Source organism: Bradyrhizobium sp. MI1.7 (assembly GCF_055811795.1).
The window spans coordinates 1-56,197 of sequence record NZ_JBVVPO010000051.1; the positions used below are offsets into that span (position 1 = coordinate 1).

At 65.1% G+C, this 56,197-nt stretch carries 54 protein-coding genes, 1 tRNA gene, 1 pseudogene and 1 riboswitch; of the genes and pseudogenes, 22 read left to right on the plus strand and 34 right to left on the minus strand.

From position 1 onward, the window contains the following. Positions 1 to 125, minus strand: a 125-nt coding sequence (locus AC0L3X_RS33620) for an NAD-binding protein (protein ID WP_212102385.1), incomplete at its 3' end; no start/stop codon positions are given. 192 nt (positions 126 to 317) lie between these two features. Between AC0L3X_RS33620 and AC0L3X_RS33625 the strand changes: the two genes are divergently transcribed. After that, a complete protein-coding gene (locus AC0L3X_RS33625; RefSeq protein WP_354131716.1) occupies positions 318 to 1,385 on the plus strand; it encodes an acyltransferase family protein in 1,068 nt (355 codons plus the stop codon). Positions 1,386 to 1,390: 5 nt separating this feature from the next. On the opposite strand, the gene AC0L3X_RS33630 is transcribed toward AC0L3X_RS33625, so the two are convergent. Continuing rightward, entirely contained in the window at positions 1,391 to 2,362 is a 972-nt protein-coding gene (locus AC0L3X_RS33630) for a quinone oxidoreductase family protein (RefSeq protein ID WP_473317142.1), read from the minus strand. Positions 2,363 to 2,459: 97 nt separating this feature from the next. On the opposite strand from AC0L3X_RS33630, the gene AC0L3X_RS33635 reads away from it, so the two are divergent. The 3 genes from AC0L3X_RS33635 to AC0L3X_RS33645 all read left to right on the plus strand — a co-directional run bounded on the left by AC0L3X_RS33635 (position 2,460) and on the right by AC0L3X_RS33645 (position 7,354). Then, the gene (locus AC0L3X_RS33635) at positions 2,460 to 3,305 is read left to right on the plus strand and encodes a LysR family transcriptional regulator (protein WP_063979841.1); all 846 of its coding nucleotides are present in this window, start codon (positions 2,460 to 2,462) and stop codon (positions 3,303 to 3,305) included. Positions 3,306 to 3,407: 102 nt separating this feature from the next. After that, positions 3,408 to 6,461 carry a DNA polymerase I gene (gene polA / locus AC0L3X_RS33640; RefSeq protein ID WP_231143694.1) on the plus strand — a complete coding sequence of 1,018 codons (3,054 nt, stop codon included), beginning with the start codon at positions 3,408 to 3,410 and terminating at the stop codon, positions 6,459 to 6,461. 257 nt (positions 6,462 to 6,718) lie between these two features. Continuing rightward, positions 6,719 to 7,354 carry a LysE family translocator gene (locus AC0L3X_RS33645; RefSeq protein WP_063979843.1) on the plus strand — a complete coding sequence of 212 codons (636 nt, stop codon included), beginning with the start codon at positions 6,719 to 6,721 and terminating at the stop codon, positions 7,352 to 7,354. A gap of 170 nt (positions 7,355 to 7,524) precedes the next feature. On the opposite strand, the gene AC0L3X_RS33650 is transcribed toward AC0L3X_RS33645, so the two are convergent. Then, a complete protein-coding gene (locus AC0L3X_RS33650) occupies positions 7,525 to 8,151 on the minus strand; it encodes a glutathione S-transferase family protein (protein WP_038959906.1) in 627 nt (208 codons plus the stop codon). A gap of 171 nt (positions 8,152 to 8,322) precedes the next feature. On the opposite strand from AC0L3X_RS33650, the gene pyrE reads away from it, so the two are divergent. Both pyrE and AC0L3X_RS33660 read left to right on the plus strand, forming a co-directional pair. Continuing rightward, positions 8,323 to 8,886, plus strand: coding sequence for an orotate phosphoribosyltransferase (pyrE, locus tag AC0L3X_RS33655; protein ID WP_014491354.1), 564 nt, complete (start codon positions 8,323 to 8,325; stop codon positions 8,884 to 8,886). A 232-nt stretch (positions 8,887 to 9,118) separates the two neighbouring features. Then, positions 9,119 to 9,901, plus strand: a complete 783-nt coding sequence (locus AC0L3X_RS33660) for a DUF2865 domain-containing protein (RefSeq protein ID WP_038959907.1) — start codon at positions 9,119 to 9,121, stop codon at positions 9,899 to 9,901. A gap of 112 nt (positions 9,902 to 10,013) precedes the next feature. On the opposite strand, the gene AC0L3X_RS33665 is transcribed toward AC0L3X_RS33660, so the two are convergent. The 5 genes from AC0L3X_RS33665 to AC0L3X_RS33685 form a co-directional block, all read right to left on the minus strand. Next, positions 10,014 to 10,445: a hypothetical protein gene (locus tag AC0L3X_RS33665; protein WP_014491352.1), complete on the minus strand. Its 432-nt coding sequence runs from the start codon at positions 10,443 to 10,445 to the stop codon at positions 10,014 to 10,016. 319 nt (positions 10,446 to 10,764) lie between these two features. Continuing rightward, on the minus strand, positions 10,765 to 11,463 hold the full coding sequence (gene pdeM / locus AC0L3X_RS33670; protein ID WP_063985921.1) for a ligase-associated DNA damage response endonuclease PdeM: 699 nt from the start codon (positions 11,461 to 11,463) through the stop codon (positions 10,765 to 10,767). Between the two features lie 116 nt (positions 11,464 to 11,579). Continuing rightward, on the minus strand, positions 11,580 to 14,156 hold the full coding sequence (locus tag AC0L3X_RS33675) for a ligase-associated DNA damage response DEXH box helicase (protein WP_063979844.1): 2,577 nt from the start codon (positions 14,154 to 14,156) through the stop codon (positions 11,580 to 11,582). A 230-nt stretch (positions 14,157 to 14,386) separates the two neighbouring features. Next, positions 14,387 to 15,616 carry an ABC transporter substrate-binding protein gene (locus tag AC0L3X_RS33680; protein WP_231143695.1) on the minus strand — a complete coding sequence of 410 codons (1,230 nt, stop codon included), beginning with the start codon at positions 15,614 to 15,616 and terminating at the stop codon, positions 14,387 to 14,389. 116 nt (positions 15,617 to 15,732) lie between these two features. Beyond that, complete coding sequence (locus tag AC0L3X_RS33685) at positions 15,733 to 16,659, minus strand: class I SAM-dependent DNA methyltransferase (RefSeq protein WP_063979846.1); 927 nt, start codon at positions 16,657 to 16,659, stop codon at positions 15,733 to 15,735. Between the two features lie 200 nt (positions 16,660 to 16,859). Between AC0L3X_RS33685 and AC0L3X_RS33690 the strand changes: the two genes are divergently transcribed. From AC0L3X_RS33690 to AC0L3X_RS33710, 5 genes are all read left to right on the plus strand, one after another. Continuing rightward, positions 16,860 to 17,897 carry a ligase-associated DNA damage response exonuclease gene (locus tag AC0L3X_RS33690; protein WP_063979847.1) on the plus strand — a complete coding sequence of 346 codons (1,038 nt, stop codon included), beginning with the start codon at positions 16,860 to 16,862 and terminating at the stop codon, positions 17,895 to 17,897. Beyond that, positions 17,894 to 19,798, plus strand: a complete 1,905-nt coding sequence (locus tag AC0L3X_RS33695; protein WP_063979848.1) for a cisplatin damage response ATP-dependent DNA ligase — start codon at positions 17,894 to 17,896, stop codon at positions 19,796 to 19,798. The genes AC0L3X_RS33690 and AC0L3X_RS33695 overlap by 4 nt, the downstream gene beginning before the upstream one ends. Before the next feature lie 73 nt (positions 19,799 to 19,871). Further along, a complete protein-coding gene (locus AC0L3X_RS33700; RefSeq protein ID WP_063979849.1) occupies positions 19,872 to 20,177 on the plus strand; it encodes a DUF6460 domain-containing protein in 306 nt (101 codons plus the stop codon). Positions 20,178 to 20,198: 21 nt separating this feature from the next. Then, complete coding sequence (locus tag AC0L3X_RS33705; protein WP_063979850.1) at positions 20,199 to 20,933, plus strand: MBL fold metallo-hydrolase; 735 nt, start codon at positions 20,199 to 20,201, stop codon at positions 20,931 to 20,933. A gap of 1 nt (position 20,934) precedes the next feature. Next, positions 20,935 to 22,260: an MATE family efflux transporter gene (locus AC0L3X_RS33710; protein WP_063979851.1), complete on the plus strand. Its 1,326-nt coding sequence runs from the start codon at positions 20,935 to 20,937 to the stop codon at positions 22,258 to 22,260. Positions 22,261 to 22,359: 99 nt separating this feature from the next. Here the strand turns inward: AC0L3X_RS33710 and AC0L3X_RS33715 are convergent, their stop codons facing one another. Both AC0L3X_RS33715 and AC0L3X_RS33720 read right to left on the minus strand, forming a co-directional pair. Continuing rightward, complete coding sequence (locus AC0L3X_RS33715; RefSeq protein WP_063979852.1) at positions 22,360 to 23,457, minus strand: quinone-dependent dihydroorotate dehydrogenase; 1,098 nt, start codon at positions 23,455 to 23,457, stop codon at positions 22,360 to 22,362. Beyond that, complete coding sequence (locus AC0L3X_RS33720; RefSeq protein ID WP_063979853.1) at positions 23,454 to 23,798, minus strand: DUF952 domain-containing protein; 345 nt, start codon at positions 23,796 to 23,798, stop codon at positions 23,454 to 23,456. Before AC0L3X_RS33720 ends, AC0L3X_RS33715 begins: the two co-directional genes overlap by 4 nt. Before the next feature lie 293 nt (positions 23,799 to 24,091). Here AC0L3X_RS33720 and AC0L3X_RS33725 point away from each other — a divergent pair, with 293 nt between their 5' ends. Both AC0L3X_RS33725 and AC0L3X_RS33730 read left to right on the plus strand, forming a co-directional pair. After that, positions 24,092 to 24,745: a S24 family peptidase gene (locus tag AC0L3X_RS33725; protein ID WP_063979854.1), complete on the plus strand. Its 654-nt coding sequence runs from the start codon at positions 24,092 to 24,094 to the stop codon at positions 24,743 to 24,745. A gap of 125 nt (positions 24,746 to 24,870) precedes the next feature. Further along, positions 24,871 to 25,623 (plus strand): carbonic anhydrase, encoded by a 753-nt coding sequence (locus AC0L3X_RS33730; protein WP_063985922.1) that lies wholly within the window; start codon positions 24,871 to 24,873, stop codon positions 25,621 to 25,623. Between the two features lie 62 nt (positions 25,624 to 25,685). Here the strand turns inward: AC0L3X_RS33730 and AC0L3X_RS33735 are convergent, their stop codons facing one another. The 5 genes from AC0L3X_RS33735 to AC0L3X_RS33755 all read right to left on the minus strand — a co-directional run bounded on the left by AC0L3X_RS33735 (position 25,686) and on the right by AC0L3X_RS33755 (position 30,094). Beyond that, entirely contained in the window at positions 25,686 to 27,329 is a 1,644-nt protein-coding gene (locus tag AC0L3X_RS33735) for a lysine--tRNA ligase (RefSeq protein ID WP_063979855.1), read from the minus strand. Between the two features lie 159 nt (positions 27,330 to 27,488). Then, positions 27,489 to 28,424, minus strand: a complete 936-nt coding sequence (locus AC0L3X_RS33740; RefSeq protein ID WP_063979856.1) for a transporter substrate-binding domain-containing protein — start codon at positions 28,422 to 28,424, stop codon at positions 27,489 to 27,491. A 217-nt stretch (positions 28,425 to 28,641) separates the two neighbouring features. Next, a complete protein-coding gene (locus tag AC0L3X_RS33745) occupies positions 28,642 to 29,232 on the minus strand; it encodes an SCO family protein (protein WP_014491337.1) in 591 nt (196 codons plus the stop codon). A 24-nt stretch (positions 29,233 to 29,256) separates the two neighbouring features. Beyond that, a complete protein-coding gene (locus AC0L3X_RS33750; protein WP_231143696.1) occupies positions 29,257 to 29,526 on the minus strand; it encodes a hypothetical protein in 270 nt (89 codons plus the stop codon). Between the two features lie 46 nt (positions 29,527 to 29,572). Beyond that, complete coding sequence (locus AC0L3X_RS33755) at positions 29,573 to 30,094, minus strand: Clp protease/crotonase-like domain-containing protein (protein WP_063979857.1); 522 nt, start codon at positions 30,092 to 30,094, stop codon at positions 29,573 to 29,575. A 249-nt stretch (positions 30,095 to 30,343) separates the two neighbouring features. Here AC0L3X_RS33755 and AC0L3X_RS33760 point away from each other — a divergent pair, with 249 nt between their 5' ends. The 4 genes from AC0L3X_RS33760 (at position 30,344) to AC0L3X_RS33775 (ending at position 33,911) form a co-directional block, all read left to right on the plus strand. Beyond that, a complete protein-coding gene (locus AC0L3X_RS33760) occupies positions 30,344 to 32,002 on the plus strand; it encodes an FAD-binding dehydrogenase (protein ID WP_063979858.1) in 1,659 nt (552 codons plus the stop codon). 3 nt (positions 32,003 to 32,005) lie between these two features. Further along, a complete protein-coding gene (locus tag AC0L3X_RS33765) occupies positions 32,006 to 32,923 on the plus strand; it encodes a CE1 family esterase (RefSeq protein ID WP_094183948.1) in 918 nt (305 codons plus the stop codon). A 117-nt stretch (positions 32,924 to 33,040) separates the two neighbouring features. Then, entirely contained in the window at positions 33,041 to 33,391 is a 351-nt protein-coding gene (locus AC0L3X_RS33770) for a RidA family protein (protein WP_014491332.1), read from the plus strand. A gap of 154 nt (positions 33,392 to 33,545) precedes the next feature. Next, positions 33,546 to 33,911 carry a nuclear transport factor 2 family protein gene (locus AC0L3X_RS33775; RefSeq protein ID WP_063979860.1) on the plus strand — a complete coding sequence of 122 codons (366 nt, stop codon included), beginning with the start codon at positions 33,546 to 33,548 and terminating at the stop codon, positions 33,909 to 33,911. Between the two features lie 183 nt (positions 33,912 to 34,094). Here the strand turns inward: AC0L3X_RS33775 and AC0L3X_RS33780 are convergent, their stop codons facing one another. The 15 genes and pseudogenes from AC0L3X_RS33780 to AC0L3X_RS33850 form a co-directional block, all read right to left on the minus strand. Beyond that, on the minus strand, positions 34,095 to 34,946 hold the full coding sequence (locus AC0L3X_RS33780) for an amidohydrolase family protein (protein ID WP_063979861.1): 852 nt from the start codon (positions 34,944 to 34,946) through the stop codon (positions 34,095 to 34,097). A gap of 3 nt (positions 34,947 to 34,949) precedes the next feature. After that, entirely contained in the window at positions 34,950 to 35,927 is a 978-nt protein-coding gene (locus AC0L3X_RS33785) for an aldo/keto reductase (protein WP_063985924.1), read from the minus strand. Between the two features lie 106 nt (positions 35,928 to 36,033). Continuing rightward, complete coding sequence (locus tag AC0L3X_RS33790) at positions 36,034 to 36,966, minus strand: sugar-binding protein (protein WP_063985925.1); 933 nt, start codon at positions 36,964 to 36,966, stop codon at positions 36,034 to 36,036. Between the two features lie 94 nt (positions 36,967 to 37,060). Beyond that, positions 37,061 to 38,143 carry an ABC transporter permease gene (locus AC0L3X_RS33795; RefSeq protein ID WP_085399632.1) on the minus strand — a complete coding sequence of 361 codons (1,083 nt, stop codon included), beginning with the start codon at positions 38,141 to 38,143 and terminating at the stop codon, positions 37,061 to 37,063. Further along, entirely contained in the window at positions 38,143 to 38,901 is a 759-nt protein-coding gene (locus tag AC0L3X_RS33800; RefSeq protein WP_014491326.1) for an ATP-binding cassette domain-containing protein, read from the minus strand. The genes AC0L3X_RS33795 and AC0L3X_RS33800 overlap by 1 nt, the downstream gene beginning before the upstream one ends. A gap of 12 nt (positions 38,902 to 38,913) precedes the next feature. Next, complete coding sequence (gene xylA / locus AC0L3X_RS33805; protein WP_063979862.1) at positions 38,914 to 40,236, minus strand: xylose isomerase; 1,323 nt, start codon at positions 40,234 to 40,236, stop codon at positions 38,914 to 38,916. Continuing rightward, positions 40,233 to 41,690 carry a xylulokinase gene (gene xylB / locus AC0L3X_RS33810; RefSeq protein ID WP_063979863.1) on the minus strand — a complete coding sequence of 486 codons (1,458 nt, stop codon included), beginning with the start codon at positions 41,688 to 41,690 and terminating at the stop codon, positions 40,233 to 40,235. The genes xylA and xylB overlap by 4 nt, the downstream gene beginning before the upstream one ends. A gap of 82 nt (positions 41,691 to 41,772) precedes the next feature. After that, positions 41,773 to 42,816 (minus strand): LacI family DNA-binding transcriptional regulator, encoded by a 1,044-nt coding sequence (locus tag AC0L3X_RS33815; protein ID WP_231143697.1) that lies wholly within the window; start codon positions 42,814 to 42,816, stop codon positions 41,773 to 41,775. 88 nt (positions 42,817 to 42,904) lie between these two features. Further along, positions 42,905 to 43,369 carry a GNAT family N-acetyltransferase gene (locus AC0L3X_RS33820; protein WP_063979864.1) on the minus strand — a complete coding sequence of 155 codons (465 nt, stop codon included), beginning with the start codon at positions 43,367 to 43,369 and terminating at the stop codon, positions 42,905 to 42,907. Between the two features lie 2 nt (positions 43,370 to 43,371). Continuing rightward, positions 43,372 to 43,884, minus strand: a complete 513-nt coding sequence (locus tag AC0L3X_RS33825) for a GNAT family N-acetyltransferase (RefSeq protein WP_063979866.1) — start codon at positions 43,882 to 43,884, stop codon at positions 43,372 to 43,374. Then, positions 43,884 to 44,465, minus strand: a complete 582-nt coding sequence (locus tag AC0L3X_RS33830) for a helix-turn-helix domain-containing protein (protein WP_028160282.1) — start codon at positions 44,463 to 44,465, stop codon at positions 43,884 to 43,886. Before AC0L3X_RS33830 ends, AC0L3X_RS33825 begins: the two co-directional genes overlap by 1 nt. Before the next feature lie 188 nt (positions 44,466 to 44,653). After that, on the minus strand, positions 44,654 to 45,892 hold the full coding sequence (locus AC0L3X_RS33835; RefSeq protein ID WP_473317144.1) for a hypothetical protein: 1,239 nt from the start codon (positions 45,890 to 45,892) through the stop codon (positions 44,654 to 44,656). A gap of 102 nt (positions 45,893 to 45,994) precedes the next feature. Next, complete coding sequence (locus tag AC0L3X_RS33840; protein WP_473317145.1) at positions 45,995 to 47,050, minus strand: VCBS domain-containing protein; 1,056 nt, start codon at positions 47,048 to 47,050, stop codon at positions 45,995 to 45,997. Between the two features lie 236 nt (positions 47,051 to 47,286). Further along, positions 47,287 to 47,706 (minus strand): annotated as a pseudogene (locus AC0L3X_RS33845) (TolB family protein); the annotation flags it as partial. A 511-nt stretch (positions 47,707 to 48,217) separates the two neighbouring features. Further along, positions 48,218 to 48,291: transfer RNA gene (locus tag AC0L3X_RS33850), tRNA-Gly, on the minus strand. 173 nt (positions 48,292 to 48,464) lie between these two features. On the opposite strand from AC0L3X_RS33850, the gene AC0L3X_RS33855 reads away from it, so the two are divergent. The 5 genes from AC0L3X_RS33855 to AC0L3X_RS33875 all read left to right on the plus strand — a co-directional run bounded on the left by AC0L3X_RS33855 (position 48,465) and on the right by AC0L3X_RS33875 (position 51,572). Next, positions 48,465 to 49,040, plus strand: a complete 576-nt coding sequence (locus AC0L3X_RS33855; RefSeq protein WP_063985926.1) for a methylated-DNA--[protein]-cysteine S-methyltransferase — start codon at positions 48,465 to 48,467, stop codon at positions 49,038 to 49,040. Between the two features lie 96 nt (positions 49,041 to 49,136). Further along, positions 49,137 to 49,976, plus strand: coding sequence for a helix-turn-helix transcriptional regulator (locus AC0L3X_RS33860; protein WP_231143698.1), 840 nt, complete (start codon positions 49,137 to 49,139; stop codon positions 49,974 to 49,976). A gap of 55 nt (positions 49,977 to 50,031) precedes the next feature. After that, complete coding sequence (locus AC0L3X_RS33865) at positions 50,032 to 50,391, plus strand: VOC family protein (protein ID WP_063985927.1); 360 nt, start codon at positions 50,032 to 50,034, stop codon at positions 50,389 to 50,391. 175 nt (positions 50,392 to 50,566) lie between these two features. Next, complete coding sequence (locus tag AC0L3X_RS33870; RefSeq protein WP_028148013.1) at positions 50,567 to 50,968, plus strand: SRPBCC family protein; 402 nt, start codon at positions 50,567 to 50,569, stop codon at positions 50,966 to 50,968. 100 nt (positions 50,969 to 51,068) lie between these two features. Further along, a complete protein-coding gene (locus tag AC0L3X_RS33875) occupies positions 51,069 to 51,572 on the plus strand; it encodes a hypothetical protein (protein WP_063979869.1) in 504 nt (167 codons plus the stop codon). Here AC0L3X_RS33875 and AC0L3X_RS33880 read toward each other — a convergent pair. The 4 genes from AC0L3X_RS33880 to AC0L3X_RS33895 form a co-directional block, all read right to left on the minus strand. After that, positions 51,569 to 53,011: an MATE family efflux transporter gene (locus tag AC0L3X_RS33880; RefSeq protein WP_231143699.1), complete on the minus strand. Its 1,443-nt coding sequence runs from the start codon at positions 53,009 to 53,011 to the stop codon at positions 51,569 to 51,571. The genes AC0L3X_RS33875 and AC0L3X_RS33880 overlap by 4 nt on opposite strands. A 162-nt stretch (positions 53,012 to 53,173) precedes the next feature. Continuing rightward, positions 53,174 to 54,226 carry a hypothetical protein gene (locus AC0L3X_RS33885; protein ID WP_063979871.1) on the minus strand — a complete coding sequence of 351 codons (1,053 nt, stop codon included), beginning with the start codon at positions 54,224 to 54,226 and terminating at the stop codon, positions 53,174 to 53,176. A gap of 104 nt (positions 54,227 to 54,330) precedes the next feature. Further along, on the minus strand, positions 54,331 to 54,744 hold the full coding sequence (locus AC0L3X_RS33890) for a PAS domain-containing protein (protein ID WP_063985928.1): 414 nt from the start codon (positions 54,742 to 54,744) through the stop codon (positions 54,331 to 54,333). A gap of 114 nt (positions 54,745 to 54,858) precedes the next feature. After that, positions 54,859 to 55,995: a 2'-deoxycytidine 5'-triphosphate deaminase gene (locus tag AC0L3X_RS33895; RefSeq protein WP_371496797.1), complete on the minus strand. Its 1,137-nt coding sequence runs from the start codon at positions 55,993 to 55,995 to the stop codon at positions 54,859 to 54,861. Between the two features lie 80 nt (positions 55,996 to 56,075). After that, positions 56,076 to 56,155, plus strand: a riboswitch (SAM riboswitch). Positions 56,156 to 56,197 lie beyond the last annotated feature (42 nt).

Genomic DNA, 56,197 nt, shown 5'->3' on the forward strand with positions numbered 1-56,197 from the left:
CCGCGATGAAGCGCCGCGATCTTCTTCTCGTCCTTGTCGACGCAGGTGACGTCGTGACCGAAATCCGCAAAGCAGGCGCCGGACACCAGTCCCACATAGCCCGTTCCGATCATCGCGATTCGCATGAAAAACCCTGTTCCAGCTTGGTTAACGAAACCCCAACTCGAGCGGTTTAGCATTTTCCTGAGGGGAGAGAACAGCCCGGATGCAAAAACTGGCACGCGAATTGTACCGGTAAAGAAACCTTAAACCGCAAGGCTTCACACTGCGCCACGTCCGCACAGAGCCGGGCGGACCGCGCCTCGAAACGGGACACCATGGCACTATCAGGCACAATCGCCGCGAGCGGGCTTTCCAAAGCCCCCCCGGCCGCGCGTGTCGACTGGATCGACTATGCCAAGGGCGTCTGCATCGTCATGGTCGTGATGATGCACTCGGTGCTGGGGGTGGAGATCGCGGCCGGCCAGACCGGTTTCATGCATGTCGCCGTGGCCTTCGCAAAGCCGTTCCGGATGCCGGACTTCTTCCTGATTTCGGGCCTGTTCCTGCCATTGGTGATCGATCGGGACTGGCGAACCTATCTCGACCGCAAGGTGGTGCATTTCGCCTATTTCTATGTCGTCTGGGTGACAATCCAGTTCGGCTTCAAGGCACCGGCATTCGCGGCGGAGACGAGCTGGCGCGAGGCCGGCCTGCTGTATCTGGAATCCTTCGTCGAACCGTTCGGCACGCTCTGGTTCATCTACCTGCTGCCGATCTTCTTCGTCGTCACAAAACTGACACGGCGAGTCCCGCCGCTGGCGATCTGGCTCATCGCTGCCGCGCTGGAGACGGCGCGCATCTCGACCGGCTGGACCGCGATCGACGAATTCTGCGCGCGCTTCGTCTATTTCTATTCGGGATATCTGTTCGCGCCTTACGTGTTCGCGCTGTCCGATCGCGCGCGCAAGCATCCCGCACTTGCGCTGGCGGCGCTTGCGACCTGGGCGCTGATCAATGCGGGCCTCGTCGCGCTTGCCGCCAGCGAATGGAAGATCGTCTCGCTCGTGCTCGGCTTCGCCGGCGCCTGCGCTATCATCACGATGGGCACGCTGCTCGCCCGCGCACAATGGCTGAACTTCTTCCGCTCCTGCGGCGAGCATTCCATCGTGATCTACCTCGCCTTCTTCCTGCCGATGGCGGCGACACGAACGCTACTGCTGCGCACCGGCGTCATTCCCGACATCGGCACGGTATCGCTGATCGTCACCATCGTTGGCGTGCTCGGGTCGCTCGCGATCTGGCAGACCGCCCTGCGGCTGCACGCCGACTTCCTGTTCGAACGGCCAGAGACATTCTGGATCGCGCCGAAGAAGTCGGGCGTGCGGTTGCAGGCCGCGGAATAGGTCGATCAGGGCACCAAATAGAGAGCCCCGGCGGTGCGCCCGGCCTCGAGGTCGGCCTGCGCCCGCGCAGCATCACGGAGGCCGTAGGCAATGCCGGTCGACCGCAGGACGCCATCCGCCAGCGCAGCGAGCACGCGCTCGGCCGCACGCCGGTATTCCGCGGCATCGTTGACATAGGCCATGACGCTTGGACGCGCCAACATCAGGCTGCGACGTGGCCCGAGGTCGTTGACATCGATCGGCGCAATCGGACCGCCGGACTGACCGATGCTCGCCACCACACCGAATGGCCTCACGCAGCCAAGCGTCCTTTGCAAGGTCGTTCCGCCGATGCCGTCATAGGCGACGTCGACCCCACGCCCACCGGTGATATCCGCGACTGCGGCAGCGAAATCGGCATCCCGCCCAACGATGGTGTGATGCGCACCAGCGCCTCGGGCGATTTCGGCTTTGGTCTGCGATCCCACCGTCCCGATCACCACGGCACCTAGTGCACTGGCCCAGCGGGTCAGCAACTGACCGAGCCCGCCGACGGCGCTGTGGACGAGAATCGTTGTGCCACGACCGACAGGAAAGACACGATCGAGCAGCATGTGCGCCGTGATCCCCTTGAGGAACGCTGCAGCCACCGCTTCGTCGGCTACCGTCTCAGGCAGCTTCACGCAACGGCAGGCCGGCAGGTTTCGTTCGGATGCATAGGCGCCGACCGGCGCTCCCGCGTAGGCGACGCGGTCGCCGACCTTGAGACCCGTTACATCCTCGCCGAGCGCCGCAACAACTCCGATCGCCTCGACGCCGGGAACGGCTTCGGCTGGAAGCGCGTAGAGGCCCATACGCTGATAGATGTCGATGAAGTTGACGCCGATTGCGGTCTGCCGGAGCCGGACCTCGCCCCGCGCCGGCGGTCCCAGAGCGACCGTTGCCAGTTCGAGCTGCTCCACGCTTCCTGGTGCCTTCAACCTGATGATCTCGGCCATGACTCGTCCCTTTCGTTGCCAATAAAAGAGACTATGGGATCAATCCAAATTCTGCGAAACTGCTCAAAGTTGAAGTTGTCTTGTGATATTTTGCACAATGCTCGATTGGTCCGACCTGCATCATTTCCTGGCTCTGGCGCGCGAGGGAAGCCTGTCGGCGGCGGCAAGGGGTCTCGGCGTCGACCATGTGACGGTAGCCCGCCGCGTCGCCGCGCTGGAAGCATCCATTTCGCTCAAGCTCGTCGATCGCCGACCACGCAGTTACGTTCTCACCGAGGACGGCAAGCGGATTGCGGCGATTGGCGCGCAGATGGAGGAGATCGCCTTCGCGGTGGAGCGCGCGGCACGGGCAGCGAAGCCGGAACTCGACGGGGAGATCTCGATCAGCGCGCCGCCCTCGCTCGCCAATATCCTGATTGCTCCAAAGCTGATGCAGTTGCGCGAGCAGTATCCAGGCATCCTCATCAAGCTGATCGGTGAGAAGCGAACGGCTTCGCTCAGCCGCCGCGAGGCCGATCTGGCGCTTCGCCTCTCTCGTCCGACACAGGCCGGGCTGATAGCCCGCAAGATCGGCCATTTCGAGTTTGGCCTTTACGGCGCGCCGTCCTATCTGAAGGAGACGCCACCTTATGCGTTCGCCTTTATCGCTTATGATGCCAGCATGGATGACACTCCGCAGCAGCAATGGCTGACGGATATCGCGGGCACCCGCCAGATCGTGCTGCGGACCAATGACCTCGAAAATCAGGCCGCTGCGGCCCGGGCCGGCGTTGGGCTTGCGGCGTTGCCGCGGTTTCTAGGCGACCGCGATCGACAGCTCGAACGTTGCAACACCGACCGCAAGCCTGTCAGTCGCGAGGTCTGGCTCATCGTCCATAACGACTTGCGCCGCGCGCCGGCGGTGCGCGCTGTCGCAGGCTTCCTCGAAGGCTGCCTGCGATAACTGCACCGCAAAGCGCGGCGCTGCCAGGATTTGCCTGTGCGCGCCTGCAAAATCAGGCCGGTGGAGGCTGTCTTTTGCCGCAAAAATTCATACATTGCGGCCATGCCCAAAAGCTCCCCAACGACATCCCCGAAGACCGCCGCCAAAGCCGACACCAAGCCCGCTGCTGACAAGCCTGCTGCCAAACCGGTCGCGGCGAAGGTGGCCGGCAAGGGCGACCACATCTTCCTGGTCGACGGTTCCGGCTACATCTTCCGCGCCTATCACGCGCTGCCGCCACTGAACCGCAAGTCCGACGGCTTGCAGGTCAACGCCGTGCTCGGCTTCTGCAACATGCTGTGGAAGCTGTTGCGCGACATGCCCGCGGACAACCGCCCGACGCATCTGGCGATCGTGTTCGACAAGTCGGAAGTCACCTTCCGCAACAAGATCTATCCCGAGTACAAGGCGCACCGGCCGCCCGCGCCCGATGATCTGATCCCGCAATTCGCGCTGATCCGCGAAGCCGTGCGCGCCTTCGATTTGCCTTGCCTGGAACAGGGCGGCTTCGAGGCCGACGATCTCATTGCGACCTATGCGCGACAGGCCAGCGACCGCGGCGCCCACACGACCATCGTGTCCTCCGACAAGGATCTGATGCAGCTCGTGAACGACAAGATCATGATGTACGACACCATGAAGGATCGCCGTATCGGCATTCCCGAGGTGATCGAGAAATTCGGCGTGCCGCCCGAGAAAGTGGTCGAAGTGCAGGCGCTGGCCGGCGATTCCACCGACAACGTGCCCGGTGTACCCGGCATCGGCATCAAGACCGCCGCGCAGCTGATCGTCGAATATGGCGACCTCGAACAGCTTCTGTTCCGCGCCACCGAGATCAAACAGCCGAAGCGGCGCGAGGCGCTGATCGAGAATGCCGAGAAGGCGCGGATTTCGCGCAAGCTGGTGCTGCTCGACGACAAGGTCGAACTCGAGGTGCCGCTGGACGACCTCGCGGTGCACGAGCCCGACGCGCGCAAGCTGATCGCCTTCCTGAAGGCGATGGAATTCACCACGCTGACGCGTCGCGTCGCCGACTATTCGCAGATCGATCCCGCCAATGTCGATGCCGATGCGTCGAACAGGAGCGGCGCAGGGGCTGGCGGCGACGCCGCCAAGGCAAAGACGTCAGAGACCTCCGGCGATCTGTTCGCCGCTCCAGCCGCGACCGCAACAGGCGGCGACAAGGGCGACAAGTCGGCCGGTCTCAAGGGCGCGCCGATTTCACTGGCCGCCGCGCGCGAAGAGGCGCTGCGCAAGCTGCCGGTCGACCGCAGCAAATACCAGGCGATCAAGACGCTCAAGGAGCTCGACGCCTTCGTCGCGCGCATCCACGACGCCGGTCATGTCGCGATCGAGACGAGAGCCAACTCCATCGATCCGATGCAGGCCGATCTGTGCGGCATCGCGCTGGCGCTGGCGCCGAACGAGGCCTGCTACGTGCCGCTCGCGCACAAGCAGTCCGGTGGCGGCGCCGGCCTGTTCGACGCGGGTCTCGCGCCGGACCAGGTCAAGCATGCGGACGCGATCGAAGCGCTGCGGCCGGTGCTGGAATCGGCGGGCATTCTCAAGATCGGCTTCGACGTCAAGTTCACCGCCGTGATGCTGGCGCAGCACGGCATCACGCTGCGCAACGCCGACGATGCGCAGCTGATCTCCTATGTGCTCGATGCCGGCCGCGGCTCGCACGCGATCGAAGCGCTCGCGGAGCGCTGGTTCGGCCACGCCATGCTGAAGGAGAGCGAGCTGCTCGGCAGCGGCAAGGGCAAGATCACCTTCGACCAGGTGCCGATCGACAAGGCCGCGCCGCTGTCGGCGGAAGGCGCCGACATGGCCTTGCGCGTGTGGCGCGTGCTGAAGCCGCGCCTCGTCGCCGAGCACATGACCGCGGTCTACGAGACGCTGGAGCGGCCGCTGGTGTCGGTGCTCGCGCGCATGGAGCGGCGCGGCATCTCGATCGACCGCCAGGTCTTGTCGCGGCTATCAGGCGACTTCGCCCAGACCGCGGCGCGCGTCGAAGCCGAGATCCAGGAGATCGCGGGCGAGCCCGTCAATGTCGGCAGCCCCAAGCAGATCGGCGACATCCTGTTCGGCAAGATGGGATTGTCCGGCGGCACCAAGACCAAGACAGGCGCATGGTCGACGACCGCGCAGGTGCTCGACGAACTTGCCGAGCAGGGCCACGACTTCCCGAAGAAGATCCTGGAGTGGCGCCAGGTTTCGAAACTGAAATCGACCTATACCGACGCGCTGCCGACCTACGTCAACCCGCAGACCCATCGCGTCCACACCACCTACGCGCTGGCCGCGACCACGACGGGCCGGCTGTCGTCGAACGAGCCGAATCTGCAGAACATCCCGGTGCGCACCGAGGACGGCCGAAAGATCCGCCGCGCCTTCATCGCGACACCCGGGCACAAGCTCGTCTCCGCCGACTATTCGCAGATCGAGCTGCGGCTGCTCGCCGAGATCGCCGACATTCCCGTCCTCAAGCAGGCGTTCAAGGACGGGCTCGACATTCACGCGATGACGGCCTCCGAAATGTTCGGCGTGCCGATCGAGGGCATGCCGAGCGAAATCCGGCGCCGCGCCAAGGCGATCAATTTCGGCATCATTTACGGCATCTCGGCATTCGGCCTCGCCAACCAGCTCGGCATCGCGCGCGAGGAAGCCTCCGCCTACATCAAGAAGTATTTCGAGCGCTTCCCCGGCATCCGCGCCTACATGGACGAGACGCGCGACTTCTGCCGGAGCAAAGGCTATGTCACCACGCTGTTCGGCCGGAAGATGTATTATCCCGACATCAAGGCTTCGAATGCCTCGGTGCGCGCGTTCAACGAGCGTGCCGCGATCAACGCGCGGCTCCAGGGCACCGCCGCTGACATCATCCGCCGCGCCATGACGCGGATGGAGGACGCCCTGGTCCAGAAGAAGCTGACGGCACAGATGCTGCTCCAGGTGCACGACGAACTGATCTTCGAGGTGCCCGACGCGGAAGTCGAGGCGACGCTGCCGGTGGTGCAGCACGTGATGCAGGACGCACCGTTCCCGGCCGTGAACCTGTCGGTGCCGCTGCATGTCGATGCGCGCGCGGCGAAGAATTGGGACGAGGCGCATTGAGGCTACCTCTTAACCTCGCCCCGCTTGCGGGGAGAGGTCGGAATTCGCGCGAAGCGCGGATTCCGGGTGAGGGGGTACAGGTCTCTCGACGATCGCACGTGGGGAGAGAGCCCCTCACCCCAACCCTCTCCCCGTAAGAACGGGGCGAGGGAGCGCACCGATCGCGCCGGCGAGTGGAATTGTCCTCCGTGCAATTGCGCGATGGCTCCGCCGCGCGGCGCATATTAGAATCGTGCCGTCCCCACACCGGTTCACCCATGCCCCACACCTCCGCCCTGCTCGGCTTCGCCCTCGTCTGCCTTGGTCTCGTGCTCACGCCGGGGCCGAACATGATCTATTTGATCTCGCGCTCGATCACGCAGGGACCGGCGGCGGGCATCGTCTCGCTCGGCGGGGTGGCACTCGGCTTCGTGTTCTACATGCTGTGCGCGGCGTTCGGCATCACCGCGCTCTTGCTCGCCATTCCCTTTGCCTATGACGCGCTGCGCTTCGCCGGCGCGGGCTATCTGCTGTGGCTGGCCTGGCAGGCGGTGAAGCCGGGCGGACGTTCGCCGTTCCAGGTGAAGCAGCTTGCGATCGACAACCCGCGCAAATTGTTCGCGATGGGTTTTGTCACCAATCTGCTCAATCCGAAGATCGCGATGCTGTATCTGGCACTGCTGCCGCAGTTCATCGATCCCACCGCCGGCAGCGTTCTGACGCAGTCGGTGGTGTTGGGGGCGATCCAGATCGCGATCAGCGTCAGCGTCAACGCGATGATCGCGCTTGCCGCAGGGTCGATCGCACTGTTCCTGGCGAGCCGGCCGAGCTGGATGCTGGTGCAGCGCTGGCTGATGGGCACGGTGCTGGCCGGGCTTGCGGTGCGGATGGCAGTGGAAGCGAAGAAGGTGTGATTATTTTTCTTCCTTCTCTCCTTGTGGGAGAAGGTGGCGCGAAGCGCCGGATGAGGGGTCTTTCTCCGCGCATTCGAAGACAGCTGGACTCGCGGAGACAGACCCCTCACCCGTCTCGCCGCTGCGCGGCGAGCCACCCTCCCCCACAAGGGGGGAGGGAAAAAGGCCGCTCAATCCAGCTTCGCGTCCATGCCCCGCTTCACCGCGGGACGCGCCATCAGCGCCTCATACCAGCGCTTGACGTTGGGAAAATCGGCCAACTCAACCTTGTGGCGAGGGTGGCGCCAGGCCCAGCCCAGGATGGCAAAATCGGCAACCGAGAGGTCGCCGGCGACGAAGTCGTGGGCCTCTAACCGGCGGTCCAGCACGCCGTAGAGCCGGCGCGTCTCCGCCATGTAGCGCTTCAGGCCATAGGCGCGATCCTGCTCGTTCTCGAGCGCGATGAAATGGTGCACCTGGCCGGGCATCGGGCCGAAGCCGCCCATCTGCCACATCAGCCATTCATAGACGGGGATGCGCCCGGCGAGCGATTTCGGCAAGAATTTGCCGGTCTTTTCGCCGAGATAGAGCAGGATCGCACCGGACTCGAAGATGCTGACGGGCTTGCCGTCCGGCCCCTCGGGGTCGACGATCGCGGGGATCTTGTTGTTGGGGCTGAGCTTCAGGAATCCCGGCGCCATCTGCTCGCCCTTGGTGATGTTCACCGGGACCACCTTGTAAGGCAGCCCCATTTCCTCCAATGCGACCGAGATCTTGCGGCCGTTCGGCGTGTTCCAGGTGTGCAGCTCGATGGTCATTCAGGCATTTCCTTCCCCGAGATATCTGGCATCCAACTACTCCAGAAGGTTGCACCCCCACAACTGACGGACCGGGATGGCCGATCCCTGTTGACTCGACCGGTCCCCTCTGGAATGTCGCGGCCGTCGCGGATAAATTCCGCCACCTCCAAAAAGCCCCGAGGGACCGCCGTGTCGAAATCTGCCTCCCGCGCCCGCCTGTTCGAAATCATCCGCCGGCGCTCCTTCGGCCGCGGTGACGTCACGCTCGCGTCGGGCCGCAAGAGCGATTTCTACTTCAACCTCAAGCCGACCATGCTCGACCCCGAGGGCGCGACGCTGCTCGCCGAGCTGACCTATGAGGCGCTGAAGGACGACCAGCTCGACTTCATCGGCGGGCTTGAGATGGGCGCGGTGCCGCTGGCCGGCGCGCTGGCGCAGATCTCCTGGATCAAGGGCCATCCAATCGCGGCGTTCTTCGTGCGCAAGAAGCCGAAGGAGCACGGTGCGAAGCTCGCGATCGAAGGTCTGCCCAAGGGCGAGACGCTCGAAGGCAAGCGCGTCGTGATCGTCGAGGACGTCACCACCACCGGCGGCTCGGCGATGAAGGCGGTGGAATCCGTACGCGAGACAGGCGCCGAGGTGGTGCTGGTGCTGACCATGGTCGACCGCGAGGAAGGCGCCACCGACACGTTTGGTGCGGCCGGCCTGCCGTTCCGCTCGCTGTACAAGGCGTCGGAGTTCCTGAAGGCTTAAGGCCGCGAGACAGTCCGTCCATGCCCGGGCGTTGCCCGGAAGCAACCATCCGCCGGAAGCTGTGCCCGGCCTTGAAGAGGTCACGGCCTCGACTTGAAATCGCCTCCGCTCAACTGCTCATTTACCATCCAGCACTATGGTGAATCATGTGCCGAGACCTCGGAAGGTTCCGGCCGGTTCAGTAGCGTCGGAGTGAGCATTGCGTACAGCCTTGTCCCATGCGCGTCGCGCGATGCTTGTGGCCGCCAGCCTGGCGGCCCCGCTGCTTGCGGTTCCAGCCCCGGCTTCGGCCGAAGGCCTGTTCGACTTCTTCTTCGGCGGAATGCAGCGGCCCCGGCCGCAGCGTGAGGTTCCGCAGCAGTCGAACTCCTTTGCCGATCCCTTCGCCAGCCAGCAGAATCCCGCAAACCCGCAATATGTGCCCCCGACACGCGCGGCGGCGGCCGGCGGCTCCGGCCCGGCCTTCTGCGTGCGCACCTGCGACGGCAAATATTTTCCGCTGATGCGCGGCCTCGCCTCGCCCGCTCAGATGTGTCAGGCGTTCTGTCCTGCCACCACGACAAAGGTCTATTTCGGCTCTTCGATCGACGGCGCCGCTTCGCAGACCGGCGAGCGCTACGCCGACAGCGAAAACGCGTTCGCCTATCGCAAGGCGCTACGTGCCGACTGCACCTGCAACGGCCGTGAGCCGGTCGGCCTCGCCCCGGTCGATCTCGCGCTGGATTCCTCGCTGAAAGCCGGCGACGTGATCGCGACCAGCGACGGCCTCGTCGCCTATACCGGCATCCGCGTCGGCAATGACCAGGCTGCGGACTTCACGCCGGTTGCCTCCTACCCCGGCCTCACCGCGCAGGTCCGCGCGCGGCTCGGCGAGATGAAGGTGGCACCGGTGCGCGCGGAGACGGTCGCAGCAGATGCGCCGGCCTCAGTCGAGATCGTGCGCGAGGCGCTGCCTGACGTGACGGTGCCGAAGACCCCAGCACAGAAGCCGGCGAAGCGGGCGGGGCTGGACTAAGCCCGAACTGAATCAAAAGTCGTCATTGCGAGCGCAGCGAAGCAATCCAGTCTGTCACCGCGAACAGATTATGGATTGCTTCGCTACGCTCGCAGTGACGGAGAGTGCTGCGTCACCTTCCGATGATCACCCCGATCACGTTCGGCGCCGCCAGATATTTTTCCTCGATCGCCGCGCGCGCGGCGGCGCGGTTTTCCTGAGTCAGCAGGCCGCGCTTCTCGGCCAGGATCATCCAGCAGAAGCCCCACCAGTCGGTGAGCATGCCCGCCTCGCCGATGAGATCGTAACCCTGCTCGGCTGCGAAGATGCGCGCATGCGCTTCGTCCAGCGTGTCGAGGAACAGATGATCCTCGGTCGAGAACAGATCGTCGCTGACGTCGTCGATGGTGTAGCCCCAGATCGACTGGCACACCGCGTTGAACTCGCGGTCGAACTGGTCGTCATCGACCGCGTAGCGCCGCGCGGCCTGATGCAGCCGCGACAGCGAGCGCGCGAAATCGGCGATCCGGGTGAGGGCAAATTGATCGAAGGCGATGGTGGACATGTAGTCCTCGCAAAGTCTGACGGACGCTAGATATTGTGTCGGCAACGCACCGAATCACAATGATATATCAAAGACTTGCCAAAGTGTTCTTAATTTGTTCCGGAACAGGGGACAAAGTCCGACCGGCGGAATCGAAAGGGGTCGCCTCGCAGCGACCCCTTTGCCGGTTGCAATCGTGTTCGGGATGAAATCCAGCCCCGGCAATTGGCAAGTTAGAGGTACCTATGAACTTAGGCGATTCCGGATAAGTACTGGACGTAGTCCTGTCCTATTTTCCGTTGCCGGGCCCGATGGATCCGGTTGGCACGAGGCCGGGATCTCAACAACAGCGCGAGGCCGCAATGGCGTGGACGCGGCGGTCACCGAGCAGATGGGCGACAAAGCCATTGCTGGGAAAGATCCTTGCGAACGCGGCATCGCGGATGCTGAGACCGCCGGCATAGGCGCCGAAGGCGGGCATCACGGCGCGCATCCCATCGCTGGCGAAGCAGCGGCGTTCCATCGAGCGGCCGCGTGCGGAGACGCGCGCCTTCGGATGCAGATGGCCGGCGATCTCGCCGCGCACACCTGTTGGCTCATGACGGAAGGTGATCGGGCCGATCGCGACTTCGTCGGCGATGGTCCCGCCGAGATCGCGCGGCAGCATGGGATCGTGATTGCCCGAGATCCAGATCCAGTCGCGGCCGGTCTGGAGCGCGGCGACAGCATCGCGATCGTCGGACGACAACCGCTCATGCGCGGTTCGGTCGTGAAAACTGTCGCCGAGCGCGATGACCGTTCGGGGATTATGGCGGGAGATGACGGCAGCGAGACGGCTCAGCGTTGCCAACGTATCGTAAGGCGGCAGCAGCACACCGCGCGTGGCGAAGCTCGACCCTTTTTCCAGATGCAGATCGGAGACGACGAGCAGGCGCTGCTCTTCCCAGAACAGCGCGCCGGAGAGATCGGCGTGGAGCGCGATGCCAGCCACATCCAAAGTGCGTGTCGATGAGATCGATAGCGCCACTTGCTCCGTCATGGCCGGGCTCGTCCCGGCCATCCACGTTCTTGCCGCGGAAGCAAAGACGTGGATGCCCGGGTCAAGCCCGGGCATGACGATGTGGATGGAGTTGCGCGCACCACTGGTAAAATTCTCTACGACATCGCCTCTTTGACCAGCTCGTCGGCGGCCTCCGCCAGGAGCTCGTCGCCAGCTTCGCCATAGACTGACTCGCGGCCGATTTCCAGCATCACGGGGACGGCGAGCGGCGAAACGTGATCGAGTTCCCGATGCGTGATGCGGCCCTGGATGCGGGCAAGCATGGCGCCGAGACGGCGCAGGTCGAGCAGGCCGGTAGCGGCATCAGCACGGGCGGCGCGCAGCAACACGTGATCGGCCTGGTGCTTGCGCAGGACGTCGTAGACGAGATCGGTCGAGAACAGCACCTGGCGGCGGCTCTTGTCCTCGCTGGTGAAGCGCCGCTCGATCAGGCCGGAGATCAGCGCGCAATTGCGGAAGGTGCGCTTCATCAGCGCGGATTCCGCGAGCCAGGCTTCGAGATCGTCCCCGAGCATGTCCGGGTTGAACAGCGCGTCGAGGTCGAGCTGGCCGTTGCGGATCATGAAGGAGGCATCGCCAAGCCCCCAGATCGCCACCGCATATTCATTGGCGACGAAGCCGAGCGGCCGGGCGCGCATCCGCTCCAGCCGCCGCGTCAGCAGCATGCCCAGCGTCTGGTGCGCGAGCCGGCCCTCGAAGGGATAGCAAATGAGATAATGCTTGTTGCCGCGTGGAAAGGTCTCGACCAGCAGTTCGCGCACGCCGGGCACACGTGAGACGTCTTTCTGCAACGACAGCCAGTCGCGCACCTGTTCAGGCAAACCATTCCATGCACGGCGATCATCGAGCAGGCGCCGCACGCGCTCGGCAAGATAGGTCGAGAGCGGAAATTTGCCGCCCATATAGGACGGCACTTTCGGGTCTTTGTCGTTGGCGCGGGAGACATAGACCTGATCCTCGGCCAACGCCTCATAGCGCACGACTTCGCCGCCGAACACAAACGTGTCGCCGGCGGTCAGGCCCTCGATAAAATATTCCTCGATTTCGCCGAGCACGCGGCCGCCGCGCGCTATGGCGCCGGTCGAGCCGCTGCCGGTGGAGCGCCCACGAACGAGCCGCACCTTCAGCATCGGCTCCTCGACGATGGTGCCGACATTGAGACGATAGCTCTGCCGCACCTTTGGATTGGCAACGCGCCAGCGGCCCTGCTTGTCCTGCCTGATGCGGGCGAAGCGCTCATAGGTCTTCAGCGCGTAGCCGCCGGAGGCGACGAAATCGACGACGTCGTCGAAATCCTGCCGGGCGAGATCTGAGTAAGGCGCGGCCGTGAGCACCTCGCCGTAGAGATCATCGCTCAGAAACGGCTCGCCGCAGGCGCAGCCGAGCACGTGCTGGGCCAGCACGTCGAGTGCGCCGGTGCGCAAGGGTGACGTATCCTGCGCATTCTCGGCGATCGCATCGATCGCGGCGCGGCACTCCAGCACCTCGAACCGGTTGGCCGGCACCAGCACCGCGCGCGAGGCTTCATCAAGGCGGTGATTGGCGCGGCCGATCCGCTGCATCAGACGCGAAGAGCCTTTTGGCGCGCCGATATTGACGACGAGATCGACATCGCCCCAGTCGACGCCGAGGTCGAGCGAGGAGGTGCAGACCACGCCGCGCAGTCTGCCCGCCGACATCGCGTCCTCGACCTTGCGGCGCTGGGCGACGTCGAGCGAGCCGTGATGCAGCGCGATCGCGAGGTTGTCGTCGTTCATGCTCCAGAGATTCTGGAACAGCATCTCGGCCTGGCTGCGGGTGTTGACGAAGACGAGCGTGGTCTTGTTGGCCTTGATCAGCTCGTAGATTTCAGGAAGCGCGTGGCGCGCGCTGTGGCCTGCCCAGGGCAGGCGCTCGCGCGTATCCAGCATCTCGACCAGCGGCGGCGCGGCACCGCCGGCGACGACAATGTCGGCGGCCGCCTCCTTCCCGCCGGGCTGCGGCACCAGGAAGCGCGCAAGCTGGTCCGGCTCGGCCACGGTCGCCGACAGGCCGATCGCGCGCAGCTGCGGCGCCAGCCGCCAGAGCCGTGCCAGACCCAGCGAAAGCAGATCGCCGCGCTTGGACGTCACCAGCGCGTGGAGCTCGTCGAGCACGATGCGCTTCAAGGAGGAGAACAGGAACGGCGCGTCGTCGGAGGAGAGCAACAGCGCGACCTGCTCAGGCGTCGTCAGCAGGATATCGGGCGGATAGCGCCGCTGGCGCTGCCGCCGCGACACCGGCGTGTCGCCGGTGCGGGTCTCGACCTTGACAGGCAGCCCCATCTCCGCAATCGGCCGCTCGAGATTGCGGGCAATATCGACGGCGAGCGCTTTCAGCGGCGAGATGTAGAGCGTGTGCAGGCCATCGCTGCGGCGAACATCGCGGCCGGTGGAGACGAGGCTTTGCTTCGTCCTTCCGTCCCGCTCGACCGGCTGCGTCGAGAGCTCCACCAGCGTCGGCAGAAATCCCGCCAGCGTCTTGCCCGCGCCGGTGGGCGCGACCAGCAGTGCGGAACGATCCTCGCGCGCCTTGTCCAGCAGCGCGAGCTGATGCTCACGCGGCGACCAGCCGCGGGCCGCGAACCACGCCTGGAAGCGGTCGGGCAGCAGCGTGGCCGGCTCGGCCGGAATTTTGAGGATGCGGGGCGGCACGGCATCACAGGTAAGCCGTGGGGGTGGGTTCGTCGAGGGGTGGAGATGTGAATAGCGGGGCGCCCCTTTTCCCTCTCCCCTTGCGGGAGAGGGTGGCTCGCCGCGACAGCGGCGAGACGGGTGAGGGGTATCTCTCCGCGCGTCATTCTCCTTCGAGTACGTGGAGAAGACCCCTCATCCGGCGCTTCGCGCCACCTTCTCCCACAAGGGGAGAAGGAAGAAAGCGCGGCCTACTCCGACATCGGCTTGTCGGAGATGTCCCAGTCCTTGCCGCTGAAGGTGGAGATGAAGAGCGTCTTCATCGGCGTGTAGTCCTCGGGCGTGTAGCTGTAGGTGACGCCGTCGAGGAAATAGGGCGAGTGGAAGCCTGCGAGCGTGGACGCCTGCTTCAGCACGTTGGCGCGGGTGAGATCGTCGCCGCAGCGGCGCAGGATCTCGCCCATGGTGACGGCCTGGCCGTAGCCGGCAAACGCGATGGTGTTGTCTTGATCGATCGCCGGCGTGTACTTCTTGCGCAGCTCCTCGAACGCCATCACGTCGGGGTCCTTCTCCCATTTGGGCAGGCCGACCTCCTTGTTGTAGCGGATGGCGACGATGCCGGTGGCGTTCTCGAGGCCTGCTGCGTTGAGGATCGAACGACCGGTCGAACCGGCTGACAACAATTGCAGCGGCTTCCAGCCGAGCTCGGCCACTTTGCGGATCGACTGCGACGACGCCTTGCCGGTGGAAATGTTGTAGAAGACGTCGGCGCCCGATTTCGAGAGATTGATGAGCTGGGAATCGACGGTCGGATCGGTCAGATCGTAGGTCTGCTCCATGATCACCTGCGCGGTGCCCCCGGCATCCGCCAGCACCTTCTTGAACGGACCGAGGAAGTCACGGCCGAAATCGTCGTTCTGGTAGAGAATGCCGACCTTGGCATTCGGCTTCACGCTGAGGACGTGCCGCGCCAGGATGCGCGCTTCGGTCGGATAGAGCGGCAGGCCCGCCATCGTCCATTTGAACTCTTTTGGATTGTTCCACTTGGACGCGCCGGTGTTGAGCAGCAGTTGCGGCACGCCTTTCGAATTCAGGTATTTGTGCACGGAGGTCTGCGGCGCGGTGCCGAGCGAGCCATAGAGCGCCAGCACCTCTTCCTGCTCGACCAGGCGCCGCGTCGCCTCGACGCATTTCGGCGCGCTGTAGGCGTCGTCCATGGTGAGGAACTTGACCTTGCGGCCGTTGATGCCGCCCTTCTCGTTCAGCATCTGGAAATAGGCTTCGCCGATGCGGCCGAGCACGCCGTACAGCGAGCCGGGCCCGGAATGCGGCACGGTCTGGCCGATCTTGATCTCGGTGTCGCTGGCGCCCGCATCGTATTTCTTCTCCGCGGCCCAGACATACGGCGCAGGCAAGGTGGATGCGGCGATGGTGGCGAGCGCGCCGGCGCTGAAATCGCGCCGCGTTGGATTCTTCGTCATTTTTTGTTTCTCCCTAGCGCCCGCATTGTGCTGGCATCGCAGCGCGGGTCGCAAGTGGGAAGTCGCAGCTCAGCGACGCAATGACGCTTAAATCGCGGGGCTTTTAGCGCCTAAACTCAAGTTTTCTCGGCGACGACGACGAGGCCGCGCACCGGCTCGTTGTTCTCGATGCGTGGCGATGCCGGCTCCAATGTCAGCAGCTTGAGCCCGGCCTTCGCCATCGCACCACGCACATATTCCGCCGAATGGGCATAGCGCAGGCCTTCGCCGAGCACGATGCCGCTGCCGTCATGCGTCTCCAGCGTGAAGGCGAGCACGCCGCCGGATATGAGCACGCGCTTCGCCTCGATGAGCACTGGCGCGAGATCGGAGAGATAGACGAAGGCGTCTGCGGCGACGACGAGGTTCGCGCTCGCATCGGCCTTGCCGCGCAGGCCTTCGATCATGTCGGCGACTTCGAGTTCGGCATAGAGTTCGGTGGCGCGCGCCTCCTTGATCATGCCGGGCGACAGATCGATGCCGATGAAATGATCGACCTGTTTGGCGAAGGCGGCGGCCGCGAGCCCGGTGCCGCAGCCGAGATCGATGGTGCGCTTGAACAAGGCCGGCTTCTTCGCGACGACGCGCGCGGCCACCACCGCCTTGAAGATCAGCGACGGTGCGCGATAGTCGAGATCGTTGATCAGCGTGTGCTCGAAGCGCGGCGCGTACTGGTCGAACAGCGCCTGCACGTAGGCCTTGGGCATCTCGGACAATTGCTCGTCGCCGAGCCGTATCAGATGCAAATGGGCGCCGTGCTGATCCTCGGGATCGGACTCGCGTGCTTTGCGAAATGCTGCGATGGCCTTGTCACGCTCCCCGAGCTGGCTGCGGATTTCACCGAGCGTGAACCACGCGGACGTAAAATTGGGCGCGAGCTCGATCGCCTGCTCGATGAGGTCGGCGGCAGCGGGCAGATCGCCCTTGAGCTGGAGGTCGCGCGCGAATTCGAAACGGCGGTCGGCCATGAGATCGCCGGAGGACTGGAACAGGCGCAGGGGCATAGGAACTCGGCTCGTCATCGCCGGGCTCGACCCGGCAATCCATCAAAAAGGGAACTGTTTAAAAGGATGGAGGCGCGGGTCCCGCCTCCGCCAATTGGCTTCGGCGGGCTTTTACACCGCCGGGCCGGCGAAGCCTAGCGGAGACGGCAAGCCCGCGCATCACGGGTTCATTTGGGGTGGCCGCTCCCTATATGACGCATATGCGTCCGCAAGACATCCTGCTGCCAACTGCTGACGGCCTGTGCTGCAAGCCCGGCACCTTCCACATCGACCCTGTCCGCCCGGTCGAGCGGGCCGTGATCACCCACGGCCATTCCGACCATGCCCGCGCCGGCCATGGCGCGGTGCTGGCGACGCAGGAAACGCTGGACATGATGCGGCTGCGCTATGGCGAGAACTTTGCCGGCTCGACGCAAGCGATCCGCTATGGCGAGGAGATCCGGCTCGGCGACGTGCGCGTGAGGTTTCACCCGGCCGGTCACGTGCTGGGCTCGGCGCAGATCGCCGTGACCTGCAAGGACACCTGCATCGTCGCCTCCGGCGACTACAAGGATGCGCCCGACCCGACCTGCACGCCGTTCGAGCTCGTGCCCTGCGACGTCTTCATCACTGAAGCCACCTTCGGCCTGCCGGTGTTTCGCCATGGCGATGCCGCCGGCGAGGTGAGGAAGCTGCTGGCCTCCGTTGCATTGTTTCCCGAGCGCGCGCATCTCGTCGGCGCCTATTCGCTCGGCAAGGCGCAGCGCGTGATCGCGCTGTTGCGACAGGCCGGCTATGACGCACCGATCTACCTGCATGGCGCGATGGAGAAGATCACCGAGTACTATCAGAGCCGCGGGATCGATCTCGGCGAGCTCAAGCCGGTGCTGGGCGTCAAGAAGGCGGCGCTCGCCGGCACCATCACGCTGGCGCCGCCGTCGGCCACCTCGGACCTCTGGACGCGGCGCTTTCCCGACCCCGTCACCGCCTTTGCCTCGGGGTGGATGCGGGTGCGTGCCCGCGCACGGCAGCGCGGCATCGAGCTGCCGCTGGTGATCTCCGACCATGCCGATTGGGATGGCCTCACCGCGACCATCGCGGCGACCGGCGCCAGCGAGATCTGGGTGACGCACGGCCAGGAAGACGCACTGGTGCATTGGTGCAAGTCGCAAGGTCTTCGCGCGCAACCGCTCGATCTCGTCGGCTATGGCGACGAGGAGGAGAGCGAGACACCGCTTCAAGATGAGGCCGAAGCATGAACCGCTTCGCCGAACTGCTGGATCGCCTCGCCTACGAGCCCGGCCGCAACAACAAGCTGCGGCTGATCACCGGCTATTTCCGCGAGGTCGGCGATCCCGACCGCGGCTACGCCCTGGCCGCGCTGACCGGCGCGCTGAGCTTCAAGCATGCCAAGCCCGCGCTGATCCGCGATCTGATCGCGGCGCGCACGGATGAGGTGCTGTTCGGGTTGTCTTACGATTACGTTGGCGATCTCTCGGAGACGGTGGCGCTGATGTGGCCGCGGCGGGTGCCCGGTCATGACGAATCTTTTCCGGGCCACCCCTCTCCCCCTCCCTCCCCCGCAAGGGGGGAGGGAGCGCAGCGGAGCGCGCGGCGGCCGGTGAGCATCACGACCGACAGTGATTCAGCGAGTGATGGAGGCACCACTCTCTCCGTTCCCTCCCCCCTTGCGGGGGAGGGGCAGGGAGAGGGGTACCGCGGGCGGGATGCTCATGAGTCCACACATCCAAGCAACCACAACAACCCGCCGCCCCCAACCCTCACCGAGGTCGTCACCACGCTGCGCACGCTCGGCAAGACCGAGCTGCCAAAGCAGCTCGAACGCTGGCTCGACGAGCTTGACGAGACCGGCCGCTGGGCGCTGCTGAAGCTCGTCACCGGCGCGCTGCGCATCGGCATTTCCGCGCGCCTCGCCAAGACTGCAGCCGCAGCGCTTGGCGACAAGGACCCGCATGAGGTCGAGCTGATCTGGCCGGGGCTCAGCCCTCCCTATCTCGACCTGTTCGCCTGGCTCGAAGGCCGCGGCGAAAAGCCGGTCAATCGCGATCCCGCGCCGTTCCGGCCGGTGATGCTCGCGCACGCGATCGAGGACACGGATTTCGCCGCGCTTGATCCCGCCGACTACATCGCCGAATGGAAATGGGACGGCATCCGCGTGCAGGCGGTGGCGGGCCGCGATGAGCGCGGGCAGATCACGGCGCGGCTCTATTCGCGCACCGGCGAGGACATCACGGGGAGCTTTCCGGATCTCGTGCCGTCGCTGCGGCTCGCGGGCGCAATCGACGGTGAGCTTCTGATCCTGCGCGAAGGCCGCGTGCAGAGTTTCAATGTTCTGCAACAGCGCCTCAACCGCAAGGTCGTTTCGCCGAAGCTGATCAAGGAATTTCCGATCCATTTGCGCGCCTATGATCTGCTCGGCGACGACGCGAACGATCTGCGCGAGCTGCCTTTCGCGGAGCGGCGCGAACGGCTGGAGACGTTCATCGGCAAGCTCGACGATCCCCGCATTGACCTGTCGCCGACCGTGCCTTTCGCAAGCTGGCAGGCGCTGACCGCGGCGCGCGCCGATCCCGCGAGTGCCGGCGCGGGTGCGGATGCTGATGCCGTCGAAGGCGTCATGCTGAAGCGGCGCGATGCGCCTTACCTGCCGGGGCGGCCAAAAGGCCAGTGGTGGAAGTGGAAGCGCGACCCGCACATCATCGATGCCGTGCTGATGTATGCGCAGCGCGGCCACGGCAAGCGCTCGTCCTATTACTCCGATTACACCTTCGGCGTCTGGACCGAAGGCGAAGCCGGCGAGGAGCTGGTGCCGGTCGGAAAAGCCTATTTCGGCTTCACCGACGAGGAGCTCTTGCAGATCGACCGTTTCGTCCGCCGCAACACCACCGAGAAATTCGGCCCCGTGCGCCACGTCGTGCACGAGCGCGACAAGGGGCTCGTGCTGGAGGTGGCGTTCGAGGGGCTGCAGCGTTCCCCGCGGCACAAATCCGGCGTCGCCATGCGCTTCCCCCGCATCAGCCGGCTGCGCTGGGACAAGCCGCCGCGCGAGGCCGACCGGCTGGAAACGCTGGAAAAGATGCTGAAGGCTGACGAATCCCTACCAACAATTAAGGTTGCAGCGTCCGCCGACAGCCATTGACGAGGGAATGCGGGTTCCCCATGTGCCCCGCCGTGACCTATAATGGGGTCGAATCCCCGCGAGGAGTTTTGAGATGGTCCAAGACGTCAGAGATTTGCCGGCCGGCCGCAGCGATGGGCTGAACCGCTTTCTCGGCGGCTCGCCGCTGGCGGTCGCGTTTCGCCTGGTCCTGCTCTCGATCCTGGTCGGCGTCGTGCTCGCCGCGATCGGCTTCGATCCCTGGAATATCATCTACAGCATCCGCTTGCTGTTCCAGCGCCTCTGGGATCTCGGCTTCGACGCGGTGAACTGGCTGTGGCGCTACTTCCTGCTCGGCGCCGTCATCGTGGTTCCGATCTGGCTGCTCTCGCGCGTATTCGGCGCGCCGCGCAACAGGTAAGGATTTGGGAGCCCGCAGCCGATGCAGTTACGCTTTGTCGGCTGCGGCGACGCCTTCGGCTCGGGCGGCAGGCTCAACACCTGCTTCCACGTCTCGGGGCGCGCGGCCAACTTCCTGATCGATTGCGGCGCGTCGGCCCTGCCGGCGTTGAAGCGACTCGAGATCGACCGCAACGAGATCGACCTCATTCTCATCACGCATTTCCACGGCGACCATTTTGCCGGGCTGCCGTTTGTCCTGCTCGATGCGCAATTCTCGCGGCGGACCCGGCCGCTGACGATCGCGGGCCCGCAAGGCCTCGAGACGCGGCTCGCCCAAGTGATGGAGGCGCTGTTCGAGCACTCCTCGAAGACCAAGCAGCGCTTCGAGCTGAACGTCATCGAACTCGCGCCTGGGCAAAGCCAATCCTTCGGCGGAGTGAATGTAACGCCCTACCCGGTGGTGCACGGCGAATCCGGCGGGCCGCATCTGGCCTACCGCGTCGAGGTTGAAGGCCGTACGCTCGCCTACAGCGCCGACACCGAATGGACGGAGACACTCATTCCGCTGGCGCATGGCGCGGACCTTTTCATTGCTGAAGCCTATATGTACGAGAAGGTGGTCAAGAACCATCTCAGCCTGAAGACCTTGGAACAGCATCTGCCAGCAATCGGCGCGAAACGCCTGGTCCTCACCCATATGAGCGACGACATGCTGTCGCGCCTGGACGACGTACCGCATCTCGCCGCCGAAGACGGCATGGTGCTCGTGTTCTGACATGCACGCGCCCGTTCATCCCAGGATCGGCTCCCGCCAGGTGTTCGCCATTGCCGGTCCCGCGATGGTCGCGAACCTCACCACGCCGCTGATCGGCGTGGTCTCGACCACCGCGATTGGGCGGCTCGACGATGCCGCGCTGCTTGGCGGCGTCGCGATGGCCTCCGTCATCTTCGACTGCCTGTTCTGGCTGTTCGGCTTCCTGCGCATGAGCACGCTCGCCTTCACGGCGCAGGCGCTGGGCGCGGGCGAGACGCGCGAGGAGACCGTGATCCTGGTGCGCGGCTTCATCGTCGCGGGCCTGATCGGCGCCGCGCTGATCGTGCTGCAACTGCCGCTGGCCGCCGGGCTGTTCGACCTGATGGGCGGCAGCGAAGGCGTCACGCGCGCGGCAAAGACCTATTTCATGATCCGGATCTGGTCGTCGCCGTTCGCCTTCGCCAACTACGTCATTCTCGGCTGGCTGGTGGGGCAGGCGCGCGCCAATCCGGCGCTGCTGCTGCAGGTCGTCATCAACCTCATCAACATGGCGGCGACGATCTTGCTGGTGCTGGTCTACGACACCGGCATCGCGGGCGCGGCGATCGCCGCACTGATCTCGGAGACGATTGGCTTCGTGCTCGGCGTGATCGTCTGCCGGCGCTATGCGGATGGCGGCTTTGCGGTGCCCCTTGCCACGCTGCTCGACCGGGCAAAACTGATGCGGCTGCTGGCGGTGAACTCCGACATCATGATCCGCACCGCGGCGCTGATCGCCGTGTTCCTGTTCTTCACCGCCAAGGGCGCACGCGCCGGCGACGTCACGCTGGCGGCGAATTCCGTGCTGAACAATTTCCTGCTGGTCAGCGCGTTCTTCCTCGACGGTCTTGCGAACGCAGCCCAGCAGCTCTGCGGCCGCACTTTTGGCGCGCGCGATGCCAGGGGCTTTGCGGACTCGACACGGCTGGTGCTGCTGTGGGGCCTCGGCTTCGCGCTGGTCGTCGCGGTGCTGTTCGCGCTGTTCGGGCCGAACCTGATCAATGTCATGACAGCGAGCGAGGACGTCCGCCGCGCCGCGCGCGAATTCCTGCCGTTCATCGTGCTTGCGCCGATCCCCGGCGTGTTCGCGTTCGGCTTCGACGGCATCTATGTCGGCGCGACCTGGGCACGCGAGATGCGCAATCTGATGCTGTTATCGTTCACGATCTTTCTCGGGGCCTGGTGGGCGCTGCAATCGTTCGGCAATGCCGGGCTGTGGAGCGCGCTGATCGCCTTCTACGTCGCCCGCGGCGGGTTGCAGGGCGCGCGCTATCCGGCGCTGTATCGGGTGACGTTTCCGAAATCGTAGATTCGTAGCCCGGATGGAGCGCAGCGAAATCCGGGGTCTTCGTGCTCGCGGAAAGATTCCCGGATTGCGCTGCGCTCCATCCGGGCTACTGGACGGTGGCTACATCCCCGGCCAGTCTTCCGCCGTGAGTGTCGCCGCGTCGGCGCCGACGATTTCGGACAGCGAATCCCGCCCTGTCCGCAGCAGCGTCGAGGTGAGATCGCGTTTGATCTCGTCGACGAGGCCGAGGCCCTTGTAGACCAGCGACGAATAGAGCTGGATCAGGCTCGCGCCGGCGCGGATCTTCGTCAGCGCGGCGCCGCCGGAATCCACGCCGCCGACGCCGATCAAGGGGAACGCGCCCTCGACGCGCACATAGGTCTCCGCGACCATGCGCGTCGACAGGCGGAACAGCGGCCGGCCGGACAGACCACCCTGCTCCTTGGCGCGCATTTCCTCGCGCAGCGTGCTCGGCCGCGCGATCGTCGTGTTCGCCACGATCATGCCGTCGACCCGGCGCGAGCGCGCCACCTGCACGACGTCGTCGAGCTGGGCGAGGCTCAAATCAGGCGCGATCTTGAGCAGCACCGGCGTGTCGCCGGCCTTCTGGCGCACCCGCTCGCGCGCGTCGATCACCCTGGCGAGGAGATCGTCCAGCAGCGCACCTTCCTGCAAATTGCGCAGACCCGGCGTGTTCGGCGAGGAGACGTTGACGGTGAAATAGCTCGCGACCGGCGCAAAAGTCTCGATCAGCTTGACGTAATCGCCAACGCGATCCGGCGAATCCTTGTTGGCACCGACATTGACCCCGACGATGCCGCCGTGCTGCGCGCGCGCCGCGAGCCTGCGCAGCGCGACTTCCGCGCCGTCATTGTTGAAGCCCATGCGGTTGATCACGGCCTCGTCGCGCTCCAGACGAAATAGCCGCGGCCGCGGATTGCCGCTTTGCGGCTTCGGCGTCACCGAACCGATCTCGACGAAGCCGAAGCCGAGCCGCAGCAACGCATCCGGCACCTCGGCGCTCTTGTCGAAGCCCGCGGCCATGCCGATCGGATTGGGGAAGTTGAGCCCGAAGGCACGCACGGCGAGCTTGGGATCGTCAGGCCGCGGCTTGACCGGCGGCAGGAAGCGCAGGCCCTGGATCGCGAGGCGATGCGCATCCTCCGGATCGAGCCAGCGCAGCACCGGCAGCGAAAAGGCGTCGAAGGCGCGGATCACGGGTTAAGCTCCGGAACGTCGTGGCCGCCATCGGAGCGCATGTTGAGATTCATCACCGACAGCACCGCGCCGAGATCGAGCTCGCCATAGAGGTGCGGAAACAGCTCCTCATTGCGCGAGCGCTCCCAGCGCAATGCGCTGCCGAGCGCGTCGCCGTCGACCTCGACCAGGAACAGCGCGCGCTGCCCGAAATAGTGCTTGCGCAAGGTCTCGGGAACCTGGGGCGCGGTCGAGAAATGGATGAAACCGTCGCGCGAATCGTCCGCGCTGCCCCGGTAGACACCCTGCCGTTCCGCCTCGCGCCAGGCCGAGGCCGGACAGATTTTGTAGATCTTGACCACCGCTCACGCAGCCCTGTTTGCTCTTTGAGTCTTTTGGGTTTTTTCGTCTCGTGCGGGTCCTCAAAACCCGGGCGCGACCGTAATGGCCGCCCCCTCCGAACTCAAGGCTTAGAGCCATTTCCGTTCCGATGAAATCGGAACGGGGCTTTAAATTCTTGTTTTGACGCGTTTTCTTGACGCGAACCGGTATCCGCTTCGCTTGAAAATGCTTCTCCCGCCACCCCTTGCGCGAAAAACGGAAAACCGGTTGATTTGAGGACAGTTTTCCTGAGTTGCGACGGGCTGGACCTTCCATGGTCAGACAGGCCAAAGCGCAGAGGATACTGACTCACGACCAGATCTGGGGAGCGCTGGATCGGCTGGCGGAGCGTGCCGGCCTGTCGCCGTCCGGCCTCGCCAAGCGGGCCGGGCTCGATCCCACCACCTTCAACAAGTCCAAGCGTGTCACCCCCGACGGGCGCGAGCGCTGGCCATCCACCGAATCGATCGCGAAAGCGCTGGCGGCGGCCGGCTCCTCGATGGACACCTTTGCCGGGTTGACCGGTGACGACGCCAGCGACGGCCGCTCGGTGCCGCTGCTCGGCCTCGCACTAGCCGGCGCGAGCGGAGCTTTCGACGAATCCGGCTTTCCATCCGGCAAGGGCTGGACCGAACTTGCGTTTCCCACCGCCGAGGACAGTCGCGCCTTTGCGCTGGAGATTTCCGGCGATGCGCTTGCCCCGGCCTATCGCGACGGCGACGTCATCCTGATCTCTCCCCGCGCGCCGATCCGCAGAGGCGATCGCGTGGTGGTGAAGACCAAGGCGGGCGAGGTGACGGTCGCGACGCTGAAGCGCCGCACGGCAAAGGCACTGGAATTGCAGCCGCTCGATGCATCGCAGGCGGAGCACACGATGGCGCCGAGCGACGTCGGCTGGATCGCGCGAATCGTGTGGGCGAGCCAGTGATTGCGTCGTGACTGGACCATGACGCCGGCCGCGCCGCTTCTCGCCCCGGCGACCTTGCGACTCACCACCCCTCTCGCATAGGTTGCGGCCGATTTTGCCGATCAAATTCATCGCAGGGGGATATGATGAATCGCCGTCACGCATTGAAGGCCCTGGCGGGTCTCGCGCTTTGTCCGCTGTGCAAGCCGGCCTTTGCCGCCGAAGGCACGCATTGGAGCTACGAGGGCGCCGGCGGCCCGGCCAAATGGGGCGATCTCGACGCGGCCAACAAGGCCTGCGCGGTCGGCCTGCAACAATCGCCGATCGACATCGAGGGGACGATCAAGTCGCAATTGCCTGTTCTGAAGCTGAACTGGGGCAAGAGCGCCGACACCATCGTCAACAACGGGCACACGATCCAGCTCAACTTCGCCGAAGGCAGCACGCTCACGCTCGGCGACGTCAAATACAAGCTGCTCCAGGTGCACTTCCACCGGCCGAGCGAGCACATGATCGGCGGCAAGAACTTTCCGATGGAAGCGCACTTCGTGCATCGCAACGATGCCGGCGGGCTCGCCGTGGTCGGCGTGCTGATGGCGGAAGGCAAGCCGAACACGGCCTTCGGCAAGATCGTCAAGACCATGCCGGCGGCGGAAGGCCCCGCGGTGAAGGCCGATGCAGCGATCGATCCCCACGCCATGCTGCCGCACAGGCTGAGCTACTTCCGCTACTCCGGCTCGCTGACGACCCCACCCTGTTCGGAGGTCGTCGAATGGCTGCTGCTGACCGACCCGATCCAGGTGTCAGCCACCGACGTCGCTGCGTTCGCAAAGCTCTATCCGATGAACGCGCGCCCGGTGCAGAAGGACAACCGGCGCTTCGTGCTGCGCTCGATCTGAGGCGCGCTTCAAATCTGTAGCCCGGATGAGCGTGGCGACATCCGGGCTACGTACGGCATCTACTACGCGCTTCGCGCCAGCGCACCGTCGATCATGTTCACCGCGTTCTGCACGCCGTAGACCGCGACGAAGGAGCCGAAGCGCGGGCCCTTCTCCTGGCCGAGCAGCACCTGGTAGAGCATGTTGAACCAGTCGAGCGTCACGCCCGGACGGCCGTCCTTGCCCTTCTTGACCTGGTCGAGGAACGGCTCGCGGCGGCCGATCTCGTAGACGACGTTCTGGATGTCCTCGGCCGAGGATTCCTGCGGAAGCTGCGACAGCGCATCGCGCAGATCCTGCAACGCGGCGCGCTCAACCTCGGTCGGCTCGCGGAACTGCTTCGTCGGCGCCACGAAGTCACGATAATAGTTGATGGCATAGCCGACCATCGCATCGAGCTTCGGATGCGTCTGCGGGCTGACGCCGGGACGATAGCGACCGATGAAGCCCCACAGCGTCTCGGCATTCTCCGCATTCGACGACGACACCAGCGTCAAGAGGAGCTGGAACGTGACGGGCATGTCGCCCTTCGGCGGATGGCCGTTGTGGATGTGCCAGACCGGATTGCCGAGCTGCTGCTTGCCATCCTGCTTGGCAAAGCCATCGATGAACTGCTGGTAGTCGTCGACATTGCGCGGGATGACATCGAAATACAGCCGCTTGGCCGCCTTCGGCTCGCGATACATGAACAGCGACAGCGATTCCGGCGAGGCGTAGCGCAGCCATTCGTCGATGGTGAGGCCGTTGCCCTTCGACTTCGAGATCTTCTGGCCCTTGTCGTCGAGGAAAAGCTCGTAGTTGAAGCCTTCGGGCGGCGTGGCGCCGAGCGCCCTGGCGATCGCGCCTGACAGCTTCACGGAGTCGATCAGATCCTTGCCGGCCATCTCGTAGTCGACGCCGAGCGCGACCCAGCGCATCGCCCAGTCGGCCTTCCACTGGCACTTGACGTTGCCGCCCGTCACCGGCGTCTCGACTTCCTGGTTGGTATCGGGATCGACATAGGTCACCGTGCCGGCCGCGACGTCGCGGCGGATCATCGGCACTTGCAACACGACACCGGTGGTCTTGCTGATCGGCAGGAACGGCGAATAGGTGGCGCGGCGATCGGGGCCGAGCGTTGGCAGGATGATCGCCATCACCTTGTCGTAGGCAGCTAACATCTTCAGCAACGTCGCGTCGAAGCGGCCGGACGTATAGTAGTCGGTCGAGCTCGCGAACTCGTAGTCGAAGCCGAAATGATCGAGAAAGGCGCGCAGGCGCGCGTTGTTGTGGTGCCCGAACGACGGGTACTCGTTGGAGAACGGATCCGGCACCCGCGTCAGCGGCTTGCCGAGATGCGCGGCCAGCATCTCCTTGTTGGGGACGTTGTCGGGCACTTTCCGAAACCCGTCCATGTCGTCGGAGAACGCCAGCAGGCGCGTCTTGATCTTGTCCTCGGTGAGCACACGGAAAGCATGGCGCACCATCGAGGTCCGCGCGACCTCACCGAACGTGCCGATATGCGGCAGGCCGGACGGGCCGTAGCCGGTCTCGAACAGCACCTCGTCCTTCGGGCTTTTCTTCAGCCGCGCAACAATGGCCTTCGCCTGCTCGAACGGCCAGGCGTTGGATTGTTCGGCGAGCGCACGCAGATCGCTCGGGTTCGCGGCAAGATCGATGACAGACATTCAGGGGCCTCCGGGCCGCGGAAAATAGCGATTTCCGGGCAGAATGCAAAAGTAGCAGCGCCTTTATCGTGGAATCGTAGGGTGGGCAAAGCGAAGCGTGCCCACCACTGCCAAAGACGGTGGGCACGGCGCTAGCGCGCCTTTGCCCACCCTACGGCACTAAAACGGGCTCACCGAAAAATACCGCAGCCACAGATCGGTGTAGCGGCCTTTCTCCCAGACGCGGAACAGGGCCCAGTTCAGGGCCTGGCGCAGCACGTCGTTGCCCTTGCGGACGGCGATGCCGATGCCCTCGCCGAAGAAGCGGCTCTCGACGAAGGGGCCGCCGGAGAAGGCGCAGCAATCGCCGGAATCCGTGCCGTTGATCCAGAACGCCAGCGAGATGGCGTCGCCGAAGATGAAGTCGACCTCGCCCTTGCGCAAGGCGGCGCGCATCGCGTCGTCGTTGGGATAGGGGTGCAGCTCGGCGTCGGTGAACATCGCCTTGAGATAGGCTTCGTGCGCGGAGCCGGCGATGACGCCGACTTTCTTGCCCTCGAGGTATTCGGGCCGGATCTCCGGCATCACCGCATCCTTGCGCGAGGCGAAGCGCGCCGGCACGCGGTAATAGGGATCGGTGAAATCGACGCGGACGCGGAGCTGCGGACTCACCGCCATCGAGGCGATGATGGCATCGCCCCGGTTGGAGGAGAGCGCGTCGACCAGGGTCTCGAAGCGGCGCATCTGCACCGTGCAGGTGACCTTGATCTCCTCGCACAGCGCGCGGGCGAGATCGACGTTGAAGCCGGCCGGATTGCCGTCGGCGCCGGTGTAGTTGAACGGCGGATAGTCGGTCTCGGTCAGGAAGCGGATCACGGTCAGGCGCGACAGGTCGGGCCGCTCCGGCCGCCGCCGCGGGTCCCAGAAGCCGGGCACGGCCTGCGGGGCAGCCTGAGGCGCGACCTGCGGCGTGGCCTGGGGTGCCGCCGGAGGCTGCTTGGCCGGGGCCTGGGCCTTTGCGGAGGGCAGGCCTGCGAGCAGACATGCGCAGGCGACCAGCCCGGTCAGGACGCGGCGCACGGTTTTGGACGATTTTGCCTGTCGCGACGGGGCCATCGGCGGGAAATGAACGAATTTCGTTGGGATCGGAAGGCGTTATAGACCATCCCGCCGGGAACGCGAGCGCCGATTGCGGGATGGGTAAAGGTCTCTCAGCCGTCATGCCCGGGCCCGTCCCGGCCATCCACGGACTTTCTCGCCCGCCCAAGAACGTGGATGGCCGGGACAAGCCCGGCCATGACGATGTGGAAAGGACTGCACCCAAACAGGGTCCTCAGAGATACCGCTTCAAATCGGCCGCGGCCTCTTCCGGCGTCCGCTTCATGTTGAACGGCGATACGAACCGCCCGTCGCGGTCCATCAGGTAGATCAGCGCGGTGTGGTCCATGGTGTAGTCGCCGTCCTTGGTCGGGACCTTCTTGGCATAGACCCGGTAGGAGGTGATCACCTTGGCGGTCTCGGCGGGGTCGCCGCTGAGCCCTTCGAGGTGCGGGTCGAAGCTCGACAGATAGTCCTTCATCGTCGCCGGCGTATCGCGCTCGGGATCGACCGAGATGAAGACGGCATTGACCTTGTCGGCATCCTTGCCCATCGCGCGCAGCACTTCCGAGATCTCGAACAACGAGGTCGGGCAGACGTCGGGGCAATGGGTGTAGCCGAAGAAGATCAGGGTCGGCTTGCCCTTCAGGTTCTTGTCGGTGACGGCCTTGCCGTGCTGGTCGGTGAGCTGGAACGGGCCGCCGATCGCGGCCGGCTGCGCCACTTTGCTGACCCCGCCCATCGCCCAGAACACGATCAACAGTCCGACGACGAGGCTTGCAGCGAAGGCGGTCGCGATCACCAGCGGACGGGCGGTGGAGCTCATGAGCGGAAAACTTCCTGTCGCAGGTCAGAAGCAGGCGGCAAAGCCGGTCCTGATCATTTCGAAGAACACCTGGCTGCCGTAGTGGAACCAGAGCGCCAGCGCACCGAGCATGACCAGACCACCGATCCCCGCGCCAGCCAACAGCAGCACGAACGGCAGCCGGCCGGCAGTGGGCGAATTGTCCTGTAGCGGTTGGGCCGGGTGCAGTGGTTGAGCCATAACAACGATCGGGGCGAAGGCCCCGGTTCCCTTGCCATTCAAATAGGCGTTGGCCTGGGCCCGGGCAAGCGCCACGGGTGCTCCAAGGAATACTTCCCGGAATCAGATCGCGCCGATGACGTCAGCGAAGCAGCTGGCCCCGAGCGGACTCCAGCTCTTCCGCCTGCGGGAGAGCCCGGCGCAGGGGGCGGTTGGTCGAGGCCTGCGCGTCGAGGTAGCAGGGCTTGTACATGGCCTGGAGCTGCTTGCCCCTCAGGAACAGCATGTGCGGGGTGAGGCCGCCGCGCTGGTTGATCCAGCGCTTCACCTGCGAGGGATACATCGCATAGAGCATCTGGGTCGCTTCGGAGTTGGTCACCGCACGGCCGTTGGCGCCAAAATCCCAGGCGGCGTGGAAGCCGAGGGTCGCGTGCGAGGTCACACAGATGCGGTCGCGCGGAATGGCGCCGAGGACGATGGTGCAGGCCGAGGCACAGAGACCGTCGATGATGACGGTGTCGCCTGACTGGCGCAGGTCCTGGTATCTGTCGACGTAGGTTCCGATCCGGCCACCGCGGTCATCCGCAATCCGAACCACTGCGTGAGAAGCCCCCATGCTCGCGATGAGGAGAACCGCCGCGAGCAACCCCGTCAGAAACTTCATTGTCCCCCGCCCCAGTCGAATTCGAATCTGCGTGTCAGGTGGTGATGCGTTGCTAGCGTCCGTCGTAACCGTGGTTTTGTCTAGGCGCGCCGGCTGGCTCAAAACAAATTCAAATCCAGTGTTGCGCCCGCGCTGCACCAGGCCCGACTCGGTCCCAAACCGGAACAAGTTAACGATGTCTTACGCGCCAAGCCCTTGATCTCAGTTGCAACGGCTGGCTTCAATCCGGACAACTACAGGGGGGAACCTATGGCGGAAGAGACAGACGTCATCGTCGTCGGCGCGGGACTATCGGGACTGGTGGCCGCAACCGAGATCGCCGACGCCGGCAAGCGGGTGATCGTGGTCGACCAGGAAGGCGAGCAGTCGCTCGGCGGCCAGGCGTTCTGGTCGTTCGGCGGCCTGTTCCTGGTCAACTCTCCCGAGCAGCGCCGGCTCGGCATCAAGGACTCCTTCGATCTCGCAATGCAGGACTGGCTCGGCACCGCCGGCTTCGACCGCGACGAGGATTTCTGGCCGCGCCAATGGGCCGAGGCCTATGTGGCGTTTGCCGCGGGCGAGAAACGCGACTGGCTGCGCGCGATGGGGCATCGCATCTTCCCGGTGGTCGGCTGGGCCGAGCGCGGCGGCTATGACGCGATGGGCCACGGCAATTCGGTGCCGCGCTTCCACGTCACCTGGGGAACCGGCCCCGGCATCGTCGAGCCGTTCGAGCGCCGCGCGCGCGAGGCCATGAAGAGCGGCCGGCTGACCTTCAGGTTCCGCCATCGCGTCGATGCGCTCTCCATCACCAACGGCACGGTGGACGGCATCAGCGGCGCCGTGCTTGCCCCTGACAATGTCGAGCGTGGCAAGAGCTCGTCGCGCAACGTGGTCGGCGAGTTCGCGCTGAAGGCGCAGGCCGTGATCGTGGCGTCCGGCGGCATCGGCGGCAATCACGAGCTGGTGCGGCAGAACTGGCCGAAGCGGCTCGGCGAGCCGCCGAAGTTCATGATCTCCGGCGTGCCGGAGCATGTCGACGGCCGCATGATCGGCATCACCGAGAAATCGGGCGCGCGGCTGATCAACCGCGACCGCATGTGGCATTATGTCGAAGGCATCCAGAACTGGAATCCGATCTGGCCGCGCCACGGCATCCGCATCCTGCCCGGCCCGTCCTCGATGTGGTTCGACGCAACAGGCACGCGGCTGCCGGCGCCGTTGTTTCCCGGCTCCGACACGCTCGGCCAGCTCCAGTACATCATGTCCACCGGCTATGATTATTCCTGGTTCATCCTGACCCAGAGCATCATCAAGAAGGAATTTGCGCTGTCGGGCTCGGAGCAGAATCCCGATCTGACAGGCAAGAGCTGGCGGATGACCCTGCGCCGCGCCACCAACAAGGGCGCGCCGGCGCCGGTGGAGGCATTCAAAAGCCATGGTGTCGACTTCATCGTACGCGACAAGATCGAGGATCTTGTCGCGGCCATGAACAAGCTCGCCGGCAGCGACCTCCTCAAGCTCGAGCATGTCAGGATGCAGATCGAGGCGCGCGACCGCGAGATCGCCAATCCCTACGTCAAGGATGCGCAGGTGATGAACATCCACAATGCGCGGCGCTATATCGGCGACAAGCTGATCCGCACCGCCTCTCCGCACCGCATCCTCGATCCCGCGCAGGGGCCGCTGATCGCGGTCAAGCTCAACATCCTCACCCGCAAGACGTTGGGCGGTTTCGAGACCGATCTCGACTCGCGCGTGTTCGGCAGCGAGGGCAGCGTCATTCCCGGCCTCTATGCGGTCGGCGAAGCCGCAGGCTTCGGCGGCGGCGGCGTGCACGGTTATCGTTCGCTGGAAGGCACCTTCCTCGGCGGCTGCCTGTTCTCGGGCCGCAATGCCGGCCGCGCCGCGGCGAAGGCCGTGGGCTAGATCATGCGGAGGTGGATGCAGATCGGGGCGCTTCTTGCGGCATTGGCCGCAGCCTCGGCCGCATCCGCCGATACGATCGACGTCAACGGCGTGAAGCGATCCTACACCGCGCAACTGCCGGCGAAGCGGCTGGTGCCGCTCGTGGTCGTGCTGCACGGCAAGACCCAGCGCGGCGCCGACATGGTCGCGCGAACAGCGTGGCCGCAGGTCGCGAAGCGCGAAGGTTTTGCCGTGGTCTTTCCCGACGGGCTCAACCATGCCTGGGCCGATGCGCGGACGAAGGCTGGACCGGCGCTGCGTGGCCCGCCCGAGGGCACCGACGACGTCGCCTTCATCGCAAAGCTGGTCGAGACGCTGGTGACGAACGGCACGGCGGACCCGAAGCGTGTCTATGTCGCCGGCATCTCCAATGGCGGCGCCATGGCGATGACGCTGGTTTGCGCGCGCGCCGATCTGTTTGCGGCGGGCGCGAGCGTGATCATGAATCTCACGGATGAGGCCGCAGTCACCTGCCATCCGTCGCGGCCACTGCCGATGCTGCTCATCAACGGCACCGCCGACCCGCTGGTCCCCTACGAGGGAGGACGGGGATCGAGCTATTATGCCGCAGACGGGTTCTGGTCCACCGAAGAGACGCTGGCTTTCTGGCGCAAGCTCAATGGCTGCGAGACCGACGATGCCGAGGTGACCGATTTGCCCGAGAAGGCGCCCGCGGACCAGTCCACGGTCACACGGATCTCCTCACGCTGTCCCAAAGGGCACGACGTCGTGCTCTATCGCATCAACCATGGCGGCCACCGCATGCCCGGCTTCGCTCCGGATGCCCGCTTCCCGAAGGTTGCAACCAGCCTGCTCGGGCCACAGAACCGCGACATCGACGGTGCCGAGACGATCTGGTCGTTCTTCAGTCAGTTTCCGTGAACGGCGCATGCATCAGCGGGCCACGCATGCGTACCCGGCAACGCATGCGTGCCTGGGGTGGCAGAGCTGGGGGCGCTGGGTTAGACAGGGCCGCCATTCCCACCAGGAGATCCCCCAATGAGCATTCAGCGTTTCGAAACCGGCCCGCGCATGAGCCAGGTCGTCGTGCACGGCAACACCGTCTATCTCGCCGGCGTCGTCGCCAACAAGGCCGCCGGTGAAAGCGTCACGAAGCAGACCCAGGACATCCTGGCGACCATCGACAGCCATCTCGCCAAGGCCGGCACCGACAAGTCGAAGCTGCTCTCGGCCACGATCTACATCACCGACATGAAGACCTTTGCCGAGATGAACGCGGTGTGGGACGCCTGGGTCTCGCCCGGCAACACCCCGGCTCGCGCGACCGTCGAAGCCAAGCTCGCGGCGGCTCAGTACACCGTCGAGATCATGGTCACCGCGGCGAAGTAAATTCGCGCTGAAATTGTTGCGAACGTCCGAAGCGCGATGAGAGCATCATCGCGCTTCTTTTCTGCGTGCGCATGACCTCCGGGGTAATCGATCTGCGCGTGCGAACCTTCGATAGTCGAGACAGCCGAACACGGCGCCATCGAAGGAGAACACCATGACCGACCCCGTCACCATCGCCCGCCGCTACATCGAGCTCTGGAACGAGCGCACCGCAGGCCGCCGTCGCGAACTGCTCAGCGAAAACTGGACGGCGGATGCGAGCTATGTCGATCCCCTGATGAAGGGCGACGGCCGGGACGGCATCGACGCGCTGATCGCGGGCGTGCAGCAGCGTTTCCCCGACTTCAAGTTCACGCTGATCGGCGAGCCCAACGGCTACGGCGAGCATGTCCGCTTTTCGTGGGGCCTCGGTCCCGACGGTGTCGACAGCCCGATCAAGGGCACCGACTTCGCCGTGCTGAAGGACGGCCGCATCAGGAGCATCACGGGATTTCTGGACCAGGTGCCCGCGGGCGCGTAACGCCTCTTACCCTCCCCTGGAGGGGGAGGGTCGGCTCACATTGAGCGCAGCGAAATGTGAGACGGGGTGGGGTGACAGTCTCTCCACCGATGCGGTGCCCGAGCGGAGAGATCACCCCACCCCGCTCGCGCTACGCGCGATCGACCCTCCCCCTCCAGGGGAGGGTAAGCAAGAGCCCGGCCCTTAGCTTGCAGTTGCCAGCCGATAGGCTCGCTTCGCATTCACACCAAATGCCTTCTCTCGAACATTCGGCCCAAGCTTCGCCAGGCACGCTTCCAGCGCCCCCTTGATCTCGCCATAACTCCCGGCAAGCAGACACACCGGCCAGTCCGAGCCGAAGATCAGGCGATCCTCGCCAAAACATGTTGCGGCATGTTCGACGAACGGAAACAGCCGCTCGGCATCCCAGTCACTCCACACCGCTTCCGTCGCGAGGCCCGAAATCTTGCACCAGACATTGCCGCAGGCCGCGAGAGCCGCGATGCGATCGGCCCATTCGGCGCTTCCGCCATCGGCGATCGGCGGTTTTGCGGCGTGGTCGAGCACGAAACGCGCTTGCGGAAAGGCCTGTGCAGTTGCGATCGCGGCGGGCAGTTCGCGGGTGCGGACCAGGAAATCGTAGGCGAGATCGCGGGCGAACGTTGCGGTGAGGCCGCGTTGAACGTCCTCGCGCAGCAGCCAGTCCGGATCGGCCTCGTCATGCACCTGGTGACGAATGCCGACCAGCTTGTCGCCGCCGGGCGAAGCGCGCAGCCGATCGAGCGTGTCGCCAAGCGCACCGTCCGTCAGATCGGCCCAGCCGACGACGCCAATCACCGAGGGCGTCGCATGCGCGATCCGCAAGAATTCCTCAGTCTCCTCCAGCGCGGAGCGGCACTGCACCACGATGCTCGCGTCGATGCCGTTTGCTTTCAACAGCGGCGCGAGATCGGCGGGGCCGAAGGCGCGGCGGATCGAGGCCAATTCCGGCGCGTCCATCCAGGGATAGTCGGCGCGCGAAGGATCCCAGAAATGCTGATGGCCGTCGACGATCATGCCTCACGCTCCGCCCGGCAACGGCGCGCGTGCGTCGACGAGCTTGCGCGCACGCAGCTCCTGCCAGAAGGCTTGTGGCACCGCCTTCTCCGACATCGCGATGTTGTCGGACACTTCCGCGGCGTTGCGCGCGCCCAGCACGGCAATTGTGACCGCCGGATGGGCCATGCAGAACTGAAGCGCGGCGGCCTTCAGCTCGGTCCCGTGCTTGCGGCAGAGCTCGTCGAGCTCGAGCGCACGCGCGATCAGCGCCGCGTCGGCGTCCTGATAGTTGAACTTCGCGCCAGGATGCGGATTGGCCAGAATGCCGCTGTTGTAGATGCCGCCGAGCAGGATGCCGATGTTCTTCTCGCGGCAGACCGGAAATAGCGCATCCAGCGCGCCCTGGTCGAGCAGCGTGTAGCGGCCGGCGAGCAGGAAGCAGTCGACCGGAACGGCCTGGGCAAAACGGACCAACATTTCCGACTGGTTCATGCCGGCACCGATCGCCTTGACCGTGCCGTCGGCGCGCAGGCGCTGGAGTGCGCGGAAGGCGCCGGCCACGGCATCGTCATAGTGATCGTCGGGATCATGCACGAGCAGGACATCGATGCGATCGAGCCCAAGGCGCGTCAGGCTCTCCTCCACCGAACGCATCACGCCGTCATGGGAGAAGTCGAACACCGGCCGCTCGCGCGACGTACCCTTGTAGTGCGCGTCCTCGGCGGCCGCGCCATCCGGCGCGCGCAGCAGACGACCGACCTTGGTCGAGATGACGTAGGAGTCGCGCGGCTGCTGCCGCAGGAAAGCGCCGAGCCGCCGTTCGGCGAGGCCAAAGCCGTAGAGCGGCGCGGTATCGTAGAAGCGGATGCCGGCCGACCAGGCGCGCTCGATCGTGGCGAACGCATCGGTATCGCTGACGGCGGTGAACAATCCGCCGAGCGGGGCCGAACCGAGACCGATTGAGGTGACGTCGAGGGAGCCGAGCCGCGACCGTTTCATTCCCATTGCCTTCCAAAAGTCTTCCTTCCAACCGTCCAATCATCTCTCCCGCTTGCGGAAACCGCAAGCGGGAGAGGTTCGCAGGAGCACGGGGCTGGCGACGCTCCTACTTCAACATCTGCGCAACGTTGTCCTTGGTCACGAGATCGAGGCCGGTATAGACGATCTCGGGTACCTTCTCGCCCTTCTTGATGGCGAGCAGCGTATCCATCGCCTTCTCGCCCATCTCGAACGGACGCTGGCCGACCAGCGCATTGGCGTAACCGTCGCGCAGCAGTTCGAGCTGCATCTTCAGCGTATCGGCGACGACCAGCGTGAACTTGCCGGAGTCGATGTCCTTCTTGTTCCTGGAGGCGAAGGCCTTGAAGCCTTCGGGGGCGAACATCGGCCAGCCGCCGATGGGAACGATCGAGGCGAGGTCGGGCGTGGCGGTGCGCATGTCCGTCATCTGCTGGACCGCCAGCGCCGGATCGTCGTTGCAGAAGGTCGGCGAGCCCGCGACCTCGGTCCATTTCGAGCCCTTCAGCGCCTCGCGGACGCCGTCGACGCGCTCGGCGAGATTCTTGGCGCCCGGACCGCCCGAGACCATCGCGTATTTGCCGCCATCGGGCCGCAGCTTCAAGAGCTCCTTGCCGAGCGCGACGCCGAACTCCTTGTTGTTGGTGCCGATATAGGCGATCCGCTTGGAGCCAGGCGCATCGGCATCGAAGGTGATGACGGGGATGCCGGCCGCGGTCGCCGCCTCGATCGACTTGGTCATGGCCGCAACGTCGGCGACCGAGATGGCGAGGCCGTCGACCTTCTGGGTGACGAAGTCCTGGATGATCTGCGCCTGCGTCGCCGGCTCATGCTCCACCGGCCCCTTGTAGATGCACTCGATGTTGCCAAGCTCCTTGGCACGCTTCAGGCAGCCGTCGCGCGCGAAGTCGAAGAACGGATTGTTCATCGCCTTGGGCACGATCACGAAACGGTAGTTCGCGGCAAACGCCGGCGTCGCCATCATCGCGACCGCGATGCCGGCAAGAAGAAGTTTCCTCATTGTTTCCTCCACCCTTATCTGGCGCCCGTCCTCTTAAGATCGTCCGGGGAGCGGACAGGCGACATTTTCGTTGCCCTCCCGGAACGACGTCATTTCAGATCATCCGCGAGCGGATGCGGTCGACCAGCACAGCCAGGATGATGATCACGCCGACCAGCGTCTGCTGCCAGTAGGAGCTGACCTGTGCCAGCACGAGGCCGTTGCGGATCACTTCCAGCAACACGCAGCCGACGATGGCCCCCAACGGACCGCCGATGCCGCCGGCGAGGTTGGCACCGCCGATGACGGCCGCCGCGATCACGTTGAGCTCGTAGGACGTCGCCATGTTGGCGGGCGCCGATCCGAGCCAGCCGGAGATGATGATGCCTTGCAGCCCTGCGGCAAGCGCGCAGATCACATAGACCTCGATCTTCACCCGCACGACCGGTATGCCCGTGAGCTCGGCGGCCTTCTCGTTGCCCCCGAGCGCGAACACGTGGCGGCCGAACGAACTGTGGTGCAGGACCACGGCCATCGCCAGCGCGAGGACCACGAGATAGATGAAGGGCACGGGCACGCCGAGCACATCGCCCGAGGTGAGCGCGTAGAAGTAATCAGCGTCCGGCCCACCCGGAAAACTGCCGCGGCCGTTGGAGACGACGTAGCCGAGCCCACGCACGATCGAGAGCATGCCGAGCGTGGTGACGAAGGGCGACAGGCCGAGCACGGCGATACAGAAGCCGTTGACGAGGCCCGCGATCAGCGCGACGCCGAGGCCCGCGAGGATCGAGATCAGCAGGATCAGACCCGGCACGTTGGCCAGCACGGTCTTGCCGTCAGCGGCCATATGCACGAACAGCGAGCCTGCGGGCGAGCCGGGCGCCGACAGCTCGGTCATGACCATCGAGGTGATCATGGCGGAGAAGCACATCATCGAGCCGACCGACAGATCGATGCCGCCGGTGATGATCACGAAGGTGACGCCGAGGGTGGCGATGGCGATGAAGGAGAAATTCTTCGCCACGTTCTGCATGTTGCCTTCGGTGAAGAAATAAGGGCTGGCGAAATGCATCACCACCAGCAGCATCGCCAGCGCGAGCAGGACATAGCCGGTCTGGGAGGCGAAGATGCCGCGCTGCCACCATCTGATCCGGCCGACATTGGTGAAGCTGATCGGAGATTCCAAGGGCATGGCCATCACGCCGCCTCCTTCGCGCCGGTGATCAGGGCGGTGACTTCCTCGGGCGACGTCTGGTGGATCGGCTTGTCGGCCCGTTTCTCACCGCGGCGCATGACGATCACGCGATCGCACACCGCGAACACGTCGGGCATGCGGTGCGAGATCAGCATGACGGCGACGCCCTGCTCCTTCAGCCGGTGGATCAGGCCGAGCACCTGCTCGACCTGGCGTACCGAGATCGCGGCGGTCGGCTCGTCCATCATGACCAGCCGCGCGTTGGACAGCCGCGTCCGCGCGATCGCAACCGCCTGGCGCTGGCCGCCAGACATCTGCTTGACGAGATCGTCGGGGCGCGTCTCCGAGCGCAATTCGCCGAACAGCTCCAGCGCACGCGCCGCCATCGCCTTGTGGTCGAGCAGTGCGAGCGGGCCGAACCTGCGCTTCAGCTCGCGGCCGAGGAAGACGTTGGCAGCAGCCGTCAGATTGTCGGCAAGCGCGAGGTCCTGGTAGACGACCTCGATGCCGACGCCGCGGGCATCGACGGGCCGGTTGAAATGGACCGCGTTGCCGGCAAAGCGGATCTCGCCATGGCTGGGACGGAAATTGCCGGCGATGATCTTGACCAGCGTGGACTTGCCCGCGCCGTTGTCGCCCATCAGGCCGACGACCTCGCCGGGCTGGACCTGCAGGTCGACGCCGTGCAGCGCGCGGATTGCGCCGAACTCCTTGCCGATGCCGGTCAGCTCGAGGACCGGTGTCGCTTCAGCCTTTGTCATCAGCGGCCTTCCTCAGACGTAGCGGTTTACCAGGGATTCCAGATATTCCTGCCGTCCCGAGCGCGGCCGCGGGTCGAAGCCGGGGCTGAGCGCACGGTCGGCAAGTTCGGCGAGCGAGCGCTGGCCGCCGAGAATGGCCCGGCCTTCGGGTGCCGCCCATCCCTCGTAGCGCTGCGCGAGCGGTGCGGTGAGGGCGCCGGCATCGAGCATGTCGGCGGCGGCGAGGAACGCGCGCGCGCAGGCATCCATCGAGCCGACATGGGCATGGATCAGATCGTCGGGGTCGATCGACTGCCGCCTGATCTTGGCGTCGAAATTGAGCCCGCCCGAGGTGAAGCCGCCGCGATTCAGGATCTCGTGGAACACCAGGGCCAGCTCCGGCACGTTCATCGCGAACTGGTCGGTGTCCCAGCCGAGCAGATCGTCGCCGCGATTGACGTCGAGCGAGCCGAAGATGCCGAGCGCCTCGGCGAGCGCCACCTCGTGATGGAAGGAGTGGCCGGCGAGGATGGCGTGGTTCTGCTCGATGTTGAGCTTGACGTCGTTCAGCAGGTCGTAGCGTTCCAGGAAGCCGTAGCAGGTGGCGACGTCGAAATCATATTGATGCTTGGTCGGCTCCTTCGGCTTCGGCTCGATCAGGATCGGGCCCTTGAAGCCGATCTTGTGCTTGTGCTCGACGACCAGCGAGATGAAGCGGCCGAGCTGGTCGAGCTCGCGCTTGAGATCCGTGTTGAGCAGCGTCTCGTAGCCCTCGCGGCCGCCCCACAGCACGTAGTTCTGGCCGCCGAGCCGGTGCGTCACCTCCAGCGCGGCGCGGACCTGGCCGGCGGCATAGGTGAAGATTTCGGGGTCCGGATTGGTCGCGGCACCCGCCATGTAGCGGCGATGCGTGAACAAATTGGCTGTGCCCCAGAGCAAGCGGACTTTTGCGGAGGCCATCTTCGCTTCGAACAGATCGGCGATCGCGTTGAGATTGGCGACGGACTCGCTGAGCGAAGTGCCTTCCGGCGCCGCATCGACGTCGTGGAAGGTGAAGAAGGGTACGTCCAGCAGGCGGAACAGCTCGAAGGCGACATCGGCCTTGGCGCGTGCCTGCGCCATCGCATCAGCACCTTGATGCCAGGGGCGCAGAAAGGTCTCGCCGCCGAAGGGATCGCCGCCCGGCCAGCAGAACGAATGCCAGTAGCAGACCGCAAAGCGCAGATGATCCTCGAGCCTGCGGCCATGCACGAGCCGGTCCTTGTCGTACCATCGGAAGGCGGGCGTGTTTCCCGCATCCTTGCCGCCGAAGGCGACAGGGGCGCTTGCATCGAAGAATTTTGCTGGTGCGTTCACTTAAGGCTCTCCTTCAACGCAGGATAAAGTTCGCGCCACCGCCGATAGGCGTCGTCATAGGCCGCAGTGACGGATGCGCGGGGCGCAAAGCTCGCGAGCCGCCGCGGGCGCTTGCACACTTCCGCGGGATCTTCGCCGGTAGCGGCGAGCCGGCCGAGCCTCGCGGCGCCGAGCGCCGCCCCGACCTCGCCTTCCTCGACGCGGTGGACGGGAATGCCGAGCACATCGGCGCAGATCTGCGCCCACAGCGGCGAGCGCGAGCCGCCGCCGACGAGATCGACCTCCGCGATTGGCCCGCTGGCCGCGCTCAGCGCCGCGAGGTTGTCGCGCGCGGCGAAGGCGACGCCTTCCAGCACGGCCTGCACGATCTGGCTGCGCCCGCTCGCACCGCGCAGGCCGACGAAGGCGCCGCTGGCGGCGGCATCGTTGTGCGGCGTGCGCTCGCCATCGAGATAGGGCAGGAATTTTATGGAGCTCGGTCCGTCGACACGCTCGCCGAGCGGCGCCAGGAGCGCGGCGGCCGGCGTCTCCATCACGCCCGCGAGCCAGGCCAGCGAAGCCGCGGCCGACAGCATTACGCCCATCTGATGCCAGAGGCCGGGCAGCGCATGGCAGAACGCATGCACGGCCGAAGCCGGTGCCGGTGCAAACCGGTCGGTGACGCGGAACACCACGCCGGATGTGCCGAGCGACAGGAATGCATCGCTTGGCGCGATCGCGCCGAGCCCGATGGCGCTCGCGGCATTGTCGCCGGCACCGCCGGCAATCACGACTTCATTCGTCATGCCCCAGCGCCGCGCGAATTCGGGCGCGAGCACTGCACTGACCTCGCTGCCCTCGACGAGGCGGGGCATGTGGTGGAGATCGAGCCCGACGGCATGCAGCAGCAGCGCCGACCAGCGGCGCAGACCGACATCGAGCCACAGCGTGCCCGCGGCGTCGGACATGTCCTCGACCATCTCGCCGGTGAGGCGATAACGCACATAGGCCTTCGGCAGCAGCACCTTTGCCACGCGCTCGAAGATCTGCGGCTCGTGCCGCGCGACCCAGAGCAGCTTTGGCGCGGTGAAGCCGGGCATCGCCAGATTGCCGGCGATCGTGTGCAGCGACGGGCAGCGCCGCTCGAGCGCGACGCATTCGGCGTGAGAGCGGCCGTCGTTCCACAGAATAGCGGGGCGCAGCGGCCGTCCGTCCTCGTCCAGCAGCGTCGCGCCATGCATCTGGCCGGACAGCCCGATGCCGCGCACCTGCGCGACCTCGCGCGGATGGCGGGCGGCGAGATCGTCGACGGCGCCAACCGCCGCATCGACCCAGGCGTCGGGATTCTGCTCGGACCACAGCGGCGCGGGATGCGACAGCGCAAGCTCGCGCGCGGCCGTCGCGACAATCGCGCCGGTTTCGCTCACGAGCACCGCTTTCACACCGGATGTGCCGATGTCGATACCGAGATACACGCCGTCCTCCCTTTCGCCTGATGCGGTGCGCGATCTCAGAGTCGCCCTTTCCGCAACGGACCGTTTCGAAATCCACCCGCCCCTAGGGCAAATTGTCCCGCATCACGATGTCGATCCTGATCTTCTCCTGTTCGCGCAAGATCGGCTCGCCGCGCGCAAGCGCGAGCAGCACGCGCACGGCGGCGCGCGCTTCATGCCCGGGGTTCTGCGAGATCGCGGCATCCATCACGCCCTGCAACAGAAGCCGGCGCGTCAGTACGGTGACGTCGTGTCCGACGAATACCACCTGCTTGCCGCGGCCGGCATCGCTCAACGCTGTGGCGACGCCTTGCGTGCCTGCGCCGACGTTATAAAGGCCGACAATGTCAGCATGCCTGCCGAGCAGCTGCGCCAGAACCTGTTCCGAACGGCCGTCTTCGTCGCGCCCTTCCAGCACCGGCAGCACGCTGAGATCGGGGAATTCCGACGCCATCACCTGGCTGAAGCCGAAGATGCGTTCGGAATGGTCGCGCAGGCCCTGCGAGCCCGCGACGATCGCGACCTTGCCGGACCGTTGGCCGACCAGCCGACCGACCAGCGCGCCGGCGGTGCGTCCCGCCGCAATGTTGTCGATGCCTACATAATGGTGGCGACGCGAGGACGGGACGTCCGAGACCAGCGTCACGACCCTGGTCCCGGCGTCGACGAGATCGTTGATCGCGGCGCGGACCCCGGGATGGTCCAGCGCCACCACGGCGACGCCGTCGTAATCGCCGGACAGCGCCTCCAGCGAGGCCGCGAGCACGGACGGGTCGAACACATCCGTGGCGACCACCTCGACGCCGAGACGGCGGGCCGAGAGCCAGGCCGACATCTCGCCGAGATAGGCCTCGATCTGCTGCATGAAGGGGTTCGGCCCCGCCGGCATCACGAAGGCAAAGCGGCGGGCACGGCTGCGGGCGAGCTCGGCGGCGGCGACGTGCGGCTGGAAGGCGTTGCGCTCGATCGTCGCCTTGACCCGCCGGACCGTATCGGGCCGCACGCCCGGGCGGTTGTGCAGGACGCGGTCGACCGTCGCAAGGCTGACACCCGCCTCGCGGGCGATGTCCTTCAGCGTCAGCGCGGTCGCGGTGAGAGTATCGGCCATGGCTGAAGGTTATCGAGGTGTTTTGAGGTACGCAACTCATTTTGAGGCGCACGACGATGTTTTCGGGTCCGGGTCACACCGCGCGGCCTCAGCCGCCCATAAGGTCGCGCGTCAGGAACAGGCTGTTGGGATCCTCGACATAGCCCTCGAACGGGCCGCAGAGCACAAAACCGTGCGCCTGGTAGAGCGCATGCGCGGGCTTGAAATAATCCCAGGAGCCGGTCTCGAGGCTGAGCCGCTTCAAGCCACGCGCGCGGGCCTCAGCGATGATGTGGCGGAGCATCCGGCCGCCGAAGCCGCGCCTCCGCGTGGTTTGCAGCGTGTGCATCGACTTCACCTCGCCATGGTCGGCCGAGAGCATCTTCAGCGCGCCGGTGGCGACCAGCGTCTCGCCGTCCCAGCCGGTCCAGAACGCGACGTCGCTCGCGCGCAGCCCAGCGAGATCGAGCGCATGGGCGCTGCCCGGCGCGGTCTGCGCCCGCGCAGCCGTGACATGATGGTCGAGCAGCTCAATGACGCGCGGATCAAAGGTGTCGCCGGTACGGACCTGCATCGTCACGGCCTCACCTCACTTGAAAGCCGCTTCTGCATGAGGACCATATCGAGCCAGCGGCCGAACTTGCAGCCGACCTCAGGCATACGGCCAACCTCGGCAAAGCCGAACGACGCGTGCAGCCCGGTCGAGGCGGAATTCGAGGCCTCGATCGCGGCGACCATCGTGTGCTTGTTGAGCGCAGTAGCGCGCTCGATCAGCGCGGCCATCAGGCAGCGGCCGACGCCGAGCCGATGATGTTGCTCGCCGACATAGACCGAATTCTCCACGGTGTGGCGATAGCCGGGCCAGGGGCGGAAATCGCCGAATGATGCGAAGCCGACGACGTCCCTGCCCTTCATTGCGACCAGCACGGGATAGCCGGCCGCTTGCCGAGCGCGCATCCACTCGCGCCGCGAATCCAGATCGGCCGGTCCGTCGGTCCACACCGCCGTGGTGTTGATCGCGGCGTAGTTGTAGATGGCCAAAATATCTTCGGCATCCTCCAGCGTGGCGTCCCGCACGATCAGCGACATCACATTTTCCCATACGATGTGCCGCGCCGCGTGATGATGACGTAGCGCGCATCCTGTTTGGTTTCGTTCTCGAAGGTCACCGCCCGCATCACGTCGAAATCGAGACAATCGCCGTCGCGCAGCCGCACGGTCTTGGCGTCGATATGCACGCAGACCGCACCCTCCAGCATCAGGAGCTGCTGGGTGAACGCGTTGCGGCCCCAGGGGCTGTAGGAGACACGCGCTCCGGCCGGCAGGTCGACGACGATGATCTCGATGCCGCTCGCCGCATCCGGCGGCGAGGCATGACGCCGCCGGTAGCCGCTGTCGGGATCGCGCCAAAGCGGCTGGTCGGCAAGCCGCATCAATCGCTCCGGCGGTTTCTCGGCGAGCGCGACGACGTCACTGAGGGTGACATCGAGCGCCGCGCAGAGCTTGTTGAGCAGCGCAGCGGTGGCGCTGCTCTGCGCCCGCTCCACCCTCCCGATCATGGCCCGGCTGACACCGGAGCGCGTCGCGAGTTCGTTCAACGTCATGCCCGCCTGCGTCCTCAAGGTCTTCAAGCGACGACCGATCGCACGGTCGAGTTTCTGCTGGTCCATGGCTTTCATCCGAATATTGCCCGAGAGGACCGCACCCATCAGGGCGGGAGAAGCTTAAGCCGGGCGGGGCGCGCATGCCGGATGCGAAGAGCTAATATATTAGAATTTTTGCGCGGCAAATTCCCTGGCGAATTGCCACAGCCCGCCTGGACATGGCGGGCTCGGCAAAGTGTCCTTGGGGAAATTCGCTAGACCAGAAAATCCGGCGCCGCGCCGTGGGCCTGCGGGATCAGGGATCCGGGCGCGAGGTGAAGCGTCATCGCATGATGATCCGCATCGGTCAGCGTCAAAATATTGGTCTGAGTGTCGAAGGCCGCGTTCACCTTGGCGTCGAAGCCATCCAGCACCAGCGTCGTGCCTGGCGTATAGTTTGAGATGACACCGGATGTTTGCCGGGCGTCGGGCCCGAAAACAAACGTGTCCGTACCCGTCAGAACGACATTGCTGCTCAAATTACCGGTGACCACCAATGTCCCGTTGTTGACGTTGACCGTTCCGGTCCCGCTCAAATTGTCGACCTTGAGCACGCCATTATCCAGGACAGTGGCGTTGTTGACGAGGTTGCCCGAGACATCCACCTCACTGCCGGCGTGGACATTGACGATGCCGCCATTGGTCAAGCCATTCCCGAAATCGATCGTGCCGCCCTGATCTGCGGTGATCGTTCCAAAGGTGTTGAAAACGGCGTCGTCGAAATCGAGCGAGGCATGCACGGCTTCGATCAGGCCGCTGCTGGTGACGGAATTGCCGGTATTCACCGCAAGCGGCTGGGACCCGTTCGCCTCGAGCGTGCCGGAGACGCCGATATCCAAGGTGAGGCTGTGATCTCCGTTTCCGATCGTGCCGGCGCCGTCGATCGTGCCGCCGTCAAGGTCGAGCGTGTGATGTGCACCGCTGTTCAGGATCGAGGAGCCCGGATCGAGCTTGATCTCGCCATTGCCAATGACCGTGGCGTCGCCGGTCAGGATGGCTTTCGCGAAATTGAAGAACTCGATCTTGCCGCCATTGTTCAGCGTGCCGCTGACATTCAGAACGCTTCCGGCACTGTCGTCAAACACGGCGCCAGCCTTGAGTGTCACGTTGTTGAAGCTGTTGGCGCTGCCTGCAACGGATTCGATAAGCCCGCCTGACGTCGCATCCAACGACGTCCCGTCCAGATGCACGTTGTCGAAGGTGATGGTGCCGCCATTGGCGACGATCGCACCGAGGGAACCGCCGGCGATCGTATCGTTCACGAACGCGAGCATCGCCTGGGCTTCGCTCAGTGAACCGAGATTGTTGATCGTGCTGTTGCTGATGACACCGGCGCTGCCGGTCTCGTGCAAATTGCCGGTCACGCTGATATTGATCGTGGCCCGGTCAATCGACGTGAAGCCGGTCGAGCCGGTGACCGTCAGAACGCCACCGCCGCCGCTGGTGTCATTCACGTCAGTGACCGTGATCGCGACGTTCTTTGTCGCGATCTCTGTCCCGTCGCTGACCGCGACGGTGACGTCATAGACGTTGTCGTGGTTCGCGTCTTTCGGCGCCTAGAAGTCGGGCGCGGACTTGAACGTCACATCGCCCGTCGCCGACACGTCGAACAGAGCCGCGTCAGTGCCGGACAGCGAATAGGTCAGCGCGGGACTGTCCACATCGGTCGCCGCGACGTGGTAGGCGACGCCAGAGCCATTCTCCGCGAAGCTTGCCGTCGTGCCCGAGCTGATCACGGGCGCATCATCGATTCCCCTCAGCGTCACGGTGATGCCCTGTGTCCCGTAGAAGCCGTCGAGGACCAAGATGAAGATGTCGGTATGGGTCTGTCCGGCCGCGAGCGGAGCGATGTCGGCATGAGAGACATCATAGCTCCACGTCACCTTGCCATCGGCAACGTCGATGGTGGCCGTGAGTGTGCCGAGATTGCCGTCTTGCGGTGCCACCGCGACCGTGTGGGCACCGGCAAAGAAACCCGCCTGCGATGTCGAAACATGGGCAGCGCCATTGTCCGTCAGCTTCGCTGCGGTGAAGGAAGGCGTAGTAAGATCTCTTACAAAGATGTCGTAGGTATGGTTGGTATCGCCCGGCACCAGAATGCTGGATAAAGACTCGAATGCCACCTTGGTGCCATCAGGCGAGAACACGGGAAGCCGGCTGCCGCCTCCGAATTCCCACGGCCTGCCCCCATTGGTCGAGACGGCCGTGATGGCACCCGTGGCCAGGTCCTTCACATAGACGACCTGATCGGCATTGACACCCGGCACGAGATTGGTGGCACTGGAATAGAACGCAATCTTGGTGCCATCAGGCGAGAACACGGGTTTCTGGGCTTCGCCGTTGTTCTGCGGGACTCCGTCGGCATCGGTCGATACCAGCGTGACCGCGCCTGTGGTCAGATCCTTAATGACGATGTTGCCGATTAGGTTGTTAGAACTACCCGGCACAAGATTGTCGGCAAAGGTATAGAACGCCACCTTGGTGCCATCTGGCGAGAACACCGGGTCGAAGCTGCCGCGATCCCCACGAGCGCCGCTGGCGCTCTCCGACACCAGTGTGGTGGCCCCGGTGGAAAGGTCCTTGATGTAGATCTCGGTGGTGTCGCCGCGCACTGTGGCCGACCCGAACACGATTTTGGTGCCATCGGGCGAGAACGAGGGGGGGAGGTAAAGCCATTCTCAAGCCCGCCGCCGCCGGGTCCTCCGTTGTATGGACTGGGCGCTATGAGCGTTATCGCGCCAGTGGTCAGGTCCTTCACGAAGATGTCGCGCACGTGGTCGGTATCATCAGGCACGAGATTGTCGGCATCGGAATAGAACGCAACCTTGGTGCCATCAGGCGAGAATATCGGGTTGGTGGTCGATAAGCCGTCCGCCTGCTCCCCACTGGCACTCGTCGATACGCGCGTGAGGGCACCGGTGGCCAGGTCCTTCACGAAGATGTCGACGCCCGTTGCGAACGCCAGCTTGGTGCCATCGGGCGAAAAAATCGGCTGGTAGCCACCCAGCTGAACCCCGCTGGCATCGGTCGACACGAGCGTGATCGCCCCGGTCGAAAGGTCCTTCACGAAGACGTCGGGTGCACCGTTGGTATCGCCGGGCACCAGATTGTCGGCATAGGATGCGAACGCCACTTTCGTGCCGTCGGGCGAGAACGCTGCCTGGACACTCGCGCCATCCGCCTGCGCCCCGGTTGCGCTGGTCGACACGCGCGTGAACGCATCGTCGCTGCCACCGCCAGCGGTGAAAACAGGTGCTGAATTTGTCATCAATGCCTCCGTTTGCCCGGCAACAGGCCGGACCCGAATGTTTTGCACGACAATCAGAAACAGAAACGCGGCACCAATGAGTCCCTGCTGTCCAAGGCAAGTTTAGTGCCCCTAGATGACGAACGCTTGATGCAGCCGCGAAGGATCAGATGAAGGATCAGATTGAGCGTCGTTGGCTGCGCCGCTGCACAACAGGCAATCAAAACTGCGCCAGCAGTCTTTCACGATACGCAGCCGCGCCGAACTGCGAGAGCGCATAGCATCCCTCAGGGTGATCTCGTGTCGTCGGGATGAATAAGCCGCTCCATTCTGAAATGCAGCGCGAGCGGTGATCCGTTACATCACCAAGAATTGCCATCGCCAAAAATTGGCCACTTTAACCGACGCTGGGGAGACCGACGCCATTTGGCGGATCTTTGGCCCCTTCATGCATCCGGATACGCCAAGATGAACGTGGCCATGGGTCGGAGAAACATCCAACACGCCAAATCAGCGGCCATCAATTTTTGAATGGAGCGGGCGAAGGGAATCGAACCCTCGTATGCAGCTTGGGAAGCTGCCGTTCTACCATTGAACTACGCCCGCTTATGCGCATGCAGCGCCCGCTCTGATTAGCCGAGACGGCGCCTCCCGCCAAGCGGTTTGGCGCACCCGGCCGGACGCTTCTTAACGTTTCAGTAAGATTCCAGGTGCGCCGGATTGTGGCGGTGTTATGATCGCGCGTCTGGGGAGAGACGTGCACTGAGTGGGGCGTGTGCATGCTGGGGCGTGGCTACACGATATTCAACACGGCCATAGGGCGCTGCGGCATCGTCTGGAGCAGCACCGGCGTGGTCGCCGTGCAATTGCCGGAGGCGCGGGAGATCGATACCCGCCGCCGGATTTTCGCGGTCCATCCCGAGGCGCGCGAGCAGCAGCCTCCGCTGAATGCCGAGCTTGCGATCGAGGGCATCGCAGGCTTGCTGCAGGGCGGCGACCCTGATTTTTCCGAGGTCAGCCTGGACGCCGGCGGCGTCCCCGGCTTCCATCGGCGCGTTTATGAAGCCGCCTGCGCCATTCCGCGCGGGGAGACCCGCACCTATCACGAGATCGCCAAGGCGCTGGGCGCCTCCGGCGCCGCGCATTCGGTGGCGCAGGCGATCGCCAAAAATCCCTACATGCTGATCGTGCCCTGTCACCGGGTGCTGGAGGCCGGCAATTACGCCGACCGACTCTCGCCTTACGGCGGGGTGATCTCCAAGCGGCGGCTGCTGGCGCTCGAGGGCGCCCATCCGGTCGCGAGCAAGACGCTGTTCGAGGTGCTGCTGCCCGTTGCGCCACCGAGGCCCAGCTAAGGCGCGATCGGAATCGCACCTTAGCTTTGTTTTTTTGGGCATGATCTTGTCGGACAACCGCTACACACTTGTCCGGACCATGCCTAGATAGGTGGCATGGATGCGACCACGCTGCTGACCACGCAATCGATGACGGTCTCGGAGTTTCGCTGCGATGCGGGACCGGACGACAAGCCGTTCGCGGAGTGCCGCACCGGGCATTCCATTGCCTATGTCCGCTCCGGCAGCTTCGGCTGCCAGTGCCGCGCCGGCTTCTTCGAGCTGGTGGCGGGCTCGATGCTGGTCGGCGCTCCACGCGAGGAATACACCTGCACGCATGAGCACGTCAGCGGCGACGTCTGCCTGGGCTTCTTCTTCAGCGAGGACCTGGTCGATGCCCTCGGGGGACGGCGCGAGATCTGGCAGGTCGGCGCGACACCGCCGCTGCCCGAGCTGATGGTGCTGGGCGAGCTCGCCCAGACGGCGGCAGATGGCAACAGCGACCTCGGTCTCGACGAGGTCGGTCAAATTCTGGCCGGCCGCTTCATCGATGTCGTCTCGGGCAAGGCGCGCAAGCCGGCCACGCCCACCGCACGCGACCGCCGCCGCGCAGTCGAAGCCGCGCTGTGGATCGACGCCAACTCGCATGCCGAGGTCGACCTCGAACAGGCGGCGCGGCAGGCGGGCCTCAGCCCGTTCCATTTCCTGCGGCTGTTCTCGGCCGTGCTCGGCGTCACCCCGCATCAATATCTGGTGCGCTCGCGGCTACGCCATGCGGCGCGGCTGCTGACAGATGATGACATCGCGGTCACCGACATCGCCTATGACGTCGGCTTCGGCGATCTCTCCAATTTCGTCCGCACCTTCCATCGCGCCGCCGGCGTGTCGCCGACGAAGTTCCGGCAGGCGTCGAAGGGCGAGCGCAAGATTCTCCAAGAGCGCGCGACCCTCAACTGAATAGGGTCGTCTCCGGCGCGCGCCAGTTGCGGCGCGCTTTGCAATGGAGACGATCATGTACGACCACATCGGACTGCGTGTTGCCGACCTCGACGCCGCCACGCGCTTCTACACCGCGGTGCTGGCGCCGCTCGGCTACGCCCTGTGCTCGAGCGGCGACGGCTATGCGGGCTTCGGGCCGAAGGGCGAGCCGGCGCTCTGGCTGCACCTGAACAAGGGACGCAAGGCCGACGGCGCGCATATCGCGTTTCGCGCCAAGGACCATGATGCGGTCAAGGCATTCCACAGCGAAGGCTTGAAGAGCGACGGCCGTGACAATGGCGGCGCCGGCCCGCGCAAGGACTATAGCCCGACCTACTACGCGGCGTTCCTGATTGATCCCGATGGCAACAACATCGAGGCGGTTTGCGTGTGAGCCCGCCGCGCACGAGCACTCGCAGGGTGGGCAAAGCGACTTGTCCGCCGTAGCTCGAAGAGCGAAGGCGGAAGCGTGCCCACCATCGCGTGCGACTGTGCCGATGAATGGTGGGCACGACGCGCGAAGAGCGCGCCTTTGCCCACCCACGAACCTCTCAATCAAGGACACCTTCATGGCCTCCATCCACAACGACATCCCCCTCCCCGTTCCCGCCCGCGACGTCTGGGACGCCGTACGCGATTTCGGCGCGCTGCCTCAGCGGCTGGCGCCGGGCTTCGTCACCGCCTGCACGCTCGACGGTGATGCACGCATCGTCACCTTCGCCAATGGATCAGTGGCGCGCGAGGTGCTGGTCGATTGCGACGATGCGCGGCAGCGGCTGGTCTACGCCATCAACAACGAGCGGCTCAGGCATTACAGCGCCTCGGTGCAGGTGATCGCCGAGGGCGAGGCGAGCTGCCGCCTTGTCTGGATCATCGACATGCTGCCGAACGAGCTTGCGGCTTATGTCCAGGGGCAGACCAGGGACGCCGTCGCCGCAATACACCGGGCGTTCCCGGCCGTGGCTGCGTGATCTTTCGCACAGAGCCCTGCCCTCGCCGGCCCTAACCATGGCCGCGTGCGTCCGGTTGGCTCCGCTCTCCCGGCGGAGCCACGCACGCGAGGAGCAGGCCATGAGAGGTGCGGATAAGGTGATCTGCCAGGCGGCCGCCGTGCTGCTGCTGTTTTCGATCTCGAGCGCGCCGGCAAAGGCGCAGTTCCTCGGCGGCGGAGGCGCCGGCGGCGAGGACATGATGACCCAGATGGCGCCGATGCTGGAGATGATGAAGGCGAAGATGGGCAAGCGCCGCTTCGCCATGCTGATGCAGACCATGGGTCCGATGATGAGCCGCATGATGGAGAACGGCGGCGGCGGGCTCGGCGGCATGATGGGGGGCGGCGGCAGCCTGAGTGGCGGCAATTTCGGCGGTGGCTTCGGCGCGCCGAACTACGGCGGCTACACGCCGATGGGCGCAGGCGGCTACATGCCGACCGGAATGGGCGGCATGGGTGGCGGCGACATCATGGGTATGCTGGGTGGTTCCGGCGGCGGCGACATGATGGCGATGATTCCGCAGCTGATGCGGCTCGCCAATGTCGGCGGCGGTGGCGGCCATCGCCGCCACAGGCACCGCTAATCGGCAGCCGACAGAGCCGGCCTGATCGCAGGCTTGCTCTCGCGCGGCCCCCAGCGTGTCAGCACCACGCTGGAGCTCGAGAGCAGGCCGAGCACGACCATCGAGCTCGCGGCCAGCCAGAAGAAGCTCTGCGCGGTGGCGTCGTGCGTCGACAGCCACCAGCCGATCGCCGCGATGTAGATCAGGCGCGCGGTCTGCGCCAGCACCGGCCCGATCACCTTGGCCGCGCCCTGCGACGAGAAATACATTGTCGAGGCGAGCCCGATGAAGGCGTAGAACGGCGCCACCGTCGACAGATATTGATGGCTGGTCGCACGCACCGTTGCGCTGTCGGTGAAGATGTTGACCCAGAGATCCGGGAACAGCGCGACGAGGCACGCCGGCGCGCCGACGGCGACGAACGCGCTCGCACCGGCGATCCAGGCGATGCGCCGGGCGCGCGCGATGCGCACCGCGCCGATCGCCATGCCGATCATCGGCACCGAAGCGATGCCGAACGAGAACGCGATCGAGGTCAGCAAAAATTCCAGCCGCGCGCCGATGCCGTAGCCGGCGAGGATCGCAGTGCCGAACTTTGCCAGCATGTGGGTGAAGATCGAGATCGTCAGCACCGATTGCAGCGGCGAGAAGCAGGCGATGGCGCCGACCTTCAGGATATCGAAGAACATCGCCCATTGAACGCGAAGCCCGCGCAGTTTCGGCACGATTCGGGCGCGGCCGGATAACAGGTACCAGCCCATCACGCAGATATTCACGGAATAGGCGATCAGCGAGCCGGCCGCGACGCCGCGCATGCCGAACTGCGGCACGGGCCCGAGCCCGAGGCCCAGCGTGCCGCCAAGCACAACCTGCATGACCGCGGAATTCAGCATCAACAGCGAGGGCAGCTTCATGTTGCCGGTGCCGCGCAACACGCCCGCCATGGTGTTGAGCAGCCACGGCAGCACGGCCCCGCCAAAAAACACCTGTGTGTAGGCGACCGCATGCGTCAGCACATCCCCCCGTCCGCCGAGCATTTCCAGAACGCGCGGCCCGAAGATCAGCATGCCCAGCATGAAGACGAGGCCGAAGGTGATGCCGATCAGCAGCGCATGTGCGGCGAGCGTGCCGGCGCGCTCGCGGTCGCCTGCGCCGAGCGCCCGCGCGATGGCCGACGCCACGGCGCCGCCCATGGCCCCGCCGGACATGGTCATGGTCAGGATCACTGTCGGAAACACCAGCGCCATTGCCGCCAGCGCCTCGACGCCGAGCCGGCCGATATAGGAGGTCTCCGCGATCACCACACAGGTGCCGGCCGACAGCGCGACCACGTTCGGCCAGGCGAGGCCGAGCAGCGTGCGCAGAATCGGCCCGTCCATCAGCGCGCTTCGTACCGGCCGCGGAGGCGGCGGCAACGGACGCTCTTGTTCATCGACCGGGATTTCGGCGATGTCGGACATGTCCTCTCCCGGGCGCAGGCCATTCGCGGCGCGGCAATGCGTAGGTGTGCCAATAAATTTCGTCGCGCGGAAGGCGCGGCGACAGGCTTAGCACGGCAATTGCCGATTCCTCCTGCGCCGGATGCAGGCGTGCCCTGCGGCAGCGCATTTCAAGTGGTGGAATTACTCAATGGTCCACACCAGCGGCGGCCGACCGCCCGCTGTCGGGCGCAGGTGCACGCCGATGTGCCGCCCGCATCCGGCAGCGAGCCCCTCGAACAACCCTTCCAGCACCTTGGTGCAGGCGCGATGATAGTCGGCGACGTCATCCATCAGCTTCCAGCTCTGCTGACGAAATTCAAACGTGCCTTCTGACGCGGTCGTCTCGGCAGAGTCATCCTGCGCGGCAATCAGCGCATTCAGGAACGCTGCGAACTCGCTGGCGCCACCGCGGCTCATGGACAGTGCCGCCGCGACCTCGTCAAAATACTGCATCCCGATCAGCTTGCCGGTGAGGTGCAGGAGATAGCCGGCGTCTTCCGGGCCGAACAATTGCACCATCACGGGCGCGGCGGTGCGCACATATTCCATCGCGTAGTTGCGATAGGCTTTTTCCAGCCGCGGTTTTGGCCAGCTCGAAACAGGTAGCGCAGGCGCACTCTTCGCATCGAACAGCGGCGCTTCCAGATGACGCGCGAAGACCAGGCGCTGATCCAGCTCGAGCGGGTGGTCGTACTGATAATAATAGCCTTCGAGCCCATCCTGACCGTCGACGCTCTGCTTGGTGCAGACGAAGCCGAGCCTGGTATCGCCGAGCGCGACGCCATTGTTGGCGTGCCAGCCGCGCAGCATCGCGCGGCTGACCTCACCCGGCACGCCGCAGATCGCGGTGCCCTTCCAGATCCAGCGCGGCGGCGGATAGCGGATCCAGGCTTTGCGATCGCTCTCATACATGTACTCGACATGCACGCCGCCGATCCAGTTGGAGAGATAGTGATATTGCGCGGCGGCCACCGCAGGCGGCAGATGACTGAGACCGAGCTTTTCGAGCCCCGGCAGGAAGCGCTCCTGCTGCTGGCGGCGAAACACGCGGAAGACGAATTCGGCAGCATCCGCCGTGCCGCGCCGTGTGACGACGGTGAGGATGAGTCCGGTGAAATAGGCGTGATAGAGGTCGGCGACCGCACGCCAGCGCTTCCATTGCGCTTCCTCTGCTGCGTCTGTTGCGGCGGTCATGTTCGCTCCCGATCGTTGTTTTGATCGAGTGTGTCACTGCGCCCTGTACGAGGCAACCTGACGCTCAAGCAGAGCGCCCTGCACGCCAGCCCGTCAATTCCGCATCACGAATTTTGCGCAAGCCTGGCCGCGCGCTCGCGCTCGACGCGTTCGGTGACGTCGCGCGCCATCGCGACCGATCCGACCACGGCACCACCGGCATCGCGCACCAGCGCGAAGGTCATCTCGATGTAGAGCTTGCGTCCGCTCTTGTGCAACGCGCGGGTCAGCGTCGGCCTGCCCGCGAGCTTCATCGCCCCGGTGGCAAGCGCAGCTTCGAAGCCCTTCCAGTGCGCGGCACGCAGATGTTCGGGAATGATCAGATCGAGGTTCTGGCCGAGCGCCTCGTCCGCCGAGAAGCCGAACAGTGTGGTCGATGCGCGATTCCAGCGCGTGATGGTGCCGGAGCGATCCGAATAGATCAGCGCGTCCGCGACGTCGTCGACGATCCTTGCGTCGAGTTCGGATTGAACACTCATCTCGCCACCTCGCATGCAGCCGGATTTCAGCTTGCATCCCGGCAGTAGTCAATCGAGAGGCTGCGGCGTACTGGATGCCCCGGTCAAGCCGGGGCATGACAGTAGGGTGTGTAGCTACACCCGAAAATGCTTCGATAGTTTGAGCCCCTGCGCCTGGTAGTTCGAGCCGATGCGCTGGCCGTACATCGCGTCGGGGCGCGACAGCATTTTCTCGTAGACGAGACGGCCGACGATCTGGCCGTGCTCGAGGATGAACGGCACCTCGCGCGAGCGCACTTCGAGCACGGCGCGCGATCCCTGCCCGCCAGCGCCGGCATAGCCGAAGCCGGGATCGAAGAAGCCGGCATAGTGCACGCGGAACTCGCCGACCAGGGGATCGAACGGCACCATCTCCGCGGCGTAATCGGGCGGCACCTGCACGGCTTCCTTGGAGGCGAGGATGTAGAACTCGCCGGGATCGAGGATCAGGCTGCCGTCGGGACGCGCCGAGATCGGTTCCCAGAAATCCTCCACCGCATAGCCGGAGCGGCGGTCGACGTCGACGACACCGGTGTGGCGCTTGGCGCGATAGCCGACGAAGCCGTTGGCCTTCTCGCCGGAGAGATCGACGGAGACGGCGACGCCGCCGGTGAGATCGGCATCATCGAGATCGACGAGACGCTCAGTCGCATGCAGCGCCTCGAGCTCGTCGATGTTGAGGATCGCATCTCCGGTGCGGAAGCGCACCTGACTCAAGCGCGAGCCCTCACTGACCAGCACCGGAAACGTCTTCGGGCTGATCTCGGCGTAGAGCGGGCCGTGATAGCCGGCGCCGATCATGTCGAAGCGGCGGGTGCCGTCGGCGATGACGCGGGTGAAGACATCGAGCCGGCCGGTCGAGCTTTTCGGGTTGGCGGCGGCGACGATCTCCGGCGGCAGCGCCAGGCTTTCCAGGAGCGGCACGATGTAGACGCAGTTGGTCTCCAGCACCGCGCCATCGGCGAGGCTGAACTCGTGCAGCTTCAACTCGTCGATGCGCTCGGCGACGGTCGCGCCGGGACCCGGCAGGAAGCTGGCGCGAACGCGATACGCGATGTCGCCGAGGCGAAGGTCGAGGCTCGCCGGCTGGATCTGGCTTTCGACGAAGTCATAAGCGGGCAGGATGAGGCCCGCCTTCGCCATCGCCGCGATCATGCGGTCGGGCAGGATACCATTGGCGTCGGCGGCAACCGTGAAGCTCAACCGGGGGTCCTCGTCAGGGGTCAAATGCATCCGGACATGCGGGAAATAGCAGCCTTTTACGGCTATCCGATGGACGCCTTGACGGAAAGGCCATTGCGGAATATGAGCATCACTTATCCCGTGGTGATTTGAGCCGGCCGGCTTGCAGCCACGTTAAATAAGTCGCTAAACAGGCCGGGGACCTCTGTGATCCCGGCCCGTGGAAGTTATCCAGGCCGGTTTTTTGTGACCA

Coding starts and splice junctions, on each gene's coding strand:
- AC0L3X_RS33710 (WP_063979851.1), top strand. CDS start 20,935: ATGCACGCGCCCGTTCATCCCAGGATCGGCTCCCGCCAGGTGTTCGCC.
- AC0L3X_RS33650 (WP_038959906.1), bottom strand. CDS start 8,151: ATGACCATCGAGCTGCACACCTGGAACACGCCGAACGGCCGCAAGATC.
- AC0L3X_RS33760 (WP_063979858.1), top strand. CDS start 30,344: ATGGCGGAAGAGACAGACGTCATCGTCGTCGGCGCGGGACTATCGGGA.
- AC0L3X_RS33625 (WP_354131716.1), top strand. CDS start 318: ATGGCACTATCAGGCACAATCGCCGCGAGCGGGCTTTCCAAAGCCCCC.
- AC0L3X_RS33755 (WP_063979857.1), bottom strand. CDS start 30,094: ATGAAGTTTCTGACGGGGTTGCTCGCGGCGGTTCTCCTCATCGCGAGC.
- AC0L3X_RS33790 (WP_063985925.1), bottom strand. CDS start 36,966: ATGAGGAAACTTCTTCTTGCCGGCATCGCGGTCGCGATGATGGCGACG.
- AC0L3X_RS33695 (WP_063979848.1), top strand. CDS start 17,894: ATGAACCGCTTCGCCGAACTGCTGGATCGCCTCGCCTACGAGCCCGGC.
- AC0L3X_RS33825 (WP_063979866.1), bottom strand. CDS start 43,884: ATGTCGCTGATCGTGCGGGACGCCACGCTGGAGGATGCCGAAGATATT.
- AC0L3X_RS33630 (WP_473317142.1), bottom strand. CDS start 2,362: ATGGCCGAGATCATCAGGTTGAAGGCACCAGGAAGCGTGGAGCAGCTC.
- AC0L3X_RS33645 (WP_063979843.1), top strand. CDS start 6,719: ATGCCCCACACCTCCGCCCTGCTCGGCTTCGCCCTCGTCTGCCTTGGT.
- AC0L3X_RS33740 (WP_063979856.1), bottom strand. CDS start 28,424: ATGGCCCCGTCGCGACAGGCAAAATCGTCCAAAACCGTGCGCCGCGTC.
- AC0L3X_RS33690 (WP_063979847.1), top strand. CDS start 16,860: ATGCGTCCGCAAGACATCCTGCTGCCAACTGCTGACGGCCTGTGCTGC.
- AC0L3X_RS33855 (WP_063985926.1), top strand. CDS start 48,465: ATGCTGGGGCGTGGCTACACGATATTCAACACGGCCATAGGGCGCTGC.
- AC0L3X_RS33785 (WP_063985924.1), bottom strand. CDS start 35,927: ATGAAACGGTCGCGGCTCGGCTCCCTCGACGTCACCTCAATCGGTCTC.
- AC0L3X_RS33635 (WP_063979841.1), top strand. CDS start 2,460: ATGCTCGATTGGTCCGACCTGCATCATTTCCTGGCTCTGGCGCGCGAG.
- AC0L3X_RS33765 (WP_094183948.1), top strand. CDS start 32,006: ATGCGGAGGTGGATGCAGATCGGGGCGCTTCTTGCGGCATTGGCCGCA.
- AC0L3X_RS33885 (WP_063979871.1), bottom strand. CDS start 54,226: ATGACCGCCGCAACAGACGCAGCAGAGGAAGCGCAATGGAAGCGCTGG.
- AC0L3X_RS33730 (WP_063985922.1), top strand. CDS start 24,871: ATGAATCGCCGTCACGCATTGAAGGCCCTGGCGGGTCTCGCGCTTTGT.
- AC0L3X_RS33660 (WP_038959907.1), top strand. CDS start 9,119: ATGCTTGTGGCCGCCAGCCTGGCGGCCCCGCTGCTTGCGGTTCCAGCC.
- AC0L3X_RS33685 (WP_063979846.1), bottom strand. CDS start 16,659: ATGCCCCTGCGCCTGTTCCAGTCCTCCGGCGATCTCATGGCCGACCGC.
- AC0L3X_RS33895 (WP_371496797.1), bottom strand. CDS start 55,995: ATGCATTTGACCCCTGACGAGGACCCCCGGTTGAGCTTCACGGTTGCC.
- AC0L3X_RS33665 (WP_014491352.1), bottom strand. CDS start 10,445: ATGTCCACCATCGCCTTCGATCAATTTGCCCTCACCCGGATCGCCGAT.
- AC0L3X_RS33870 (WP_028148013.1), top strand. CDS start 50,567: ATGGCCTCCATCCACAACGACATCCCCCTCCCCGTTCCCGCCCGCGAC.
- AC0L3X_RS33735 (WP_063979855.1), bottom strand. CDS start 27,329: ATGTCTGTCATCGATCTTGCCGCGAACCCGAGCGATCTGCGTGCGCTC.
- AC0L3X_RS33770 (WP_014491332.1), top strand. CDS start 33,041: ATGAGCATTCAGCGTTTCGAAACCGGCCCGCGCATGAGCCAGGTCGTC.
- AC0L3X_RS33815 (WP_231143697.1), bottom strand. CDS start 42,816: ATGGCCGATACTCTCACCGCGACCGCGCTGACGCTGAAGGACATCGCC.
- AC0L3X_RS33830 (WP_028160282.1), bottom strand. CDS start 44,465: ATGGACCAGCAGAAACTCGACCGTGCGATCGGTCGTCGCTTGAAGACC.
- AC0L3X_RS33865 (WP_063985927.1), top strand. CDS start 50,032: ATGTACGACCACATCGGACTGCGTGTTGCCGACCTCGACGCCGCCACG.
- AC0L3X_RS33725 (WP_063979854.1), top strand. CDS start 24,092: ATGGTCAGACAGGCCAAAGCGCAGAGGATACTGACTCACGACCAGATC.
- AC0L3X_RS33680 (WP_231143695.1), bottom strand. CDS start 15,616: ATGACGAAGAATCCAACGCGGCGCGATTTCAGCGCCGGCGCGCTCGCC.
- AC0L3X_RS33800 (WP_014491326.1), bottom strand. CDS start 38,901: ATGACAAAGGCTGAAGCGACACCGGTCCTCGAGCTGACCGGCATCGGC.
- AC0L3X_RS33780 (WP_063979861.1), bottom strand. CDS start 34,946: ATGATCGTCGACGGCCATCAGCATTTCTGGGATCCTTCGCGCGCCGAC.
- AC0L3X_RS33705 (WP_063979850.1), top strand. CDS start 20,199: ATGCAGTTACGCTTTGTCGGCTGCGGCGACGCCTTCGGCTCGGGCGGC.
- AC0L3X_RS33820 (WP_063979864.1), bottom strand. CDS start 43,369: ATGCAGGTCCGTACCGGCGACACCTTTGATCCGCGCGTCATTGAGCTG.
- AC0L3X_RS33795 (WP_085399632.1), bottom strand. CDS start 38,143: ATGGCCATGCCCTTGGAATCTCCGATCAGCTTCACCAATGTCGGCCGG.
- AC0L3X_RS33880 (WP_231143699.1), bottom strand. CDS start 53,011: ATGTCCGACATCGCCGAAATCCCGGTCGATGAACAAGAGCGTCCGTTG.
- polA (WP_231143694.1), top strand. CDS start 3,408: ATGCCCAAAAGCTCCCCAACGACATCCCCGAAGACCGCCGCCAAAGCC.
- AC0L3X_RS33890 (WP_063985928.1), bottom strand. CDS start 54,744: ATGAGTGTTCAATCCGAACTCGACGCAAGGATCGTCGACGACGTCGCG.
- pdeM (WP_063985921.1), bottom strand. CDS start 11,463: ATGACGGAGCAAGTGGCGCTATCGATCTCATCGACACGCACTTTGGAT.
- AC0L3X_RS33875 (WP_063979869.1), top strand. CDS start 51,069: ATGAGAGGTGCGGATAAGGTGATCTGCCAGGCGGCCGCCGTGCTGCTG.
- AC0L3X_RS33700 (WP_063979849.1), top strand. CDS start 19,872: ATGGTCCAAGACGTCAGAGATTTGCCGGCCGGCCGCAGCGATGGGCTG.
- AC0L3X_RS33775 (WP_063979860.1), top strand. CDS start 33,546: ATGACCGACCCCGTCACCATCGCCCGCCGCTACATCGAGCTCTGGAAC.
- AC0L3X_RS33745 (WP_014491337.1), bottom strand. CDS start 29,232: ATGAGCTCCACCGCCCGTCCGCTGGTGATCGCGACCGCCTTCGCTGCA.
- AC0L3X_RS33860 (WP_231143698.1), top strand. CDS start 49,137: ATGGATGCGACCACGCTGCTGACCACGCAATCGATGACGGTCTCGGAG.